Below are 54,778 nucleotides of genomic sequence, written 5' to 3' on the forward strand. Positions count from 1 at the left end.
CGCCAAGGCTGCCGCCGATGCCGCCGCCAAGGCTGCCGCCGATGCTGCCGCCAAGGCTGCAGCGGACGCCGCCGCCAAGGCCGCCGCCGATGCCGCCGCCAAGGCCGCCGCCGATGCCGCCGCCAAGGCCGCCGCCGATGCCGCCGCTGCCGCAGCCGCCAACCAGACTTCCACTCCGGTGGCGCAGGCGTTGAACTCCACGGTCAACATCATCAATACCGTCACCCAGGCCCAGGGCGGCGTCGTCAAGGCGCCGACCGCAACCACGCCGCCGGACGTCACCACCGCTTCCACCGCGACTGGCAGCAGCGGTGGCACGACCAAGCCTGACGATAAAGTACCCGATGAAAAGGACAAGTCCTCCGGCAAGGTCGATGTGCTCGCCAGCAAAAACGAGCCGACCAAGAAAATGTATTGCAACTGATGCCGCGCTGGAGAGCACGGGGCCGTCGGCGCGACGGCTCCCTTTTGTGAGCTGAAAACCAACACTCGGCAGCAGCCCTATCAATTTCAATCTTTCAAATAGGCATTGTATATAGGGGCTATGCTAGCATCAGAAGAGCGTGGCAGTTCCACGCGCCCCATACTACGAGCGAACCCATGAGATATAGCTTCACGTGCCTATTAGCAGGTTCCCTTCTTGCCGCCGCCGTCACGTCGGCATGGGCGGCCCAGCCGGCGGACGAGAATGCCGTCATCCGTTTCGAGATTTCCCGATTCGAGGTCAAGGGCAACACCCTGTTGCCGCAGGCGCAGGTCGATGCGCTGCTGGCCAAGTTCACCGGCAAGGAGCGCGATTTCGGCGACGTCCAACGGGCGCTGGAAGCGCTGGAAGCGGTCTACCACGAGCGCGGCTACAACGTGGTGACGATCGAGTTGCCGGAGCAGGAGCTCAACCGCGGCGTGGTGCTGCTGCGGGTGGTGGAAACGCGCATCGGCCGCATCAGCGTGAAGAACAATCGCTACATCGACGAAAACAATATCCGCCGCAGCCTGCCCGCCTTGCAGGAGGGCCGCACGCCTGACCTGAAGGCGGTCTCGGCCAACCTGAAGCAGGGCAACGAGAGTCCCGCCAAGGAAGTCACCCTCAAGCTGCAGAGCGGCGAAAAAGACGACGAGGTCGACGCCGTGCTGGACGTCAAGGACCAGTCCATCTGGAAGGCCATGGTCAACGCCGACAACACCGGCACCCGGCAGACCGGCAAGACCCATGTCGGCTTCATTTTGCAAAACGCCAACCTGTTCAACCGCGATCATCTGGCCTCCCTGCAGTACACCACGTCGGCCGAGGAACCGGGCCGCGTCAAGGTGTATGGCGCCGGCTACCATATTCCGCTGTACGCGCTGGGCGACTCGCTGGACTTTTTCGCCAGCTATTCCAACGTCGATTCCGGCACCGTGTCGGCCGGCGCGGTCAACCTGGCCGTCAGCGGCAAGGGCGCGGTGTACGGCGCGCGCTACAACCAGAGCCTGGCCAAGCGCGGCGAGCTGGAGTCCAAGCTCAGTTACGGCGTCGACTACAAGGCCTTCAAGAACAATGTGCAGGTGCTGGACCAGGCGCAGGGCGGACAGCTGGGCAACGACGTGACGGTCCATCCGCTGAGCATCAGCTACCAGGCCACGCTGCCGATCAAGCAGGGCGAAGTGAGCGGCCAGCTGACGCTGCTGCGCAATATCGCCGGCGGCGCCAAGGGCGACCAGGCCGCCTTCACGCTGGCCCGCGCCGGCGCCAAGGCCGACTACACCATGCTGCGCGTGGCCGGCAGCCTGACCCGCGCGCTGGCCAACGATTGGCAGCTGCGCGCCATCCTCAACGGCCAGTACAGCAGCGATGCGCTGATCCCCGGCGAGCAATTCGGCGCTGGCGGTGCGACCTCGGTGCGCGGCTTCGTCGAGCGCGAGATTTCCAACGACTCCGGCCTGGGCGTCAATCTGGAGGCCTACACGCCCAACCTGTGCACCCACGCCGGCTGGAATTGCCGCCTGCTGGCCTTCTACGACACCGCTTATGCCAAGCGCAACCACGCACTGCCCGAGGAGCTGACCAGCACCACCATCGCCAGCACCGGCGTCGGCGCGCGTTTCGTGCTGTCCACCTACGTCAACCTGCAACTCGATTTCGGCCACGTGGTCCGCGCCGGCGCCACCGGCCGCGACAACGCCAGCCGCCTGCACCTGCGTCTGGGCCTGGCGTACTGACCGCGTGCGGTTCACCCTGAAATGTACTGGAAATGAAAATGCCACAGCCAAATAACTCCATCGTCGTCCGGGCCTTGTTCAAGGGCTTGCTGTTGCTGGCGCTGTGCGGCGTGGCCAGCGCGGGCTGGGCCGCGCAAGTGGCCGGCACCATCATCCAGCTGAGCGGACCGCTGCTGGCCAAGAAGGCCGGCGGCGTAGTGCGCATCCTGTCGATGCGCTCCGAAGTCGAAAGCGGCGACACGCTGGTGACCGAGAAGAACACCTACGCCATGGTGAAATTCATCGACAACAGCGAGATCACGCTCAAGCCGGGCACCACCTTCAAGGTCGAGGACTTCAGCTACGACGCCGGCAAGCCCGACGCCGACAGCGCCTCGTTCAACCTGGTCAAGGGCGGCCTGCGTTCGGTGACCGGCCTGCTGGGCAAGCGCAACAAGGAAAAGTTCGCCATGAAGACGCCGAGCGCCACCATCGGTATCCGCGGCACCACCTTCATCGCCGACATCGTCGAGCCGAGCGAGGAGGCGGTGGCCTCGCGCCTGGCCTACAACCTGGCCAGCACCGCCGCGCTGGACGAGCTGGCCGCGCCGGTGCGGCCGCTGATGCTGGCGCAGTTGACGCTGCCGTCGCCGACCGCTGCGCGCGCACCGGGCCTGTACGTGCAGGTGCTCGACGGCCTGATCCATGTGACCAACCCGTCCGGCACGGCCAACTTCGCTGCCGGCCAGTTCGGCTACACGCCAAGCTTCAGGACGCCGCCGATTATCCTGCCGGCCAATCCGGGCATCCCGTTCACGCCGCCGCCGGCGTTCAGCCAGAGCACCGGGCCGTCGGCCAGCACCGGCCCGAGCAAGTCGAACACCGTCGACTGCGAAGTGCGCTGAACCCTGGCGTGCTTGTAGAAAAGACTTGACCTTCCCATCGTGGGATACTTGATGCTGTTGTCATCGAGTCTTCCATTGGGTTGGTCATGTCCACTTCCGCTATTCCCGTCACACTGTCGATCAAAATCGAAGGCATGACCTGCGCTTCCTGCGTGGGCCGCGTCGAGCGCGTGCTGGCGGCCGTGCCTGGCGTGGACAAGGTCAGCGTCAACCTGGCGACCGAATCGGCGCGGGTGGAATCGGCGCTGCCGCTCGATGTGGCGGCGCTGGTGCAGGCGGTCGACAAGGCCGGCTACCAGGCCACGCCCGAGCTGCCGCTGTCCGCCGCGTCTGTCGATCATGCCGCTGCGCCTGCCCACCATGCGCTGGCGGGGCCGGGCGGCGGCCGCGCGGTGCTGCTGGCGGCCGTGCTGTCGCTGCCGCTGCTGTTGCCGATGCTGCTGGAATTGGCCGGCGTGCACTGGATGCTGGACGGCCGCGTGCAATGGCTGCTGGCGACGCCGGTGCAGTTCTGGCTTGGCGCCCGCTTCTATCGCGCCGGCTGGCTGGCGCTGCGCGCCCGCAGCGGCAATATGGACCTGCTGGTGGCGCTGGGCACCAGCGCGGCGTATGGCCTGAGTGTCTATCAGCTGCTGGCGTCGGGATCCGCCATGCCGCATCTGTATTTCGAAGCGTCGGCCGTGGTGATCACCTTGATCTTGCTGGGAAAATGGCTGGAGGCGCGCGCCAAGCGCCAGACCACGTCCGCCATCCGCGCCTTGCAGGTGCTGCGGCCGGAGTCCGCGCGGGTGCGGCGCGGCGAGCGGGATGTCGAAGTGCCGATCGCCGATGTGCAGCCGGGCGAACTGGTGGTGGTGCTGCCCGGCGAGCGGGTGGCGGCGGACGGTGAAGTGGTGGAGGGCGCCAGCCATGTCGACGAGGCGCTCATCACCGGCGAGAGCCTGCCCGTGGCGCGCCACGCCGGCGACCGTGTGACCGGTGGCGCCATCAACGGCGAAGGCCTGCTGCTGGTGCGGGTGACGGCGGTGGGCGCCGAAAGCACGCTGGCGCGCATCATCCGCCTGGTGGAGGATGCGCAGGCGGCCAAGGCGCCGGTGCAGCATCTGGTGGACCGCGTCAGCGCGGTGTTCGTGCCGGTGGTGATGGTGCTGGCGGTGGCGACCTTCGCCGGCTGGTGGCTGGCGACCGGCGATGCCGAGCGGGCCATCATCAATGCGGTGGCGGTGATGGTGATCGCCTGTCCGTGCGCGCTGGGGCTGGCGACGCCGGCCGCGATCATGGCCGGCACCGGCGTGGCGGCGCGTTACGGAATACTGATCAAGGATGCGGAGGCGCTGGAGCTGGCGCACCGCATCACCACCGTGGCGTTCGACAAGACCGGCACGCTCACCGAGGGCAAGCCGTCGCTGGTCGCGCTGGAGCCGGCCGGCATCGACGAAGGGCGGTTGCTGCAACTGGCCGCCGCGATCCAGCGCGGCAGCGAACACGCGCTGGCGCGCGCCGTCACCGAGGCCGCCGCCGCGCGCTCCGCCACGGCCGACGGCGCCGCGCCAAGCGCCACCGGCGTCACCGCCTTGCCCGGCCGCGGCGTAGCGGCCATCGTCGACGGCGCGCGCCTGGTCCTGGGCAGCACGCGGCTGATGCAGGAGGAGGGCGTGGCGCTGGATGCGCTGAGCGCCCGCGCCGAGGAACTGGAGCGGCAAGGCCTGACGATATCCTGGCTGGCAGCATCGAACGCGCCGCAGCCCGCGCAGCTATTGGGCCTGCTGGCCTTCGGCGACCGCATCAAGCCGCAAGCCCGCGCCGCGCTGCAGGCGCTGCATGCGATGCACATCCAGACCATCCTGCTCACCGGCGACAACCAGGGCAGCGCCGACGCCGTCGGCAAAGAACTGGGCATAGGCCGCATCGTCGCCAACATGCTGCCCGCCGACAAAGCGGCCACCGTCGCCAGCTTGAAGACGGGCGACGCCTGCATCGCCATGGTCGGCGACGGCATCAACGACGCGCCGGCGCTGGCCGCCGCCGATGTCGGCATCGCCATGTCCAGCGGCACCGACGTCGCCATGCACGCTGCCGGCATCACCTTGATGCGTGGCGATCCGGCGCTGGTGGCTGCCGCCATTTCGATCTCGCGCCGCAGCTACAGCAAAATACGCCAGAACCTGTTCTGGGCCTTCATCTACAACCTGGTCGGCATACCGCTGGCCGCCTTCGGCCTGCTCAACCCCATGGTTGCCGGCGCCGCGATGGCGCTCAGCTCCGTCAGCGTGATCAGCAACGCCTTGCTGCTGCGCCGCTGGACGCCGGACCACCTGAAAGGACAAGCATGAACATCGGACAAGCGGCGGCCGCCAGCGGCGTCTCGGCCAAGATGATCCGCTATTACGAAAGCATCGCCCTGATCCCGCCGGGCAAGCGCAGCGAGGCCGGCTACCGCATCTACGGCGACAACGACCTGCACGCGCTGCGCTTCGTCAAGCGCGGACGCTCGCTGGGTTTTTCGCTGGACCAGATCCGCGACCTGCTGTCGCTGTGGCAGAACAAGGAGCGCGCCAGCGCCGACGTCAAGACCATCGCCATGGGCCACGTGGCGGAGCTGAACCAGCGCATCGCCGAGCTGACCGAAATGCGCGACACACTGCAAACGCTGGCCGGCTGCTGCCACGGCGACCATCGCCCCGACTGCCCGATACTCCAAACCCTTGCCGGGTAAAGTATAATCGCCCGGTTTTGGTGCCCGCGCGTCTGTCCAGACGCGCAGTTAAACGGGAAACATGAAGCTGGCCACGCCAGCCAACATGTGCTGCCCCCGCAACGGTAAACAAGCGTCGTCGTTGACGACAAATCCGCCTCTTCAAACCACTGTGCAGTCGCATGGGAAGGTCAGGCGGTGTCGCTTGCCAGCCCGGATACCGGCCAGGACAGGTGGAAATGCCCAGGCATTTCTGTTCAAGCCGCTCACGGGGAAGTGAGCGGCTTGCATCTGTTTCGATCTACATCTATGCATCGATTTTGCGCGCCACGGCCTTGCCGACTGGCGGCCGTGCCTTGCGCACGCGCCGTTCGCGTACGCCTGCGCCCCGATTCTCCCTCTCTGCCTACAGGACCCGCCCATGTTTAACCTGCCCGCCGACGCCGCCGTGCACTCCATCGAGACACTGCTGTACTCCATTTCCACCATCCTGTACCTGCCCGTGCTGCTGGGGATCGCAGCGCTGGTGCTGCATATGCTGGTGTGCTTCGGCACCTTCGGCGCCGAATGGCTGGAGCGCCGCCGCGGCGTGCGCGTGCTGGTCGCCACCGCCAAACAGGAGATGGCCGCCGTGCTGACCGCGCAGGAAGGCGAGCCGGGACTGGACGCCCGCCTCGAACGACTGGTGCAGCGCGCCGACGTCAACGGCGTGCGCCGCCTGGACGGCGTGCGCTTCGTGGTGCGCGTCGGCCCGGCGCTGGGGCTGATGGGCACCCTGATCCCGATGGGCATTTCGCTGGCCGGCCTGGCGCAGGGCAACCTGCCGAAGATGGCCGAGTCGATGACCACCGCCTTCACCGCCACCGTGGTCGGCCTGGCGTGCAGCGTCAGCGCCTATGTACTGAGCCTGGTGCGCGAGCACTGGCTGCGCAGCGACCTGACCGAGATCGCCTACGCCGCCGAATCCCACCTGGCGGCGCAAGACCACAAGCCGCACCTGGTGCGCGCGGGAGCCTGAGATGCGCTATATGAACCGCCACCGCTACAGCCGCATCGGCGAGCATAACGAAGACCCGCTGGCCGGCGTCGCCAACCTGTTCGACGCCAGCATCGTCTTCATCGTCGCCATGATGCTGGCGCTGTTCTCGGCCTGGAACATGATGGACCTGCTGGATCCGAACTCCGAAGTCACCATCGCCAAGAAAAGCGCCGATGGCCATGTCGAGGTGCTGACCAAGAAAGGCGCCGAAATCAAGGTGAGCAAAGTCAGCGACAAGCCGCTGTCGGGCTCAGGCAAACGCCTGGGCACCGCGTATCAACTGCCGGATGGGAAGGTCGTCTATGTACCTGAATAAAAAATTGTGGGCGCTGCTGCTGTTGCTGGTGTCCCTGTGCATCGGCGGCTATGTGCACTCGGCGCAGGCGCCGCGCACGCTGGCGCTGATGTTGGGCGATATCGAATCCCGTCCCGCCGTGCTGGCGGTGCGCGGCCTGCAGGCCGAGTTGAAGGAGCTGAACGTCGCCGTGCGCATCATCCCCGCCAACGGCATGACGCCGGCCGACCGCGCAGCCCTGACCGGCGCCGATGTGGCGATCGTCAACACCAAGGGCCGCCAGGCCATGGTGGCCCTGGGCGCCGAACTGCAGGCCTTGCAGAAGGCGCGCCGTCCGGTGTTCGCGGTCGGTGGCGCCATCGACGACAGCCTGCGCGAGCAGGGCGTGCGCGACGATAAAACCATACAGTCCTACCATAGCGAAGGCGGCGTGGAGAACATGGGCAATCTGCTGCGCTACATCCTGCGCAACCACTTCGGTTCCAGGTTGACGGTCGCGCCGGTGCATGCGATGCCGGAAGTGGGCCTGTACGACGTGGCGGCCAACCGCACGTCCAGCAGCTACGAGCAGTACCTGCAAGGCTACGCCAACTACAAGGCCGGCGCGCCTTGGATCGCCGTGCCGTTCTACCGCGCCAGCCTGGTGGCGGGACAAACGCTGCCGCTGGCGGCCATCGTCGCGCGGCTGGAAGCGAGCGGCTATAACGTGCTGCCGGTGTTCGGCTATCCCTACGACGTGCCGCTGCGCTTCCTGCTGGACGAAAACGGCAAGAGCCGCGTCGAGCTGATCGTCGCGCTGGGCATGAAGGTGGGCGGCACCGCCAACACCGGCGCGCTGCTCGACAAGATCGGCGTCCCGGCGATCAACGCCATCACCTTGAGCCAGCAGTCGCTGGCGCAGTGGCAGGAATCGAAGATCGGTCTCGATATCATCGAACGCACCTGGCAGCTGGCCGGCGCCGAAGTGGCGGGCCTGATCCAACCGACCGTGGTCGCCAGCCGCGAACGCATCAGCGATGCGCAGACCGGCCTGGCCTACGTGGAGGAGACGCCCATCCCCGAGCGCATCGAGCGCCTCAACCAGCGCGTCGCCAGCTGGCTGGCCTTGCGCCAGAAGGCCAACGGCGACAAGCGCATCGCCATGCTGTACTTTAACTATCCGCATGGTTCCGAGACCATCGGCGCGGCCTACCTGAACGTGCTGCCGGAGAGCCTGTGGCAGATCGTCCAGCGCCTGAAGCAGGAGGGCTACCAGACCGGCGCCGCGCTGCCGCCGTCGCAGGAAGAGCTGCAAGGCGAGATCCAGCAGTGGGGCAACTACCCCGGCAAGTCCAAGGGCGACTACATGGCGGGCCTGAAGCACCTGGCCGAAAGCGGCCAGGCCTTGCTGGTGCCGCTGGCCGACTACCAGAAGTGGTTCGCCACGCTGGCACAGCCGCTGCGCGCATCGATAGAGAAATCCTGGGGCAAGCCGGAGAACGCGCCTGTCCTGTGGCGCAACGCCAAGGGCGAGCCGTTCTTCGTCTATCCGGCGCGCCGCTTCGGCAATGTGCTGATGGCGCCGCAGCCCGGCCGCGCGTGGGAGCAGAACCTGGAGAAGCTGCACAATGAAGTCAGCATGCCGCCGTCGCACGAATACATCGCGTTCTACCTGTGGCTGCAAAAAGGCTTCCAGGCCAACGCCGTCATGCACATCGGCACCCACGGCACGCAGGAATGGCTGACCGGTAAAGAGGCCGGCCTGTCGGAAAGCGATCCGACCGAGGCGCTGATCGGCGCCATGCCCAACATCTACCCCTACGTGATGGACGACGTGGGCGAGGGCATACAGGCCAAGCGCCGCGGCATGGCCGTCATCATCGACCACATGACGCCACCGTTCGACGTCGCCGGCCTGAATCCCGACCTGCGCGAGCTGGGCGCGCTGCTCAACGACTACCGCGTGGCCGAGCAAAAAAGCCCGCTGCTGGCGCGTAGCCACCTGACGGCGATCAACCGCCTGGCGGCCAAGAGCGGCGTGTTGAAGGACATGAAGAAGACCGAGCTCAAAACCGAAGCCGACATGGAAGGCCTGGAGGAGTACCTGGACGACACCGGCAGCAAGCTCACGCCGTTCGGCCTGCACACCTTCGGCGTGGCGCCGAAGCCTGAGCTGCGCAACGCCACCGCGCGCGCCGTGGTCAGCCTCGACACCACGTCGACGGCGGAGCAGAAAACCAAACGCATCGCCCAGCTGGAAAACGATATCGAGCGCAGCGCCGGGCTGGAACTGGAGCGCTTGATGCAGGCGCTGTCCGGCCGCTACATCCCGACCGGCGCCAGCGCCGACCTGGTACGCAATCCGGATGCGCTGCCGACTGGCCGCAACTTCTTCGGCCTCGATCCATCGCGCATCCCGAGCAAGACCACCTACGAAGCCGGCTACAAACTGGCGCAGCAGCTGGCGGAGGATTATCGCAAGCGCCACGGCGCCTGGCCGGACAAGTTGAGCATGAACCTGTGGGGCGTCGAAACCTCGCGCCACGAAGGCATCATGGAAGCGCAGGCGATGGCGCTGATGGGCGTGCGTCCGACGTGGGACGAACGTGGCCGCGTGACCGGCGTGGAAGCGCTGACGCGCAAGCAGCTGGGACGTCCGCGCGTGGACGTGACGCTGATCTCGTCCGGCCTGTTCCGCGACCTGTTCGGCAACCTGCTGACGCTGATGGACCAGGCCGCGCAACTGGCGCAGAAGCAGGACGACAATGGCCCCGGCGAAGACGGCAACGTGATGCAGGCGCACAGCCGCAAGACCGTGGCCGCCTTGCAGGCCAGCGGCATCAGTGCCGAAGAAGCGCAGCGCATGGCCTCCGTGCGCATCTTCGGCCTGCCGAGTGGCGCCTATGGCACGCAGATCGAGAAGCTGATCCCGCTGACCAACGCCTGGCAGAACGAGAAGGAGGTTGCGGACGTCTTCATCAACCGCATGAGCCATCCGTTCGGCGCCGGCTACTGGGGCGACGACAAGGCCGATCCCGGCCAGCGCCGCGAATTGTTCAAGCAAGCCATCAGCGGCAGCAAGATCGCGCTGCACAGCCGCTCCAGCAATCTGTTCGCGACGCTGGATAACGACGACTTCTTCCAGTACCTGGGTGGCACCGCGATGGCGATCCGCAGCGTGGACGGCAAGACGCCGGAGGTGATGGTCAGCGACCTGTCCAACCCGCGCAAGCCGGGCCACAAGACGCTGGAGCAGTACATGGGCCAGGAGATGCAGGCGCGCTACCTGAACCCGCGCTGGGCCGACAGCATGCTGAAGGAAGGCTATTCCGGCGCGCGCTACATCAACCGCGTGGTCGACTACCTGTGGGCCTGGCAGGTCACCGTGCCGGAAGTGGTGGACGGCGGCAAATGGCAGCGCATGTACGACACCTATGTGGAAGACCGCCACGGCCTGAAGGTGCGTGAGCGCTTCGCCAGCAGCGGCAACCTGCGCGCCTTCCAGGCCATCACCGACCGCATGTTGAGCACGATCGAACGTGGCTACTGGAAGCCGGGCGATGCGGTGCGCGAGAAACTGACGCAGCAAAACGCGCAGGCGATCAAGGATGCCGGCGTGTCGTGCAGCGCCGATTCGTGCAGCAAGGCGACGATGAAGATCGCGCCGCAGTTCAGCGGCCAGTTCGTGCCCAACGTCGGCACCAACGCGGCGGTCGCGCGCGGTGCGGCGGCCGCCGGCCGTGCCGGCGGATCTGCATCATCGGCGCCGTCCGCGCAGCCTCCGGCACCGTCGGCAACGCAGCAGCAGACCGACGCCGCCATGCAGAACGCGGTGGCGGACTTGCAGGCATTGCAGGCCAAGGCGCAGGAGCTGCCGCCGCCCGCGCCCGCGCACGCGAAGAGCAAACCCGCCGAGCCGGCGCCAAAGGCCAAGGCCGATGCTGCCGACGCCAAGGTCAACGGCTTTGAAATGCAAACGCTGGCAAACCTCACGCCGGTGCAGAAGACCGTCGGCACGCTGGCGCTGCTGGCGCTGGCCGCCGCGCTGATCGGCGCCGGCTACGTCGGCCGTCGCAATAAATTGAGTAAGCTGGAGGAGTACCTATGATCGTTAAATCCATCGTCGCGCTGGCGGCCGGCCTGCCACTTGCACTGCCGCTTGCATCGCATGCCGACGAGGAGGCCACCGGCGCCGCGCCCACCGCCATGGCAGCGGTTGAGGTGCGCGGCCACTACGACAACGGCGTCGGCACGTCCAGCGCCGCCAGCCAGGGTTCGATGACGGCGGCGCTGATCGCCAACCGCCCGGCGCTGCGTCCGGGCGAGTTGCTGGAGTTCGTGCCCGGCGTGATCGTCACGCAGCACAGCGGCGACGGCAAGGCCAATCAGTACTTCCTGCGCGGCTTCAACCTCGATCACGGCACCGACTTCGCCACCTTCATCGACGGCATGCCGGTCAATATGCGTACCCACGCGCACGGCCAGGGCTACACCGACCTGAATTTCCTGATGCCGGAACTGGTGGACCGCATCAACTACAAAAAAGGCCCGTACTATGCGGACGAAGGCGACTTCGCCTCCGCTGGCGCGGCGCACCTGGGACTGGCGAACAGGCTGAAGGAAAACACCGCCAGCATCACGGCCGGCGGCCACCAGTACTACCGCGCCAACCTGACCGGTTCAACGCCGTTGGGCGAGGGCAACCTGGTCTACGGCGCGGAACTGGGCCACAACAACGGCCCGTGGGTCAGCCCGGAAGCCTTCCACAAAAGCCTGGGCGTGCTGCGCTACAGCCAGGGCGGCAGCGACAACCAGTTCAGCGTCACCGGCATGTTCTACCGGGGCGGCTGGTATGCCAGCAATCAGATCCCGCTGCGTGCGGTGCAGAGTGGCGAGATCAGTCCCTACGGCGCCATCGACACCAGCGACGGCGGCATCACCTCGCGTTACAGCCTGTCCGCCGCGCTGCGCCGCCGCACCAGCGACACGCTGTTGCAGGCCAATGCCTACGTGGTGCAATCGAGCCTGGATCTGTACAACGACTTCACCTACTTCCTCGACGATCCGGTCAACGGCGACCAGTCGCGCCAGACCGAGAAGCGCCGCATGACGGGCTTCGACGTGGCGCAGACCTGGTTCGGCAAGTGGGGCGGGCTGGAAGTGAACAACAAGGTCGGCGTGCAGGGACGTTACGATTACCTGTCGCCGCTGGCGCTGTACAGCACCGTGAAGCGGCAGATCACCGGCACCATCACGGAGTCGAAGGTCAAGGAAGCGAATGCCTCGGTCTACTTCGAGAACACCGTGCAGTGGCGCGAGTGGCTGCGCACCACGGCCGGTTTGCGTTATGACCGTTACCGCTTCGATGTGAGCAGCAATATCGCCGAGAATACGGGCAAGGTCGGCGAGGGCATGATGTCGCCGAAGATGTCGGTGGTGCTGGGGCCCTGGGAGAAGACGGAGTTCTTCATCAACTACGGCGAGGGCTTCCACAGCAACGATGCGCGCGGCACCACTGTGCACCTGACGCCGAAGGAACGGGCGCCTGTCGACCCGGTCACGCCGCTGGTCAAGACGCGCGGCGCGGAACTGGGCGTACGCACGGAGATCGTGCCCGGCCTGCAAAGTTCGGTGGCTTTGTGGAAGCTGCGCTCGGCGTCCGAGCTGGTGTTCTCCGGCGACGCTGGCGACACGGCGGCCAGCCGTGGCAGCTATCGCTCGGGCATCGAGTGGAACAACCACTACATCGCCACGCCGTGGCTGTTGTTCGACCTGGACCTGGCCTATTCGCGCGCGCACTACACCGAGCATGACGACGTGGGCGATTACATTCCTGGGGCGATCGGCAAGGTGGCTTCGTTCGGCGCCACCATCACCGATATCGGTCCGTGGTCCGGCGCGTTCCAGATGCGTTACTTCGGTCCGCGTCCGCTGATCGAGGATAACAGCCAGCGTTCTGCGACGACGGCGATTGCGTATGCGCGGGTGGGCTACAAGATCGACCGGCGCTGGGCGGTGTCGCTGGATGCCTTCAACCTGTTCGACCGCAAAGCCAGCGACGTGGACTACTACTATCCTTCGCGCTTGCAGGGCGAGCCGGCCGAAGGCGTCAACGATATCCACTACCATCCGGTGGAGCCGCGCACCTTGCGGCTGACGTTGAAGGCTACGTTCTGACGAACATCCAGATGGTCAGCACGGCGCCGACGATGACGACGAAGCCGCGCATGACTTTTTCCGGCAGGCGGTGAACCAGCCATCCGCCGCACAAGCCACCGGCGATCCCGCCCGCGCACAACGCCAGCGCGGCCGGCCAGCTGATCAAGCTGGAGGTGGCGAAGATCAGCGTGGCGGCGGCGTTCATCGCCATCGCCAGCACGTTCTTGGTGGCGGCGGCGGTGCGCACCTGCTGGCCGGCGATGGTCAGCGCGGCCAGCATCAGGAAGCCGATGCCGCCGCCGAAGTAGCCGCCGTAGACGGCGATGCAGCTTTGCACCAGCACCAGCGTCCAGCGTGGCATGCTGCCGGCCGCGTGCAGCGGTTTCTTGCGGAAGCTGCCCCACGCGAACACGCTGGTGGCGAACAGCACCAGCCACGGCACCAGTCGCGCGAAGAACGACGGCGGCGTATTCAATAACAGGATGGCGCCGAAGATGCCGCCGATGGCGCTGATGATCAGCATCTGCTTGAACGTCAGCGGTCCGACATCGCCCGCCAGCTTGCGGCCGGCGTAGGCGGAGGTGATCTGGCTGGGGAACAGCGCGATGGTGGACGTCATGTTGGCGGCCAGCGGATTCAGGCCGGCCAGCAGCAGCGCGGGGAAGGTGATGAACGAGCCGCCTCCGGCCAGTGCATTCTGCACGCCGGCCATGAGACCGGCGGCGGCGACCATCAGGACGATGTGGATTTCAAGTGGCGGGACTGGCGGCATGAGGTGTCGGAAGTGATGAGCTTAGCGTTCGATTATAACCGTGTACTGAATATCGTTCCGGGCGCTGTCCAGTCGTTGTCAATGCTACTATCTTGGCATGACGACACCCTATCAACTCTATTACTGGGACGGCCTGCAGGGCCGCGGTGAATTCGTGCGGCTGGCGCTGGAGGAAGCGGCGGCGCCGTATGTGGACGTGGCGCGCCAGAAGCAGGGCATGCCGGCGCTGCTGTCCTGCCTCGATGGCGAGCAGGTCGACCATCCGTCGTTCGCGCCGCCGGTGCTGGGCGCGGGCGAGCTGCTGATCGGACAGACGGCCAATATCCTGATGTACCTCGGCGCCCGGCACGGCCTGGCGCCGCGCGCGGAGGCGGGGCGGTTGTGGGCCAACCAGCTGCAACTGACCATCGCCGACATCGTCAACGAGGTGCACGACACCCATCATCCGATCTCGGTCAGCAAATACTACGAAGAGCAGAAGAAGGAAGCCAAGGCGCGCGCCAAATGCTTCCGCGAGGAGCGCATACCGAAGTTCCTCGATTACTTCGAAGGCGTGGTGGCGCGCAATCCGGGGCGGGGCGGTTATGCGGTCGGCTCGCGGCTGACGTATGTGGACTTGTCGTTATTCCAGCTGATCGAGGGCTTGCGCTATGCGTTCCCGAAAACGATGGCGCGGCTGGAGCCGTCATATCCGGCGCTGATCGCCTTGCGCGACAAGGTGGCGCTGCGTCCCAACATCGCCGCCTATGTCAAATCGAAGCGGCGGATAGCGTTCAATGAAGACGGCATCTTCCGACGCTATCCGGAGCTGGACAAATAATCAGGCCGCGCTGATGACGGGGTAGCCCGCATCGGCGATGGCCGATTTCAACGGCGCCAAGGCGCTGGCACTGTCTATCCTGACGGTCTTGCCGGCCAGGTCGATCTCGACTTTTGCGGCCGCATCGACCGCCTGCACCGCCTTGGTCACCGCGCCCACGCAATGGCCGCAGCTCATGTTCTCCACTTGTAGCTGATACATCGTCGTACTCCTCAAACTGTTTCGATGCTCATACTGTAGCCCTTCCCGCAGTGGGAAGGTCAAGGATTCCTTCATCGTACGGAAAAATGACGCCGCCGCCATCGTGACGATCGATAACGCCGGCAACCAGAAGGGCCTGGATGTCGGCCTCGACTTCGTCAGCGGTGCGTCCGACACGTCGTGCTGTTTCGGTCACGGACATGGCGCCGGCACCACATAACACGCTGACGACGTGCAATCGGTTTGGCGTCAAAACTTTGTTCATCAAGTCTTCTGTGACGAAGACGATTTTGGCGGACGGTTGTGGCTCACCAGATTCCAATGTGGCGCGGAAGTCGGCTAAGCATTGTTCTAGTGTTCGAACTTCAAGGGTAACCGTTTTCATCGTTCCACCTCGCGATATCTAAGTAGAAGTCCTGGGTCAGTTGATACGGCGTAGAGAAGGTATATGGTGTCTCTTGAGAATCGAAATGGCGGTGATCGCGCCATGTAAGAGACTGACGCGTTCTCTAAGAAGCAAGGTCGCTTTGTTCTTGTTCATGGTGCCGCCGGAGATTTTGATTGTCAACTGAGCTAGCTTCCTGAAAATGATAGTATTGCCCGGTTTTTAATATTTCAAAGAAGCCTACGCTATGGTCAGGTTGCTGTGTTTGGTTGTTGTGATGACGCTTGCTGGTTGCAGCCGTCCGCAAGCGATGGATGGTTCAGCGCCGATGGCGGCGGGCACAGCGCAGGGGCGCGACAAATTCCTGGCTTATCAGCATGCGGTGACCATCGATACCGGGGAAAACCAGATCAAGCCTTTGCTTGAGAGGTTGACGGGTGCCTGTCAGGCGGATCGGGAAAACGGCTGCACGCTGCTCAAGTCCAGTCTGGGAGGAGGGCGCCGTGAGGATGCCTTCCTGCGCGTGCGCGCCAAGCCTGCGGGGATAAACAAGCTGCTGGCGCTGGCCGCCGCCGGTGGTGAACTGGCACGGCAGGAAACCAGCGTGGAGGACTTGGCGCGACCGGTGTCGGACAGCGCGAAACGTCTCGAGATGCTGCGTGTCTATCAGCAGCGCTTGACCGAGCTGGAGCGCAAGCCAGGCATTGATGCCGATGCGCTGATCAAACTGGCCAGGGAGCAGGCCAGCGTTCAGGCTGAACTGGAGCAAGCCAGCGGCGAGAACGCACATCTGATGGCGCGCATCAATCTCGACCTGCTTGATATCCATATCCAGTCGGGGAGCCGTTTGTCGTTCTGGAGCCCGATCCAGCGCTCGCTGTCCGACTTCAATGGCAATCTGTCCAGTGGTATCGCCAGCACGCTGACGGGCCTGGCATACCTGCTGCCGTGGTCGTTGATACTGGCGTTGATCTGGTGGTTGGCCCGCAAATTGTGGCGTCGTCGCGGGGCGGCGGGGAATAAATAGCTCTACTCAATTTTCTGGGCGCCCACGGTGCCGAGCTGGGGCGCTTGTTTTAGCGCAGAGCGGAGCGGAGGGCTTGCCGATAGAGTCGTCGGATGAACAGCGCTGACCTTATCAAGCTCTTGATCTCTCATGGTTGGCGCCATGTATCGACTCGCGGCAGTCATCATAAGTTTTTGCATCCGGTCTCAGGCAAGACGGTGATTGTTCCGCATCCCAAAAAAGATTTGTCTATCGGTTTAACCAGGGCTATCTTGAAACAGGCGAACTTGAAATGAAGGTCACTATGCTCTATCCGCTCTATGTCTGGAAGGATGAAGGCAGTGCCTATGGCGCTGCTTTTCCCGACCTTCCCGGCGTCTACACAGCAGCCGATGACCTCGACGATCTTCCTGCAATGGCCCGGGAAGCTTTCATGGCAATGTATGTGGATTCAGACACGACAGTACCCCAACCAACGGCAATCGAACATTGGCGGGGCAGCGAAAATTATCAGGGCGGCTTCTGGCTGCAAGTCGAATTGACTCTCCCGTAAGCACTGCATTGCAGGAGTCGCTCAATCCTCGGGCGGATCGTTCAGCTTGGCCAAGTCCAGGCTGACCAGCGCCCAGATGCCGCCGGCATAGTCCGGCTCGCGGGAGAGGAATTCCACTTCGGAGGGCTTGATTTCAAAGGCCTTGCCTTGCTCGACCAACTGGCCGACGTGGCCGTAGATGGCCTTGGTGGCGTTGCTCATGGCCTTGTCCACCGTCTCGCCGGTGGTGACGCAGCCTGGGATGTCCGGCACGGTGACACCATACTTGGTGCTGCCTTTTTTTCGGATCAGGATAGGGATGTCCATGTGTTACCTCGGCTGTGGTCCGAAAGTCCGGCGAAATCAACGACTTGCAGTGTCTAGTGTCATACAGGTTGCTGCCGGTTTCAAGCACTTTCGTGGCTGACGTCGTCTATATTGTGCAATGCATTAAAAACCGACATCGAAGATTGCTTGTCGCTATCACTTTACGCCGGAGCATAAAAAGAAGCCCCGCCGGCATTGCTGCGGGCGGGGCTAACAGGTACGGGCTTATTCTACTACATTTACAAAACGTCGCTGGCGTGGTCGGCCAGGCGCGAGCGTTCACCGCGCGCCAAGGTCACGTGACCGCTGTGCGACCATCCCTTGAAGCGATCCACCACATACGTCAGGCCGCTCGACCCTTCGGTCAGGTAAGGCGTGTCGATCTGCGCGATATTGCCCAGGCAAAGAATCTTGGTGCCCGGACCGGCACGCGTGACCAGCGTCTTGACCTGCTTAGGCGTCAAGTTCTGCGCTTCGTCGATGATCAGGAACTTGTTGACGAAGGTGCGGCCGCGCATGAAGTTGAGCGACTTGATCTTGATGCGCGAGCGGATCAGATCCTGCGTCGCCGCGCGGCCCCATTCGCCACCGTCGGAATCGGACTTGTTGAGCACTTCGAGGTTGTCGTCGAACGCGCCCATCCATGGCGACATCTTCTCTTCCTCGGTGCCCGGCAGGAAACCGATGTCTTCACCGACCGGCACCGTCACGCGGGTGACGATGATCTCGTTGTAGAGCTTGGTTTCCAGCACTTGCGCCAGGCCTGCGGCCAGGGCCAGCAGGGTCTTGCCGGTACCGGCCTGGCCCAGCAGGGTGACGAAGTCGCATTCCGGATTCATCAGCAAGTTCAAGGCGAAGTTCTGCTCGCGGTTGCGGGCGGTGACACCCCACACATTGTTCTTGTTGTGGCTGAAGTCGCGCAGCGTCTGCAGCACGGCGGTCTTGCCGTTGATCTGCTTGACCTGGCCGTAGAACGGCGTTTCGCCATTCTTGGGCTCCAGGAAGATGAACTGGTTGACCAGCAGCGACGGCACGAACGGACCGGTGACGCGATAGAACGTCGCGCTCTGGCCGTTCTTGTTTTCCTGCCAGCTCTCCAGATCCTTGCCGTGCTTGGTCCAGAAATCGTCCGGCAGCTGGACGATGCCCGAGTACAGCAGGTCGGTGTCTTCCAGCACGTGGTCGTTGAAGTAGTCCTCGGCCGGCAGGCCCAGCGCGCGCGCCTTGATGCGCATGTTGATGTCCTTCGACACCAGCACCACAGGACGGCCTTCCTGTTCCGCTTCCAGCGAGCGGACCACGGACAGGATCTGGTTGTCGGCCTTGCCGACCGGCAGGCCGACCGGCAGGTCGGCCGTTTGCAGGCGCGTCTGGAAGTACAGGCGGCCCTTGGCGTCCTTGTTGCCCAGCTTGGACAGCGGGATGCCGTTCTCGATGGCGTCGTCGTCGGTGTTGGAGACCAGCGCATCCAAAGTGCGCGACACCTGGCGGGCGTTGCGCGCCACCTCGGTCATGCCCTTCTTGTGGTTGTCCAGCTCTTCCAGCGTCATCATCGGCAGGTAGACGTCGTGCTCTTCAAAGCGGAACAGCGACGATGGATCGTGCATCAGCACGTTGGTGTCCAGCACGAACAGCTTGGTGGTGCCGGTCTGGTCGGCGTGACGGCTGGTCGACGACTTGATCGCCACTTCATGCGGTTTGTGCTTGGCCGGGTGCGGCGCCTCGGCGGTGATCGGTGTGACCTTGCTGCGCGCGGCAGGGGCGGGCTTGGCCTTGGCGGCCGGTGCCGCGGCTGGCGCGATGCCGGCTGCGGCGTTCTTCAATACGGCAGGGGCGGCCTTCAACACGGCGGCCACGGCTTGCGACTTGGTGGTGGTTTTCGGGGTTGCTGCTTTGGCTTTCGCTACAGGCACTGCTTTGACGGGCGCCGCTTTCTTCGGCGCGGGCGCGACTTCAGCCACCGCTGCGATAGCGGGAACTGGGCGCGGCCCTGTCGCTTTTGGATAATCTTTCGCCAGAAGTAAAGTCGCTGGCTTACTAGGTAATTTTGGCAGTGGCATCAGGATCTCATTTGAAAAAAATCTGGAGGAATCCGCCCATGGCGCAGCATGCTTCCTGGTGTGGGAAACATTGGGACCGTATGGGGTGGATGCTGGGTAAAAACAGGGTTTAAAGACTGCCGACGGGCGCTCATCATGCCCGGAGAAAGTACCGCGTGGTGGCCGGCTGGCCACCATGTAGGGTGGTGGTGTGATTGACAGTGATGACTCAAAATGACTGGATAGGGTTCGGTTGAGCAACTCTGGAAGCTGCAACGCGCATCCTGTAACTAAGCCTGACGCGCTACAAATTCCAGCACTTCATCGACGTGACCCGCTACCTTCACGCCTCTCCATTCTTTCACCAATTGACCAGTAGCGTCAATCACAAACGTACTGCGCTCGATGCCGCGCACCGTCTTGCCGTACATTTGCTTCATCTTCATGACGCCGAACTGCAGGCAGAGCGCTTCGTCGGGGTCGGAAATCAGTTCGAAGGGCAGGCCCAGCTTGGCCTTGAAGCTTTCGTGCGAGCGCAGCGAATCGCGGCTGATGCCGTAGATTTCGGCGCCGGCGGCCTGGAATTGCTCGTACAGGTCGCGGAAAGCCATGTTTTCGGTGGTGCAGCCCGGCGTGTTGTCCTTGGGGTAGAAGAACAGCACGGTATGGCGCGCCGGGCGGCCCGACAGATGGAAGGTCTGGCCGCTGGTCATGGCGGCGGAAAAATCGGTTACAACGGTTGGGCTATCAGCCACAGGCAGTCTCCTGAACGGTAGGCATTAAGAACGGGCAGCACCCTGTACGATCAGCTGTCCCGAACGACCCGGCAGCTCGCCCCAGGTGATCGGGCAAACCGGCAGGGTCTGATGCCGGACCTTCTGATGGTAATCGGCCATCGACGCCAGTTGGTAACCTTGCGCCTTCCATCCGGCCAACAACTGCTCGAATATGGGGGCGAGTTTTTGCCCTTCAAGTTCAGAATGCAAAGTATATACGTGGTCGCGGCTGGCGCCGGCGGTCAGCTTGAGCAGGAAGGCGGCGATGTTGCCGGTGCCGATGACGACGCCGTCGATCTCGCGGCCCAGCAGTTCGTCCAGCGTCGGCAGCGTGGTCGGCAGCTGGATGTGGGACAGCACTTTGTCGCCGTCGGACAGGCGGTGCGGACCGTCGGCCGGATTGGCCAGCGTGCCGTTCTCGTTGAGCACGCAGCGGCCGTCGGAAGCGTAGGCGTAACCGGCGGTGTCGTGTTCGGCGAAGGCGGCGTTGTTCATCTGCCAGCCGGCCGCGCCGTGGGTGCGCGGCGCGCTGCCGAACACCTGCGTAAAGCGGGCGGCGGCCTTGCGCATCATGCTGGTGGACCAGGCGCCGTCGCGCTTGGCGACGTTGTCCTGCCACAGCACGTGGTCCCAGGTATGGATGCCGCATTCGAAGCCGGCGTCGCGCACGGAGCGCATCTCGCCGGCGCATTCCTTGCCGATGTCCGGACCCGGCAGCAGGGTGCCGTACATCAGCGTCTTGATGCCGTAATGCTCGACCACGGACGTGCGCGAGACTTTGCTGAAGAAGCCCGGACGCAGCGCGCGGCGCAGCGCCCAGCCGGTGTGGTCCGGTCCCAGCGAAAACAGGAAAGTAGCCTGGGCCTGGTGCGCCTTCAGCATGGTCACCAGGTGCATGGTGCCTTCACGGGTGCCGCGGTAGGTGTCGACATCAATCTTCAACACCATCAGCGGCGCTTGCGGTTGCAAAGTCTCGGTCAAATCTTAGTCCATCAGTTTTTGTGCTTCGGCCACCTGGCCACGGTAGGCGTCGAAGATTTTCTTCAGCGCGTCAGCCATGGAGGTGGTCGGTTTCCAGTTCAGCTCTTCGCAGGTGTTGGTGATCTTCGGCACGCGGTTCTGCACGTCCTGGTAGCCGGTGCCGTAGTAGGCGCCCGACGTGGTCTCGACGATCTTGACCTTGGCTGCGCCTTCGGCGTACTCCGGGTACTGCGGCGCCAGCGCCAGCATCATGGCGGCCAGTTCGCGGATCGAGTAGTTGTTGACCGGGTTGCCGATGTTGTAGATCTTGCCCGACGCAGCGCCGTCCTTGTTGTCGATGATCTTCATCAGCGCGTCGATGCCGTCGTCGATGTCGGTGAACGCGCGTTTCTGCGCGCCGCCGTCGACCAGCGAGATGTTCTCGCCGCGGACGATGTGGCCGAAGAACTGCGTCACCACGCGCGACGAGCCTTCTTTCGGCGTGTGGATCGAATCGAGGCCGGCGCCGATCCAGTTGAACGGACGGAACAGCGTGAAGTTCAGGCCTTCCATGCCGTAGCCCCAGATCACGCGGTCCATCAGCTGCTTGGCGTTGGAGTAGATCCAGCGCGGTTTGTTGATCGGGCCGCAGACCAGTTCCGAGTTCTCAGGATCGAACTCGTCGTCGTGGCACATGCCATACACTTCCGAGGTCGACGGGAACACCAGGTGCTTGCCGTACTTGGCGGCCGAGCGGACGATGGGCAGGTTGGCCTCGAAGTCCAGTTCGAACACGCGCAGCGGCGCTTTCACATAGGTCGACGGCGTCGCGATGGCGACCAGCGGCAGGATCACGTCGCATTTCTTGACGTGGTACTCGACCCATTCCTTGTTGATGGTGATGTCGCCTTCGAAGAAGTGCATGCGCGACTTGTAGGCCTCGTTCTCCAGCACGTCGGTGATACGGTCGGTGCTCATGTCCATGCCGTAGACATGCCAGTCGGTCGTTTCCAGGATGCGCTTCGACAGGTGATGGCCGATGAAGCCGTTGACGCCGAGGATGAGGACTTTTTTCATGTGATAGTTACCCAGGTAATGTTCATTGTCCGCCAGCGGACAGCTCCGCCAGGCGGGATTGCAACTGCTCAGCCGTTACGGGTTCCCCGTCGGCCGTCAAGGCGGAAATCGTCAGCATGCGGCCATCGCCGCACACGCCAAAGATGCAATTATCCACTACTGTCAAGCCAGGTGGCAAACTTAGCGATACAACATTGCCGAAATTGCCAGACAATCGGGCCCGTTGCAGCACATAGCGCACACCGCCGATATCGGTGAAGGCGCCGGGGTAGGGCGGGGCCACCGCGCGGTGCAGGTTGTACACATCCTGGGCCGGCAGCAGCCAGTTGATGCGGCCGTCCTCGGGCTTGCGGCCGCCGAAGTAGCCGCCCTTGCTGAGGTCGTTCTTGATGCGCGGCGCCGTGCCGTCCAGCAGCGACGGCAATACGCGCCACAGCGCCTGCTCGGCCGCCACGGTGACCTTGCCGAATACTTCGAAGGCGGTGTCGTCTGGCAGCACCGGCACTTCCATCTGCGCCACGATGGCGCCGGCGTCCGGCTTGACGGTCATCTCGTGCAGCGTGGCGCCGGTGACGGTGGCGCCGTGCAGCACCGCCCAGTTGACCGGCGCGCGGCCGCGGAATTCCGGCAGCAGCGAGCCGTGCATATTGAACGCGGGCGCCACCGCCAGCAGCTCGGCCGGCAGCATGTTGCGGTAATAGAAGCTGAACATCAGGTCCGGGGCGATCTCCCTGACCTGTTCCAGCAGCTCCGGCGACTTGGCGTCGGCCGGTGTGATGTAGGGGATGCCCTCGGCCTGGCACAGCGAAATCACCGATTCGAACCAGATGTTTTCGCTGGCGCTGTCCTCGTGCGTGACCACCAGCGCGACGTCGACGCCGCCGGCCAGCAGCACCTTCAGGCAGCGCACGCCGACGTTGTGGTAGCCGAAGACGACGGCGCGTTGCGGTTTATTGAAATCAGTCATGGCCTCGGCCTACGGTACGTTTTTCCACACCGGCCGGCACGTCGAGCGACTGGCCGGGTTTTTGTTCCAGTATCGTTTGTACCACGTAGCGCGGGCGGGCGCGCACCTGCTGGAAGATGCGGCCCACGTATTCGCCCAGCAGGCCGATGCCGAACAAGATGGTGCCCATGAAGAAGAAGGCGATCGCGAACAGCGTGAACAGGCCCTCGGCTTCCGCGCCCAGGAACAGGCGGCGCACCAGCAGCACGAACACCAGCAGGCCCGAGGCCAGCGACAGCAGGATGCCGAACATCGAGAAGAATTGCAGCGGCACCAGCGAGAAGCCGGTGACCAGGTCGAAATTCAGGCGGATCAGGCTGTACAAGGAGTACTTCGATTCGCCGGCCGAACGCTCCTCGTGCTCGACGATGATTTCGGTCGGCTTGCGCGAGAAGCGGTAGGCCAGCGCCGGCACGAAGGTGTTGACCTCGCCGCACTGGTTGACCAGGTCGATCACATTGCGGCCGTAGGCGCGCAGCATATTGCCCTGGTCGGTGATCTTGATGTTGGTGATCTTTTCGCGCAACTGGTTCATGGCCTTGGACGCGTAGGTGCGCCACGCCGAATCCTGGCGCTTGCGGCGGATCGAGCCGACGTAGTCGTAGCCTTCGCGGATCTTGGCCACCAGGTTGCCGATCTCCTCGGGCGGGTTTTGCAGGTCGGCGTCCAGCGTGATCATGATGTCGCCGCGCGAGGCTTCGAAGCCCGCCAGGATCGCCATGTGCTGGCCGTAGTTACCGTTGAACAGCACCACGCGGGTGACGTCGGGACGCAGGCGGAACTGCTCGGCCAGGATGGAGACCGAGTTGTCGCGGCTGCCGTCGTTGACGAACACGATCTCGTAGGTCGTGCCGAGCTTGTCGAGCGCCGGATACAGGCGGTCGAACAAGGACTGCAGACCGGCCTGCTCGTTGTAGATGGGAATGACGACGGTAATTTCTGGTTTCATCAACGACACGCTCATTTGATCAAAATCGCTTTCACGGCGGCGACGGCACGGTCGACATCGGCCGTGGTCATGGTATAGAACATCGGCAGGGTCACGGTCAGGCGGCCGATTTTTTCCGACACGGGGAACATGCCCTCCTTGAAGCCGCGCTCGCGGTACATGGTGAACAGGTGGATGGGCGCGTAGTGGTAGCCGGTGCCGATGTTGAACCGCTCCTGCATCGCGCGCATGAAGTCGGCGCGGGTGGTCGGGCCGTTATCCGGCAGCACGATCTGGAACAGGTGGTAATTACTGGTCTCGAACGCCTGCAGCGGCAGCTGGGCGCCGGACTGCGCTTCGAACTCCGGGCCGAAGGCCTGGTAGTAGTGGCGCGCCAGGTTGCGGCGGTGCGCGGTGATGTTGTCGATGTTGGCGAACTGGCCCAGGCCGATGGCGGCCATGATGTCGCTCATGTTGTACTTGCCGCCGAGGACATCGACATCTATGCCGTCGACGCCGCTGCGGGTCACGCCCTGCAGGCGGTACTTCTCGGCCAGTTTGGCTTCTTCCAGGTTGTTGAGCACCAGTGCGCCGCCTTCGCCGGTGGTGATGTTCTTGTTGGCCTGGAAGCTGAACGAGACGAAGTCGCCGAACGAGCCGATGCGCTTGCCGTTCCACTCCGAGCCGAAGGCTTGCGCCGCGTCTTCGATCACGCGCAGATTGTGCTTCTTGGCGATGGCGTACAGGCGGTCCATGTCGACGGGCAGGCCGGACAGGTAGACCGGGATGATGGCCTTGGTACGCGGCGTGATCGCGGCTTCGACCTTGTCCAGGTCGATGTTACGGGTGACCGGGTCGATGTCGGCGAACACCGGCGTGGCGCCCACTTCGATGATGACGTTGGCGGTCGCGACCCACGAGATCGAGGTGGTGATGACTTCGTCGCCGGCGCCGATGCCGGCGATGCGCAGCGCGATCTCCATCGTGCAGGTGCCGGAATTGAAGGTGCGCACGGGGCGGCCACCGAAGTATTCGGACATCTGGGCTTCGAAGGCGGCCACTTTGGGGCCGCTGGTGATCCAGCCGGAACGCAGCACGTCGCTGACGGCGGCGATGGTGGCCTCATCGATCGTAGGTTTCGAAAAAGGCAAGAAAGGTAAGGCGGAGGTCATTGGGTAGTTCGCTCTCGTTGTTTTTGGCTTATGGCCGCATTCTAAATTGTTCGTCAGGTACGCGCCAGCAAGGCGACGCCCACCAGGATGATGCCGATGGCGACCAGGCGCTGCACCGTCAGCGCTTCGCCGAACAGATACCAGGCGCCGACGGCGGTGACCACGTAGCCGAGCGACAGCATCGGGTAGGCGATCGACACGTCCACCCGCGACAGCGCGATGATCCACAGCACCACCGACAGCACGTAGCAGGTCAGGCCGCCGATGATGGGCAGCTGCGTCGCCACCTTGAGGCCGACCGAGAACAGGTTGCTCAGCGTCAGATGGATCTCGCCGACGTTCTTGGCGCCGGCCTTGAGCAGCAGCTGGGCGATGGCGTTCAACAGCACGCCAAAAACGATAAAACCGAAAGTTGCGATATTCATGTGTTCTTTTTATAAGTTACAGGTTGGCTACGACCACGCGGCGCGTATCCTCAGCCACCACGCGCATGACCAGGCCGTCTACCTTCAGCTCTTCATACTTCTCCGGGCTGAGGATGGCCAGCACCTTGACGCCTTGCTTGATGTGTTCATTCCACTGCACAACGAACTGATCGACCGTCGGGATGGACAGCTCCGGCTGCTGGCGCAGGCCGAAGGTGAACTCGTCCCAGTAGTCGACCAGCACCACGGTGCGTTGCAGGTAGAAGGTCATCGACTGCTCGTAGGTGCTGACCGAATAGACCTTGGTGTCGGGTTTCAACTCAGGCAGCATCTTCAGCGCCACCGCTTTGCCGGCGCGCATTTTGCCATACGGCTCGAAGCCGGTCAGGATCAGCTGGGTCGCGACAAAGCCGGCCACGGCCATGGTGAGCACGGTCAGGTCGCGCCGCAGGTGGCGCGCATGCAGCAGCGCCAGCGCGCCGCCGGCGGCGGCGACGATGCCGGCCATCAGCACCCACGGCTGGTAGGCTTCCAGCAGCGCGGTTTCCTCGGGATGGCGCACCGCCATGGTGACCATCTGCGGCACGGCGGCCACGCCGGCCACGCCGATCAGCACCAGCAGGCCGGCGGCGATCATGCGGCTGCGGCGCGAGGCGGTTTCCAGGTTGACCGCGATCAGCAGGGCCAGCGCCGGGAAGATCGGCAGGATGTAGCCGGGCAGCTTGGAGCTGGAATAGCTGAAGAAGAAGAAAATGAACACGGCCCAGATCAACAGCAGCAGCTTGGGCTGGAACACGCCGTTGCGCTCGCGGCGCACGGCGCCCCACAGCGCCTGCGGCAGCAGGCCCAGCCATGGCGCGATGCCGGGGATCAGCATCACGAAGAAGTAGTACCACGCGCCTTCGCGGTGGTGGGTCTTGAGGAAGAAGCGTTCCCAGTGCTCGTGCACGAAGAAGAAGTAGGGCTGTTCCGGATTGCGCTGCGCCACCAGCACGAACCACGGTGTGGCGACGGCGAAGAACAGCAGCAGGCCCTTGCCCAGGTGCAGGCGCTTCCAGATGGCGATGTCGCCCGACAGCGCCGAGTACAGCACCAGCACCGCGCCCGGCAGCACCAGGCCGATCAGGCCCTTGGCCAGCACCGCCAGCGCCATGCCGGCCCAGCAGACCAGCATCCAGTTGCGGCGTTCGCTCTCGCCGGCGCCGTCGCGCTGGGCGACCATGACCGCGCACAGCACGATGGTCATCATGCCCGACAGGCTCATGTCCAGCGAATCGATCTGGCCGGAAGCCACCCAGAACAGGCTGGAACCGAGCGCCAGCGCGGCGTAGAAGCCGGCGCGCGCGCCGAACACGCGGTTGCCGGCGTAGCCGGTCAGGATCACGCCGCCCAGGCCGCACAGGCCGGTCCACAGGCGCGCCTGCCATTCGCCCAGGCCGAACACGGCAAACGAGGCCGCGTTCATCCAGGTTTGCAGCGGTGGCTTTTCAAAATACTTGATGCCGTTCAGGCGGGTGGTGACCCAGTCGCCGGTGGTGAACATTTCGCGCGCCATTTCGGCGTAGCGGCCCTCGTCGGGCGGCACCAGCGTGCGCACGCCCAGCACGTACAGCCAGACGATGATGAACGCGGCCAGCAGCGACCAGACGATTTTCTTGGAGTTGTACAGGTCGTTCATCAGGCGGGGGTGCCCTCGGGGTGGTCGATCGAGTTGTCAATCACTAAGGCGAGCGTAACCTTGCGGCCCTCGCCCATCAGGATGTTGTAGGTGCGGCAGGCGGCCTGGCTGTCCATGCATTCAACGCCGATGCGGCGCATGGTCAGCGCGGCGGTCAGGCGCGGGTGGATGAAGCGCTGTTTGGCGCCGGTGCCGAGAATGACCACGTCCGGGCTGTCGGCGCCTATGGTGTCGAAATGCTCTGCGGTAATAGATTCGAAGGTGGGGGCGTCCCAGGCGCGCGGCGGGATTTCCGGCAGCACGATCAGGCTGTAGTTGTAGCGCTGGGCGTTGATTTCGACGCCGGTTTCATCGTAACCGGTAACAGTCTGGTATTTTTGAGTATCGCTGGCGTGGAGCTTCATGACAGAAATCGTGTGTTTAGTCGGCAAAAGAAGCGCCATTGTAGCGTTTTTCCGGGGTGATCCTGCGCTTTCCACCCCTTACAGGTTGATTAAATGGGATGCTTTCGGCAGAATGGATCTTTTCGCATTGCAGCACGGGCCGCCGGGGCATTTTGGCAGTCCTGAGCGGTTTGCCTCACCAAGACAGGATTTTATTTTGCGACCGATTCAAAAATCGAACAAATTAGCGGAAGTCTGCTACGAGATCCGCGGCCCGGTGCCGGAAAAAGCCCGGCAAATGGAAGAAGAAGGCCATAAGATCACAAAGTTGAATATCGGCAACTTAGCCGTATTCGGTTTCGATCCGCCTGATGAAATCGTCCAGGACATGAAAATCAACCTGCACAACGCTGCGGGTTACACCGATTCCAAGGGCATGTTCGCGCCGCGCAAGGCCGTGGTGCATTACACCCAGAGCAAGAATATTGCCGGTGTGAATATCGAGGATGTCTATCTGGGCAATGGCGCGTCCGAGCTGATCGTCATGTCGATGAACGCGCTGCTCAACACCGGCGACGAAGTGCTGGTGCCGGCGCCCGACTATCCGCTGTGGACGGCGGCGGTGTCGCTGTCGGGCGGCACCCCGGTGCATTATGTGTGCGACGAGATGCAGGACTGGTTCCCGGACATCGAGGACATGCGCCGCAAGATCACCTCGAACACGCGCGCCATCGTCGTCATCAATCCGAACAATCCGACCGGCGCGCTGTATCCGGTCGAACTGCTGCTGCAGATCGTCGAACTGGCGCGCCAGCACCAGTTGATCATCTACGCCGATGAAATCTACGACAAGGTGCTGTACGACGGCGCCGAGCACGTCTCGATCGCCTCGCTGGCCGACGACGTGCTGTTCGTCACCTTCAACGGCCTGTCGAAGAACTACCGCGCCTGCGGCTACCGCGCCGGCTGGATGGTGGTGTCGGGCCAGAAAGACCATGCGAAAGATTACATCGAGGGCCTGAACATGCTGGCCTCGATGCGCCTGTGCGCCAACGCGCCGGGCCAGTTTGCGATCCAGACCGCGCTTGGCGGCTACCAGTCGATCCAGGACCTGGTGGGGCCGGGCGGGCGCCTGCTCAAGCAGCGCGACCTGGCCTACAAGCTGCTCACCGATATTCCAGGCGTAACTTGCGTCAAGCCGAAAGCTGCGCTGTACATGTTCCCACGCCTCGATCCGAAGATCTACCCGATCGCGGACGACCAGCAATTCGCCTACGAGCTGCTGGCCGAAACCAAAGTGCTGATCGTCCAGGGCAGCGGCTTCAACTGGATCGCGCCGGATCACTTCCGCGTCGTGTTCCTGCCGAATTCGGACGATATGATCGAAGCCTTCGGCCGTATCGCCAAGTTCATGGAAGGCTACCGTAAACGTCACGGCGCCAGCTTCTAACAAAACAATAGAAACGATTTATATGAAACCCATCAAAGTAGGTTTGCTCGGCGTCGGTAACGTCGGCGGCGGCACGTTCGACGTGTTGTTGCGCAATCAGGAAGAAATCCGCCGCCGCGCCGGCCGCGGCATCGAAATCGTCGCCGTCTCGGCCCGCAACCTGGAGCGCGCCAAGCAGCGCACCGGCGGCAAGGTCAAGGTGGTGGCCAGCCCGTTCGACATCGTCAACGATCCGGAAATCGACATCGTCGTCGAGCTGATCGGCGGCTACGAGCAGGCCAGGGAGCTGGTGCTGCAAGCCATCGCCAACGGCAAGCACGTGGTCACCGCCAACAAGGCGCTGCTGGCCGTGCACGGCAACGAAATCTTCGCCGCGGCGCAAGCCAAGGGCGTGATGGTGGCGTTCGAGGCGGCCGTGGCCGGCGGCATCCCCATCATCAAGGCGCTGCGCGAGGGCCTGACCGCCAACCGCATCGAATGGCTGGCCGGCATCATCAACGGCACCACCAACTTCATCCTGTCCGAGATGCGCGACAAGGGCCTGGACTTCGCCACCGTGCTCAAGCAGGCGCAGGAACTGGGCTATGCCGAGGCCGACCCGACCTTCGACATCGAAGGCGTGGACGCGGCGCACAAGGCCACCATCATGTCGGCGATCGCCTTCGGCATCCCGGTACAGTTCGACAAGGCGCACGTCGAGGGCATCTCCAAGCTCAACGCCATCGACATCCGCTACGCCGAGCAGCTGGGCTACCGCATCAAGCTGCTGGGCATCGCCAAGCGCGCCAAGGTCAACGGCGTGGAAGGCGTGGAATTGCGCGTGCATCCGACCTTGATCCCGGCCAAGCGCCTGATCGCCAACGTCGAAGGCGCGATGAACGCGGTGCTGGTGCATGGCGACGCCGTCGGCGCCACCTTGTACTACGGCAAGGGCGCCGGTTCCGAGCCGACCGCGTCGGCCGTGATCGCCGACCTGGTCGACATCACCCGCCTGGCCACGGCCGACGCCGAACACCGCGTGCCGCACCTGGCCTTCCAGCCGAACGCGATGACCGATATCGAGATCCTGCCGATGTCGGAAATCACCACCAGCTACTACCTGCGGATGAACGTCAGCGACCAGCCTGGCGTGCTGGCCGACCTGACCCGCATCCTGGCCGACGCCACCATCTCGATCGACGCCATGATGCAAAAGGAACCGGCGGACGGCGAAACCCGTACCGACATCATCTTCCTGACGCACCAGACGCAGGAGAAGAACGTGCTGGCGGCCATCGCCAAGATCGAGGGCCTGGCTACTGTGTGCGGTAACGTTACCAAGATCCGCCTGGAAAACCTGAGCTAGTCACCCCGCAACCCGGAGGCGTGGGGTCTGACCCCGTACGGGGTCAGACCCTGTGGCCGTATTGCGGGTTTCGCGGACGAAAAAAAACCGGGCAGCGTCTACGCACGCTGTCCGGTAAAGACTTACTCCTATTAACTTGGGGTTACTGCTACTGCTTACTTCGAAGCGACGGTCAGTTCGCTTTTCACTTCTTTCACGCCCGGTACGGCCGATGCCACCTGGATGGCCTTGGTGCCGATATCGGTGCTCGCTACCGCGCCGCTCAGCACAACCACGCCGTCGGTGGTGGTCACGCCGATTTGTTTTTGATCTGCCAGGGAAGCCTTGATTTTGCTGGTGATGGCGTCGTCATTGGTGGCGGTGCCGGTCTTGGCGGCGCCTGCCATCGCGGCTTCGGTCTGGGCGAATGCGGTGCCGGTGGCGGCAGCGGCGGTCAGGGTGGCGGCAACCAGCAGGCGGGCGATCAGTTTGGTAGTCATCATGATTTGCTTCCTTTTTCAGTTTGAGGGTGAAACGTCAGTGACGTTATCCTCTCCTTTGCAAACCCCGTGCCAGCTCTAATTAACTGTTTAAAATCAAGCGCTTAAATGCGATTTTTCTGCTGAGCCCGGATCGGCCCTGGCATTTCCGGCCATATTGCCCCGGTTTTGTCGGGAGATGGCGACAAGCTTCCGCCGCCATTGCGCAAGTGATTGATATGTAAGCGTTTATTCCTGTCGCTCTGCGGCGACAGCGCTGCCGTCGCCGCGAAACAGGCTGGCGTCCAGATCGTATTTTTGCAGCAGCCGATAGAACTCGGTGCGGTTGCGCTCGGCCAGGCGGGCGGCGTCGGCCACGTTGCCATCCGTGAGTTTCAGCAGCTGGACCAGGTAGTTGCGCTCGAAGCGCTGCTTGGCTTCGGTGTAGCTCAGCACTTCCAATGAAGGCACCCGCAGCGCCCGCTGCACCAGCGACAAGGGCACCAGCGGCGCGGTCGCCAGCGCGCACACGTGCTCGACCACGTTGTACAGCTGGCGCACATTGCCCGGCCAGGCGGCGGTGGTCAGCGCCTCCAGCGCGCCGGGCGCGTAGCCGCGCACCGTCTTGCCGTACTTGGCGGCCAGCGATTGCAGGAACTGGGTCGCCATCGGCGCGATGTCCTCGCGGCGCTGCGACAGCGGCGGCAAGGTCAGCGTGATGACGTTGAGGCGGTAGTACAGGTCTTCGCGGAACTGGCCCTCCTGCATCGCCGCGTCGAGGTCGCGATGGGTGGCCGACAGGATGCGCACGTCCACCGGCCGCGCCACGTCCGAGCCCAGCTGGCGCACTACGCGCTCCTGCAGCACGCGCAGCAGCTTCACTTGCAGCAGCAGCGGCATGTCGCCGATCTCGTCGAGGAACAGCGTGCCGCCGTCGGCCGCCTGCAGCAGGCCTTCGCGGCTGGCCACGGCGCCGGTGTAGGCGCCCTTGACGTGGCCGAACAGCTCGGACTCCAGCAAGGCCTCGGGTATCGCGCCGCAGTTGACGGCGATGAACGGCGCCTTGCTGCGCCGGCTGGCGCGGTGGATGGCGTTGGCCAGCAGTTCCTTGCCGGTGCCGCTTTCGCCGCGGATCAGGATGCTGGCGTCGGAGGCGGCCACCAGCCGCGCTTCGGCCAGCAGCTCGTCCATGCACTGACTGCGGCTGATCAGGCCGGCGCGCCAGGCGTGGTCGCCGCTGGCGGGGCCGGCCTCGGGCGCGGACAGGCTCAGCGCCTGCACGATGCGCTCCAGCAGCGTCTTGGCGTCGAAGGGCTTGGTCAGGTAGGCGTAGGCGCCCAGCGTGGTCGCTTCCACCGCGTCGGGGATGGTGCCGTGCGCGGTCAGCAGGATCACCGGCAACGCCGGCCAGGCGCTGCGGATTTCCTGGAACAGCGACATGCCGTCGCGGTCCGGCAGGCGGATGTCGCTGATGACCAGGCGCGGCAGCTCGATCGCCATGCGCGCCAGCGCCGCCTCGGCGCTGCCCACGGCCGTCACGCGGTAGCCGTTGGCGCTCAGGCGCATGGACAGCAGGCGCAGCAGGTCGGCGTCGTCGTCCACCAGCAGCAGATGGGCGCCCTGGCCGGCGGCGGCGCTGCGCGGGGCGCCGTTGTCGCCGGCGCGGGTCTGCGCGCCGGGTTCGCGCTGCGGTTTCAGGGCGTCGGCCGGCGCGTTCATTTGATCACCGCCTGCGGTCCCGGCGCCGGACGGGCCGGCAAGGTGCGCTCGATGGTCTTCAAGCCTTCCAGCATCTCGTTGAGCTGGTCGATGCGGCGCTGGCTGTCCTTCTGTTGGACGACCAGCTTGTCGGCATGGTCGGCCAGGCGGCGTGTCTCCGCGCAATTGCTGGACAATAGCTGCGCCAGGGCCTTGAACGGCTGCGCCTCGGTATCGGTGGCGGTGGCCACGCTGTCGAGCAGCGCCTGCGCGCGCGCCAGGTCGCCGCTGCCGCGCGTCAGCATCAGCACCATGCCCATCTGGACCGCCACGCGCGGACTGCGCTGCTGCAGGCCCAGGCCGCTCAACTCCTTCAGCATGTCGCCCTGCGTCATCTTGCGCAGCTGCTGGTGGTAGCTCAGCAGAGGCCCGACTTCATCCGGCGGCGGCGGTGGCGGCAGTTCGACAATGGCCGGCGGCGGCGGCAGCGTCACTTCGTCCGGCGTCGGCAGCGTCGGACGGGGCGAGCTCAGCGTGCAGGCCGCCAGCGACAGGCTGAGCACCAGCAACAGCAGGGGGGAGGCTACGTCATATTTCATAGGGCAATTCGATTCGGAAATGCGCGCCCTGGCCGGAGGGCAGCAGTTGCAAGGCGCCGCCATGGGCGGCGATGTATTCGTGGACGATGGACAGGCCGATGCCGTTGCCGCGGCGCGCGCCGGCCGGCTGGCGCGCGCCCTGGTAAAACGGCTCGAAGATGCGCGCCGTGTCGGCCGGCGCCACGCCCGGCCCCTGGTCGATGCAGTCGAGCAGCAGCTTGCCGTCCGACTCGGCCAGGCGGAACACGATCTGTCCGCCGGGAGGGCTGAAGCGCAAAGCGTTCGACAGCAGGTTGCCGACGGCGACCCCCAGCTTGTCGGCGTCGACGGCGATCGGCGCGGCCCGGCCTTCGATGGCGACGCTCAGCCCGGCCGCCTGCCATTGCAGGCGCTGGGTGGCGACGGACTGCGCCAGCAGCGCCGCCATGTCGGTCGGTTCGCGCCGCAGGTGATGGGCGTCGAAGGTGGCGGCGTTGTAACGCAGCAGCGCCTCGATCTGCGATTGCAGCGCCGCCGTGTTCTGGTTGAGGATGCCGGCGATCTCGCGCTGGTTGGGCGACAGCGCGCCGGCCACGCCGTCCTCCAGCAGCGCCACGCCTTCGCGCAGCGCCGCCAGCGGCGTCTTCAGTTCATGCGAGATGTGGCGCAGGAAGCGCGCCTTGTCCGCCTCCAGGTCCGACAGCCGCTGGCGCAGCCAGTTCAGCTGCTGCCCCACGTGTTGCAGGTCGCTGGGGCCGCGCACGGCGATCGGCTGGTCGTAGCGGTTCTCGCCGAGCCGGTCGATGGCCGACTCGATCTGCGCCAGCGGCCGCGACAGCCACAGGCCGAAGCCGCCCGCCAGCAGCGCCGCCAGCACGATGGACGCCATCACTTGCCCCTTGAGCACGCCGCGCCGCTGGTCCAGCTCGCTGAGCAGCTCGCCGTTGCGGCGCTCGACTTCCTGTTTGACTTCGTCGGCCAGTTCGGCGTTCACCGACGGCAGCGGCGCCAGCACTTTTTCCAGCGCCTGCTGACGCGCGCTGGAACGCGGCCGCGCCGGCGCCTGCAGGATGTCCCAGGCCTGCTCGCCGGCGTGGCGCCAGCGCTCGAAGGTGCTGGGCGGCGTGTAGGGCAGGGCCGCCGCCACCGCGTCCAGCGCCGTGCGCGCCTCGCGCCAGGCGTCGGCGTAGCGCTTGCGGAAGGCGGGATCGTCCAGCACCAGAAACTGGCGCGCGCTGCGCGCCATCGCCACGCTGCGTTCGGCCAGTTGTTGGGTGTTTTCGGTCAGTGCCAGGGCGTGGCGTCCGCTGTCGCGGCTGTGGGTGGCGAGCCGGTCGAGGGTCCACAGCGCGTGCAGCGAAGCGGCGCTCAGCAGCACGGCGATCAACAGGAAGACGCCCAGCAGCAGCTGGCGAAACGAAAGTTTCGTAAGCATCGTCGCTAAATAGTCTCTATATTGGCTGAATGATATGACTAAAGCGGCCCTACAGCCTGTTCGATTGGTTACGTTGTTGTTCGGCACGGATGCGGAATTTTAGGTTGCGCATGGCAACACTATTCGATTACGCTGATTTGCAAATATATGTGTGCCGATTTAACCTTTGGGGAGTGTCATGGCTAGTCTACTGCGCCGTTTGTCTATTCAGCAAAAACTGATGCTCAGCATGGCGGCCTGCCTGTTGCTGTTCCTGGTAGTCTCGGCCACGCTCAGCGTGGTCATGACGGGCAACAGCATCCGCGAGCGCGTGGTGAACCAGGAGCTGCCGGCCGAGGTGGGCGAAATCCGCAACGACATCCTGCGCCAGATCGGCGAGCCGCTGGCGGCCACGCTGTCGGTCAGCGCCAACACCTTCCTGCTGGACTGGGAGAAAGCCGGCTTGCCGGACAGCGGCCTGCCGGCCTGGATCGCGTACGCGGCCAGCATCCGCAAGTCCGCGAAGGCGGCGGCGGTGTCGTGGGTGTCCGGCAGCACCGGCAAGTATTTCGACGAAAAGGGCTACAGCCGCACGCTGGACAAGGGCGCCGCGGCCGACCAGTGGTTCTACGGCTTCCTGGCCAGCGGCAAGTCGTATTCGCTGAACCTGGACAAGGAACCGGGCGCCACCACCTACAACGTCTTCATCAATACCCGCTTCGACACCGGCGACGGCAAGATCGGCGTGGCCAGCCTGGGGCTGTCGGTCAACAAGCTGGCGGAGAACATCCGCAGCTACAAGGTCGGCGCCTCCGGCTTCGTGTATCTGGTGCGGCCGAACGGCATGCTGATCGTGCACCGCGACACCGCGCTGGCGGACGGCCAGCACTTCATGAAGGACCTGCCGGGCTTCAGCGCCGAGCTGACGACCAAGCTGCTGGGCGGCCAGACCTACGCCAGCGCCAGCTACTCGGCGCCGGGCGGCAAGCGCCTGGTGGCGTCGTCGTTCGTGCCGGAGTTGAACATGTATGTGATCGCCGAAGTGCCTGAGTCCGAAGTGCTGGGCGCGGTCACGCGTTCGGTGACGGTGTCGGCGCTGGTGGGCGGCCTGGTGGGCGGCGGCCTCGGCATGTTCGTGGTGTTCCTGGTCAGCCGGGCGATCGCCGCGCCGGTGGCGCGCGCCGCGCACATGCTGGGCGAGATCGCCGACGGCAACGGCGACTTGAGCCGCCGCATGACGGTCGAGAGCGAGGATGAGGTCGGCGCGCTGGCCGATGGCTTCAATCGTTTCGTGTCGTCGCTGAATGCCACCATCCGCAAGGTGCGCGACAGTACGGAGACCATCGCCACGGCATCCAGCGAGATCGCCAGTGGCAATCTGGATTTGTCGTCGCGCACCGAGGCGCAGGCGTCCAGCCTGGAGGAAACGGCGTCGGCGATGGAGGAATTGACCGCGACCGTGACCCAGAACGCCGACAGCGCCAAGCAGGCCAACCAGCTGGTGCAATCGGCCTCCGGTTATGCGACCGAGGGCGGCGAGGTGGTCGGCCGCGTGGTGCAGACCATGGTGTCGATCAAGGACAGCTCGCGCAAGATCGTCGACATCATCGGCGTGATCGACGGCATCGCCTTCCAGACCAACATCCTGGCCTTGAACGCGGCGGTGGAAGCAGCCCGCGCGGGCGAGCAGGGCCGCGGCTTCGCGGTGGTGGCGTCCGAGGTGCGCAACCTGGCGCAGCGTTCGGCCAGCGCGGCCAAGGAGATCAAGGAGCTGATCGGCGATTCGGTGGCGAAGGTCGATGCCGGCAGTGTGCTGGTCGACGAGGCCGGCGTCACGATGAGCAAGATCGTGTCGTCGGTGGAGCAGGTGACCAGCATCATGGGCGAGATCGTCGCCGCCAGCCACGAGCAAAGCGAAGGCATCGCCCAGGTCAACCTGGCGGTGACGGAAATCGACAGCACCACGCAGCAGAACGCGGCGCTGGTGGAGCAGGCGGCGGCCGCCGCGGGATCCTTGCAGGAGCAGGCCGCGCACCTGGCGGAAGTGGTCAGCGTGTTCAAGCTGGAAGAGGAGCCGCGCGCCGGCGCCAAGCGCCTGGCGCTGCGCTAAGTAGCGTCCTGGGCCTGGTCGCGGAACGTCAGCACGCGGTCGATCAGGCCGTATTCCGCGCCCTGCTGGGCCGACATGTAGTGGTCGCGGTCCGAGTCCTTTTCGATCCGCGCCAGCGGCTGGCCGGTGCGCTCGGCGTAGATGCTGTTGAGGCGGTGGCGCTGATACAGCACTTCGCGCGCCTGGATCTCGATGTCGGCCGCCACGCCCTGCGCTCCGCCGTGTGGCTGGTGCATCATGATGCGGGCGTTGGGCAAGGCGTAGCGCTTGCCGATGGCGCCCGCCGCCAGCAGGAAAGAACCCATGCTGGCGGCGAACCCCGTGCACAGCGTCGACACGTCCGGCTTGATGAACTGCATCGTGTCGTACACCGCCATGCCGGCGTACACCGAGCCTCCCGGCGAGTTGATGTACAGCGAAATATCCTTGCCGGGATCGTCTGATTCCAGGAACAGCAGCTGCGCGACGATCAGGTTGGCCGATTGCTCGGTCACTTCTCCCACCAGGAAGATCACCCGCTCCTTCAGCAGGCGTGAATAGATGTCGAACGCGCGCTCGCCGCGTGCCGTGTGTTCGATGACGGTGGGTACCAGGCCGAGCGCCTGCGGAGAATGCGAAGTCATGTTGGTCCTTTTGCGATAGGGTTTGGTATCGCTTGACGTCTGTGGACCGGCGCTGTGTGACAATAAAAAAATATATCGCCGGCGTGTCACACTTGGGCCCTGCCGAGCGTCAAGTGGCACTAGCCTCATACAAGGAGATTTCCATGCCCAGCACTTCCGACGCCGATGGCGCCATGTTCGAGCGCTTGCGTCCGCGCCTGAAGGCGATCAGCTGCCGCATCGTCGGCAGCGAGGCGGAAGCCGAGGACATCGTGCAGGATTGTTTTCTGAAATGGCGGGGCGCCGAGCTGGGCGCGCTGGAAACGCCTGCCGCCTGGCTGACCACCGTGGTGCAGCACCCGTCGATCGACCGGCTGCGCAAGCGCGCCCGGGACGCGGCGGCCGCGCATGCCGCCATGGAGTTGGCGTCCGATGTGGCGACCGAGACCCCGGAACAGGGCTTGCAGCGGCGCGCCGAACTGGGCGAGGCGCTGCAGCGCCTGCTGGCATGCCTGTCGCCGTCCGAGCGGCTGGCGGTGGTCCTGCATGATGTATTCGAATGCGAGCATGCGGAGATTGCGGCCAGGCTCGGCATCAAGACGGTAAGCGCCCGCCAGCATCTGGCGCGTGCACGCAGGCGCTTGCGCGAGGACGAGGTGCCGCCGGGAGAAAAGCTGTGCCGCGAACTGCTGCGCCGCTTCCAGGCCGCGATCAACGGCCTGGACGTGCCGGCGATGATCATGCTGCTCGGCGATGAACAGCCGGTGTCGGTGCTGGCCTCGCGCCGCTTGCGGGCATGCGCCAACGATGCGTCATACGCGCTGGCGCTGGCGGCGTAAATGTTCGCCGCGCAGCAGAAGCAGCTGGCCGATCGACAGGACGGCTGTCGCGGCCAGCAAGGCGATCGACATCGGCTGCATGAACGCTTCCGCGCCGAAGGCGAAGAAGGCCGAGTGGATCGCCACGGTGAGCAAACCCAGGAACACCATCAACTGATAGCAGCGCAGCGCGCGGCTGGTCTGCGCGCGGACCTGGCCCTGCGCGTACAGCACCAGCGCGATGATCGGCAAATTCAATAAAAGATTTATCTGGTTTCCGCCGGGGATGCGGAACAGTTCCCACTCGTGCCAATACGCCGCGTCGATCTGGTGCGTGATGAGCACCGCTGCGTTCAACAGAAAGACCGTTTGCATGCGCTGGCTGAGTGGCATAGAGCTTTCCTCAATATCCGGCTGCCGGGATGACGCCGCTAAATCCTTCGATTATGCACCCAATGTACGGTAGACTTGCAAATTAGCCAAGCTTGCAAACCCCGTACAAGGAGTGTTGATTGAAACAGATGTTTTCCGGAAAATTTGCCGCAATGGCGTTGATGTCCGCTTGTGTGATGGCGTCCGCCGTGGCCGCCGGCCAGGAGGGCGTCAATGTCGGTTCCTATCACGTTGACGCGGCCAGCGCGGGCAGCGGCCCCTACACCGTCATCTTCGAATCGGGCTTTGCCAGCGACCTGTCGGTCTGGCGAAAAGTGGCGCCGGAAATCGCCAAGTCGGCCAAGGTGTTCGTGTATTCGCGCGCCGGGATCGGCAAATCCGATGCGCGTCCCGAGGCGCGCACGCCGCAACGCAGCAGCGCGGAACTGGACCAGCTGATCGAGGCCGCCCACCTGTCGCCGCCGTTCATCCTGGTCGGTCATTCCTACGGCGGCTATCTGATACGCCTGTTCGCCCAGCGCCACCCGGAGCAGGTGGCCGGCATGGTGTTTGTCGATCCCAGCATGGAGCGTTTCGACACCGAGCTCAAGAAGCTCGACGCCGCCAAGGTCGCGCAAGACCAGAAATATCTGGACTCGCTGACGCCCGCGCCCTTGAAGGCGGAAAGCAAACTGGTGGATGACGCCTTCGCCGCCGCCAGCCTGCTGCCTGCGCCGCGCTTGCCGGACGTGCCGGCCGTGGTCCTGACCTCGACCATGGTGCGCGAGCAGCCGGAGTTCTTCATGCACACGGTGCCGGCGGTGGCGGTGTGGCGCTCGCTGCACGAGCAACTGTTCCTGCAGTTTTCATCCGGCAGCCATGTTGTCACCGCCAATAGCGGGCACAACATCCATCTGGAGGAACCGGCGCTGGTGGCTGGCGCCATCCAGCAGGTGATGGCCGGCGCCACCGCGCAGGAGCAGCGCCGTGCCCACAAGCTGGCGCAGGAAGACCTGTTGCGCGCCCTGGACCGCGCGGTCGTCCTGTTGCAGGCGCAGCGCGGCGGCGAGGCCGGGCAACTGGTCGACAGCGCGCTGAAGGAAAGCCGCTTTGGCGAGAACGAAATCAACGGCGTCGGTTACATGATGCTGGGCAAGCGCAAGCAGCCGCAGCTCGCGGCGCTGGTCATGAAATTCAACGCCGACACCTTCCCGGCATCGGCCAATGCGCATGACAGCTACGGCGAGCTGCTGCTCGAAGTGAAGCAGCCCTTGCAGGCCAAGGCGCAGTTCCAGCAGGCGATCGCGCTGGGCACGGCCGGAGAAAAAAGCCCGCAGGCCATGGAAGGCTACCGGAAAAACCTGGCGAGGGCCGAGCAGGAGCTGGCCCGATGATGATGCGCGCCGCGATTGCGCTGGCATGGCTGGCGGCGGTGCAGGCCGCACCGGCCAGCGCGGCGCCTGCCCAATGCCTCAAGTATGGTGTGGACACCACGGTGGTGGCTGGAAAACTGCATAGGGAGACCTTCCCGGGCCGGCCCAATTATGAGAGCGTGGCCGATGGTGACGAGCCGGAGACCGGCTACTACCTGACTCTCGACCCGGCCATCTGCACCGTCTCCGGCGCCGGCTCCAACGAAACGGATTTTCCGTCGGTTCGGGAAATCCAGCTGGTGCTCAACGCGGCGCAGTATGCGGAACTGAAGCCCTGGCTTGGCACCGTGGTGCGCCTGCGAGGCAAGCTGTTCTCGGCCTTTACGGGGCACCATCACGCCGACGTCCTGCTTCAAGTGGCGAAGTGAAAAGTCTCGGCGCCATCAATCCCAGGATTGTCAGCGGCGGCGTAATGTGGGGAGGAGTCTCGTTTGTTTGCTCAATGCTGGTTCTTTTGGCCCTCAAGGTTTTCATTCCCTTGGCCCAATGGGGTGCCAACGCAGGAGCCGGCGCTCTCAATGCCAGCCTTGGCATACAAATCGTGGCGGCACTGGCATGGGCGCCGCTGTTTGAAACTTTATTGGGGCAGTTACTACCGCTGGAAGTGCTCAGGCGATTTTCCGTAAAACCGGTCTTTTGCATAGCGACAGGTTCTGTCATGTGGGCCCTAGGCCACTACTTGAACGGCGGTATTGCGCACGGGATTGTTGCGCTGTTCGCCGGGGCTATATTCGCTTTTATTTACCTGCGCTACCGCAGCTACGGAGTGGGTGTCAGTTATTGGACGACGACTGTCGCCCACTTGACCCAAAACGCGCTCGTACTAGTGGTAGCTTCTTACTTCCCGAGCTTGTAACGGGCCTCTCTCCGATCTTTCCGAGGCGCCTTCTACCGGAAAAAACTGGCGAAGGCCGAGCAGGCGCTGGCCCGGTGATATGATGCCCAGGTTTCCTAATGAGGCTTCCTCAACATGTACATCGTGAATCTGACTTATCTGAAACCGCTGGCGGAAATAGAGGTGCACCTTGCCGCACATCGCGCCTTTCTCGACGAGCAGTATGCACACGAGATGTTTCTGGCCTCGGGTCCGAAGAACCCGCGCGACGGCGGTGTGATTATCGTGAGTGGACGCCTGTCGCGCGCGGAGCTCGACGGCTTGCTGGCACGGGACCCGTTCGCGCAGAACGGGATCGCCAGCTATCAGGTGACGGAGTTCGAGGCCACCAAGCGCCATCCGGCGCTGGCGGCCTTGCTGTAATCAGGCGGCGGGGCCGACGTCCATGCCGTCGTAGGATTCGAGCTGGTGCTCTTCGGCGAACTTGTAGAATTCCTGGTTGCGGACGTGCAGCGTGTCGGCGGTGTGGTGCTCGGTTTTTTCAACGTGCAGCCACCACAGCGCAGGCACGCTGGCTTCCGGCTTGGAGTCGTAGATGCCGACCACCTGATAGCCCTTGGTCTTCAGCTGCTCCGAGGCGACTTCCAGTTTGCTTTTGACCGGGTCGGCGAAAAAATAGCCCCACAACAGCGGCTTGGAAATATCCCACGGTGCGTTCTGCTTCATGTCGGCAAACAGCTCGACCATGTCTTCTTTGGTGATCATGTACTTATTCCTTGGTGTAGTGCGGGGACGCTGATGCGATAGGCTGTATTTTACCGCAGCGGCGGCCGGGTCAGGTGCGGGGGAAGGCTACCGTGACTTTCAGGCCCTGGCCGCCGCCGGCGTCGTCCAGCGTGATGCTGGCGCCGTGCAGGGTGGCGATGTCGCGCACGATGGCCAGGCCCAGGCCTGCGCCGCCCGGATTGCGCTCCAGCGTCGCGGCGGCGCGATAGAAGGGCGCGAATACCCGTTCGCGCTCGGCGGCGGCGATGCCGTGGCCGCTGTCTTCCACTTCCAGCACCACGCCGCCCGTGCCCGTGCCCGTGCCGGGCCGTACCCGCAGCGTCACCGTGCCGCCCTGGGGCGTGTAGCGCAAGGCGTTGTCGGTCAGGTTGGCGATCATCTCGTGCAGCAGCAAGGCCTGGCCCTGGACCACGCATTCGCTGTCCGCCTCCAGCGCCAGGTCGATCTGCTTGGCCACCGCCGCCATCGCCATCTCCAGCCCGACCTGGCGCGCGATGTCGCGCAGCGAGGCAGGCTCCGACTGGGCCGCCGCGCCCTCGGCGTCGCCGCCATGTTCGATGCGCGCCAACGTCAGCAGGCGGTTGGCCAGATTGACGGTCGAATCGGTGGTGGCGGCGATGCTGTGGACGATTTCGCGCAGTGCTGCCCGCGTGGCCTGCGGATCGGCGCCGGGTCGATCGCATTCGCGCAGCGCCAGTTCGGCCTGGGTCTTCAATACCGTCAGCGGAGTGCGCAGCTGGTGCGAGGCGTCGGCGATGAAGCGGCGCTGGCTGCTGATCAGGATCTGCAAACGCGAGCGCGAACTGTTCATCGCCGCCACCAGCGGCCGCACTTCCTTGTGCACCAGCGTCGGATCGACATCGGACGAATCATTGAGGCTGCGCGTCTCCACCGCGATCTTCAGCCGCATCAGCGGTTGCAGCACCAGCCGCACCGCGAACCACACCAGCAGCGCCACCGCCAGCAGCAGCAAGGCCTGCCAGGCCAGCGTGTCGAACAGGATCTGGTTGGACAGGCCGCGCCGCGCCTCCAGCGTTTCGCCGACCTGGATCAGCGCGATGCCGCGCATCGAATCGTCGTACACCGGTTGCAGCAGCGCGGCGATGCGCACCGGCTGGCCGTTGTAGGTGGCGTGGTAGAAGCGCACCAGTGCCGGATAGGCCTCCGAGCGAGGCACGTTGGCCGGCACCGGCGGCAGGTCGGCGTAGCCGGACACGGTCTCGCCGGTGATGCCGGTGACCTTGTAGTAGATGCGGCCCAGCGTATCGGTCTCGAAGCTGTCCAGCGCCACGTAGGGCACGTCCGCCACCACCTTGCCGTCGACGATGGAGACGCGTTCCGCCAGCGCGCGCGTGGAGGCGAGCAGCGAACGGTCGTAGGCGACGTCGGCCGCGTCCAGCGCGTTGTGGTAGACCGACAGGGTGTTGAGCGCCACCAGCACCAGCAAGGGGCCCAGCAGCCAGCGCAGCAACTGCCCGCGCAGGCTGCCCAGCGGAGCGCCCGGGCCGAAGCGGCGCGCCAGCTTGTCCAGCAGCGGCATGCGGCCGGTCCCGCTCAACGTTAGCCGCCCTTGGCGCCGCCGGCCGGAGCAGGGGCCGGAGCGGCGGCGGGCCGTGGTTGCAGCAGGTAGCCGATGCCGCGCAGCGTGGTGATGACGGCGGCATCCGGCGCGGCGATGTCGAGCTTCTTGCGCACGCGGTGGATATACAGCTCGATCGCATCGAGGTTGGCGTCGTCGGCCAGCGCGAACACTTCGTCGAACAGCTTCTCCTTGGAGACGGCGCGGCCGGAGCGGGTGATCAGCGTCTCCAGCACCGCGTGTTCGCGCGGCGTCAGCGCCAGCGGCGCGCCGGCGTAGGCGAACATGCGGGTGACGGTGTCGAAACTGAGCGCGCCGCAGCTGTGCACCAGCGCCTCGTTGCCGACGCTGCGGCGCAGCAGCGCCTTCACGCGCGCTTCCAGCTCGGCCAGTTCGAAGGGCTTGGCCAGGTAATCGTCGGCGCCCAGGTTCAGGCCCTGCACGCGGTCTTCCAGGCCGCCGCGCGCGGTCAGTATCAACACGGGAGTCTGGCCGCGCGGTCCGCCGCGCGCGCGCAGGCGCTTGAGCACTTCCAGGCCGTCCATGCGCGGCAAGGTCAGGTCGAGGATCAGCAGCGCGTAGTCCTGGGTGTGCAGCAGCGCGTCCGCATCGGCGCCGTTGTCTGCGCATTCCACCGTCAGGTTGGCGTCGCGCAGGGCTTTGGACAGCCAATGTGATAACTCGGTGTGGTCTTCAACTAACAGAATACGCATAAATTCTTGCCAACCATATGAAATAAGTTCAGTGTAAGGCCAGAATCATGGTCTCAGCGGCCCCAAAAGGGAAGCCCTTACCTGATTTGTGGTGCATGGACGACAGGAATCCATACCGAAACGGCAGTGAAAGGTAATTGAAAGGAAGTGACTCCTATAGTGACAGCCTGATTGCAAAGATCAGGCGCCACAAATAACTATATCCCTCTGGAGACCTACATGAAAAAAACCTCGTTGACCCTCGCTATCATGGCACTCGCGGCAGCCGCTGGCGGCGCCGCCCACGCCCAATCTAACGTGCAGGTCTACGGTTTGCTGGATGTCGGCGTTGAAACCGCCAACAACAAGTCAGCCACTGGCGGCAGCCAGACCAGCGTTATCTCGGGCGGCATGAACACTTCGCGTTGGGGCCTGCGTGGCACCGAAGACCTGGGCGGTGGCCTGAAAGCCATCTTCAACCTGGAAGGCGGCATCCTGATGGACACCGGCGCGCAGGACGGTGTTCTGTTCAAGCGCCAGGCCACCGTCGGCCTGGAAGGCGCTTTTGGCCGCGTCGTCATCGGCCGCTCGTTCAGCAGCGTGTACGACACCGTGATCGCCTATGATCCGATGGGCTTCGCTCCTTACTACTCGTGGGCCACCTCGGGCCCGGCGACCGGTCCTAGCAAATACGGCTTCACCACCGCCTACGACAACATCATCAAGTACTCCGGCTCCACCGGCGACTTCAAGTTCGGCGCCAACTACGCCGCGGGCGAGCAGACCACCGGCGCGCAGGACAGCGCCAAATACGGCTTCACCGGCGCCTACAAGCTTGGCCCGGCGAACCTGATGGCCACCTGGGAGCGCAACAACGGCAACACCGTTCCAGCCACCGGCGCCCGCGACAAGAACACCGTCTGGCACCTGGGCGTGAACTACGAAGATGGCCCGATCAAGCTGTGGGGCGTGGTGCGCGACTACAAACTGGTCGCCGGCAAGGCGCTCACCGCCGACGTCGACGCCACCACCACCTGGGCCGGCATCGCCTACAAGGCCAATGACGTCACCACGCTGACCGGCGCGATCTACCACGTCAACGTCAAGAACGTCGCCGCCGGCAAGGACGCCGATCCAACCATGTACGTGGCGCGCTATCGCTACGCACTGTCCAAGCGCACCGACCTGCATGTGTCGGCTGCCTACGTCAAGTCCAAGAACGGCCAGCTGACCGGCCTGTCGCGCGACGACGCCGGCTTCGGCACCAGCCAGCATGGCCTGGTCGTCGGCATGCAGCATCGCTTCTAAGCCAGAGAATGGACCGCGGTATTTTGTGAAAAATGCCGCGGTCTGAAAGCGCTTTGAAAGCTTCACCGTTCTAAGATACCTACCAAGATGACTAAAGTTTTGCTGGCTTTGATTGCCGCGTTCTTCATGGGCGCTGCAGCGCAGGCCGCAAGCCTGGAGTGCATCGTGCCGTCCAAGCCGGGCGGCGCGATGGACCTCACTTGCAAGCTGGCGCAAAAGGGTTTGCAGGGCTTGAGCGGCGCGCCGAAACCGCCGCCGTCGGATATGCATATCAGCTATCTGCCGGGCGGGATCGGCGCGGTGGCCTGGCATTCGCTGGTGTCGCAGCGGCGCTCGGAGCCGAACACGCTGGTGGCTTTTTCGGGCGGCTCGCTGCTCAATCTGGCGCAGGGCAAGTTCGGCAAGGCCAAGTCCTCCGATGTACGCTGGGTGGCGGCGCTGGGCGCCGACTACGGCATGATCGCGGTGCGCGCCGATTCGCCCTACAAGACGCTGGGCCAGTTGGTGGCGGCGCTGAAGGATCATCCCGAGAAGGTGCTGATCGGCGTCTCCGGCACCATCGGCAGCCAGGACTGGCTGAAGATGGCGATGGTGGTCAAGACCGCCGGCGTCGATCCGAAGGTGCTGCGTTTCGTGGCGCTGGAGGGCGGCGGCGAAGCCTTCGCCGCCATGCACGCCAACCTGGTGCAGGCGGTATCCGGCGACGCCAGCGAGGCGACGCTGTATGCGGCTGGTGGCAATACCAGGGTGCTGGCGATTTTGGCCGAGCACCGCCTGCCGGGCGTGTTGGCGAATGTGCCGACGGCGCGCGAGCAGGGCATCGACGTGGTGTGGCCGATCATCCGGGGCGTCTGGATGGGGCCACAGGTGTCGGATGCGGATTATCAGCACTGGGTCGCCAACTTCGACCGCGTGCTGGCCAGTCCGCAGTTTGCGCAAATGCGCGCGGCGTCGGGTCTGTTCCCATTCGGGTTGACCGGCGACGCGCTGGCAGCATACGTAAAAAAGGCCGTAGACGATTACGGCAGGCGCGCCGCCGAACTCGGTCTGGTGCGCTGATGACCACTACACATAAAACGACGGAGACAAACATGATGATGAAAACTACTTTGGCCGCTGCCTGCGCGACCCTGTTTGCCACGATGCTGGCTACCCCTGCCTTCGCGCAGGTGCCGGCCGGCTATCCCGCCGACTACCAGAAGATCATCGACGGCGCCAAGAAAGAGGGCAAGCTGGTGATCTACGGCGCCACCGACAGCAAGGCCACCCAGCCGCTGATCAAGGATTTCAACGCGCTGTACCCAGGCATCACCGTCGAATACAACGACATGAATTCCACCGAGGTGTACAACCGCTTCATCTCCGAAGTGGCGGCCGGCGGCAACACCGCCGATGCGATGTGGTCCTCCGCGATGGACCTGCAAATGCGCCTGGCCTCCGACGGCTACGCGCTCAAATACAAATCGGTCGAAGCGGCCAAGATCCCCGGCTGGGCGGTATGGGACGACCAGGCCTACGGCACCACCTTCGAGCCGGCCGCCATCGTCTACAACAAGCGTCTGGTGGACGCCAAGGAAGTGCCGCAGACGCACGCCGACTTCGCCAAGCTGATCACGCAGCCCAAGTTCAAGGACAAGGTCACCACCTACGACATCGAGAAATCCGGCGTCGGCTTCATGTTCATGACCCAGGACGCGCGCGAGAATCCGAAGTTCCTTGAACTGGAAAACGCCTTCGGCGAAGCCAAGGTACGCGTGCAGTCGTCCACCGGCACCATGATGGAGCGTATCTCGTCGGGAGAAAACCTGATCGGCTACAACGTGCTCGGTTCCTACGCGCTGGTGCGCGCCAAGGCCGATCCGTCGATCGGCGTGGTGCTGCCGAAGGATTACACGCTGATCCTGTCGCGCGTACTGTTCATCAACAAGGCCGCCAAGAACGTCAACGCCGCCAAGCTGTGGCTGGACTACATGCTGTCGCACCGCGGCCAGGTCATCATCGCCAACGACTCCAAGCTGTTCGCGATCCGCGCCGACGTCACCGGCGAGACCACCTCGGCGGACCTGATCAAGATGATCGGCAAGGACAACGTCAAGCCGGTGCCGGTCCATCCTATCGTGCTGCAATTCCTGGGGCCGGCCAAGCGCATGGCTTTCCTCAAGCAGTGGAAAGAAACCGCAGGCAAGAAGTAAACGTCTCACCCGCCCGCGCACCCCGAACCGACGCGGGGTCTGACCCCGCCGGGGTCAGACCCCTGCCGCTGATCTGCGGGTTGGGCGCCCGCATGCGTACGTAAAAAACGGAATTCCTATGCAAACTCTCACTCTCCCAGGCTCCGGCCGGCGCAGCATCAACTGGACGCGCGGCGTCGTGGTGACGCTGGCCGCCATCGCCATCTTCCTGCCGCTGCTGCTGATCTTTTACCAGAGCTTCCTGAACGCGCCTTTCTTCATGCCCGTCAAGGAGCTGGGCCTGGACGCCTACCGCTTCATCTTCGACGATCCCGATTTCTCGGTGGCGTTCAAGAACGCCTTCCTGCTGGCCGCCGGCCTGACCGCCATCGCCGTGCCGCTGGGCGGCATGCTGGCCTTCCTGATGATACGCACCGACCTGCCGGGCCGCGGCTTCATCGCGCCGATGCTGCTGGTGCCGATCTTCGTGTCGCCGATGGTGATGGGCTTCGGCTACGTGGTCTCGATGGGCCCCGTGGGCTTCTACTCGCTGTGGGCCAAGGACATCCTCGGCTTCATCCCGTGGAATATCTACTCCTTCACCAGCATCGTGGTGATCGCCGGCTTGACGCACGTGCCGCACGTCTACCTGTATGCATCGTCCGCGCTGAAAAGCCTGGGCTCCGATGTCGAGGAAGCGGCCCGCGTGGCCGGCGCCTCGCCGCTGCAGGTGATGTTCAACGTCTCGCTGCCGATGATCACGCCGGCGCTGGCCTATGCCGCCGTGCTGGTGTTCTTCCTCGGCTTCGAGGTGTTCGGCCTGGTGCTGGTGCTGGGCGATCCGGAAGGCCACCTGGTGCTGGCGACCTATCTGTACAAGCTGACCAACAAACTGGGTACGCCGTCCTACCACCTGATGGCCGCCGTCGCCGTCTGCCTGGTGATGGTGACGATGCCGCTGGTGATGATACAACGCTGGCTGCTCAAGTCGGCCAACAAGTTCGTCTCGATCAAGGGCAAGGGCGCGCGTTCGAAGTCCATGCCGCTCGGTAAATGGAAATGGCTGGCCTTCGCGCTGATCTTCGCCTGGCTGATGTTCACCATCATCATGCCGATGTCGGGCATCGTGCTGCGCTCCTTCGTGCAGTACTGGGGCGAGGGCGTCAACCTGCGCGACGTGCTGACCCTGCAGCACTTCCGCGAGATCATGGAACAGCCGGCGCTGATGCGCGGAATCCTCAACACCATCCTGATCGGCGTGATCGGCGGCGCCTTCGCGGTGATCTGCTACTGCGCCATCGCGCTGGCCATGCACCGCAAGCCGGACGGCATCACCCGCTTCCTGGACTACAGCGTGCTGGTGCCGCGCGCCGTGCCTGGCCTGCTGGCCGGCCTGTCCTTCCTGTGGGTGTTCCTGTTCGTGCCCAGCTGGCTCGATGGCATGTTGAAGGGCATGGACAACGGCGTGGCGCTGTGGCTGAGCGAGAACGCGATACCGCTGCTGCGCTCCGTGCGCTCGACCATCTTCGCCCTGTGGCTGGCGTATTCGGTGGTGTGGCTGGCCTACGGCATGCGTTTGATTTCGACCGCGCTGCTGCAAGTGGGGCCGGAACTGGAGGAGGCGGCGCGCGCGGTCGGCGCATCGCGCGGCCAGGTGACGCGCGACGTCACCATCCCGCTGGTCAAATATGGCCTGCTGGGCGCGTGGCTGATGGTGTTCCTGATCTTCGAGCGCGAGTACTCGACCGGCGTGTACCTGCTGTCGCCGGGCACCGAGGTGATAGGCGCGATGCTGGTGTCGCTGTGGGCCACCGGCTCCACCGACTTGGTGGCGGCGCTATCGTTCATCAATATTTCGCTGGTGGCCATCGGCCTGGGCGTGGCCCTGCGCTTCGGCGTGAAGCTTCATAATTAAGACAAAATAAAATGAAACGAGACCTCATCATGAATGAACTGACCGTCAACGACCTGCACCTGGACTACGGCACCGGCGCCCACGCCAACCAGATTCTGAAGGGCGTGTCCATGCACCTGCAAAAAGGCGAAGTGGTGGCGCTGCTCGGGCCTTCGGGCAGCGGCAAGACCACGCTGCTGCGCGCGGTGGCCGGACTGGAAAGCCCGAAGCAGGGCACCATCGCCATCGGCGACCGCAATGTGTTCGACGGCGCGAAGAACTTTGAAATGGCGGCCGAACACCGCAACCTGGGCCTGGTGTTCCAGTCCTACGCGCTGTGGCCGCACAAGACGGTGTTCGACAACGTCGCCTACGGCCTCAAACTGCGCAAGATGGGCAGCAGCGAGATCAAGGACAAGGTCAGCGACGTGTTGAAGAACCTGGGCCTGGGCCACCTGGCCGAGCGCTTCCCGCACCAGCTGTCGGGCGGCCAGCAGCAGCGCGTGGCGATCGCGCGCGCGCTGGTGTACAACCCGCCGGTGATCCTGCTGGACGAGCCGCTGTCCAACCTGGACGCCAAGCTGCGCGAAGAAGCGCGCGCCTTCCTGCGCGAACTGATCGTGCGACTGGGCCTGTCGGCGCTGATGGTCACCCACGACCAGGCCGAGGCGATGGCGATCTCGGACCGCATCCTCCTGCTCAACAACGGCAAGATCGAGCAGCAAGGCTCGCCGCAAAGCATGTACGAAACGCCGGACACGCTGTTCACCGCCGAATTCATGGGCAGTAACAACCGCCTGCCGGCCAAGGTGGTGCAGCGCGACGGCGCCAACGTCATGCTCGACATCGCCGGCGCTTCGCTGCGCGGTATCGCGCGCGGCACGGCCAGCGGCGAGCCGTCGACCATCATCCGGGTCGAGGAAGTGAAGATCAGCTCCACGCCTGTGGACAATGCCATCGAGCTGCCGCTGCTGACCTGCATGTACCTGGGCGACCGCTTCGAGTGCCTGTTCAAGAGCGTGAGCGGACCGGAAATGAGCTTGCGCGCCTATTCCAAGTACAAGCTGGACGCGGGCAAGTACTGGCTGCAACTGCCGGCCGACAAGCTCTGGGTGTTCTGACCCCGTCAACCTCCCGGACCGCCGCGCAGGCGCGTCCGGGCTTGCCCCGCGCTCGCGTCCTCCCGCGAGACATATCCGCAACAGTCCTGCAAGATTTCTTCATTCTGTCGTTCCCGCCTTCTTCTGCCAAAAAACGCGATCTTTGGAGCGGACTCGCGCTGTTAACTGTGCAAGATGCGCAGATAAATAATAAATTAGTTGCACACTGTTCACTTCTTTGCGTTTGCGGCAAGAACTGTCGTTTATAATTTCTAAAATACGTTGGCTGGCATTTCTGCGGCATGTGAGCATGAGGTGGTACCTTCTTTCATCTCAAGGTTCTGGATTATTTAACAACATGCGTACGAACGGTGTCAGTTTTTCTATCTCCCGCCATGCCGAATGGGCGCCGGGACTGGTCACGCCCGAGGACTGGGCGCAGTGGGCGCAGGCCCCGTTTGCGATACAGGCCGGGGCGGAGCCGGGCGTCAAGGCGATGCCCGCGATGCTGCGCCGCCGTGCCGGCTTTCTCGGTAAGATGGCGCTGGAAGTGGCCTATCAATGCCTCGATGGCCGCACCGACATCCCTACGGTCTTTTGCTCGCGCCACGGCGAGGCCGCGCGTTCGCTGGAGTTGCTGGGCGACCTGGCGCGTGGTGAGCCGTTGTCGCCGACGGCGTTCAGCATGTCGGTGCACAACGCCATCGCCGGGCTGCTGAGCATTGCCCGCAGCGACCGCGCCAATCAACTGGCGCTGGCCGCCGGCGCCGCCAGCATCGAGCATGCGGTCATCGAGGCGTGCGGCTTGATGGCGGATGGCGCACCGCAGGTGCTGCTGGTGGCCTGCGACAGTCCTCTGCCGGAATTGTTCGCGCCGTTCCAGGATTGTGAAGAGCAGCCATACGCCTGGGCGTGGCTGCTGACGCCCGCGGCGGAAGACGCGATATCGTTGAGCTGGACCGCGAGCGCCGAGCCGCCTTCGGCCGGCATGCCGGCCGGCCTGGAAGTGGCGCGGTTCCAGTTGCGTGGCGGGCGGCGGCTGGAGCGTTGCGATGGACGCTTGCGCTGGAGCTGGAGCCGCGATGCATGACGGGTTGACGGCCACACTGTCGCGCTACTGGCGGGTGGTCGCCACGGGCCTGAGCTTTCTGGTGTTTGGCGCAGGTGCACTGCTGCTGGGCGGGCTGGTGTTCCCGGCGCTGGGCGTGGTGGTACGCAAGCCGGAGAAGCGCATGACGGCGGTACGCACGCTGATACGGTGGACGTTTCGCGGCTATGTGGATTTGATGCGCGCGCTGGGCGTGCTGCGCTACCAGATACGCGGCATGGAGAAGCTGGAGCGGGGCGGCCTGCTGATACTGGCCAACCATCCGACGCTGATCGACACCGTGTTCCTGATGGCTTTCGTGAAGAACGCCGATTGCATCGTCAAGGGCGCGTTGTGGCATAACCCCTTTACGCGCGGGGCGGTGCGCGCTGCGGGCTACATCAGCAACCAGGGCGGGCCGGAACTGGTGGACGATTGCATCGCCTCTCTGCGGCGCGGCAACAACCTGATCGTGTTCCCGGAAGGGACGCGCACGCCGGGCAATGGCGTGATCAGCATGAAGCGCGGCGCGGCCAACATCGCGGTGCGTGGCGCGCGCGACATGACGCCGGTGCTGATCCGCTGCGAGCCGGCCACGCTGGGCAAGGGTGACAAATGGTGGCGCGTGCCGTCGCGCCGGGTGTTGATACGGATCGACGTCCAGGACGACCTGGCGGTGGCCGCATTTAGCGAGGACGCCGCCAGCCACGTGATGGCGGCGCGCCGGTTGACTGAATTTTTACAGAATTATTTTACCGGGAAGTGTAAAAGCCATGCTTGAACTGGAAGTGAAACAACTGATCATCGATGTGCTGCAACTGGAGGACATCACGCCGGCCGATATCGATAGTGCGGCGCCGCTGTTCGTCGAAGGCCTGGGCCTGGACTCGATCGACGCGCTGGAACTGGGCGTGGCCTTGCAGAAGAAGTACGGGATTTCGCTGTCCGCCGATTCGGAAGACACCCGTCGCCATTTCGCCTCGGTGCAGGCGCTGGCCGCGATGATCGACAGCCACAGAAAGAAATAAAGGGGGCCGGACATGATAGCTTTGAACGAGATGAGTAAAGACCAGCTGCAGACCTGTGTCATCGATCTGCTGGTCGAGATGTTTGAACTCGATAAGGCAAACCTGAGCGCGGATTCGAACCTTTACGCCGATCTGGATATCGACAGCATCGACGCGGTCGACCTGGCGGTGAAGCTCAAGCAGCTGACCGGCAAGCGCTTGCAGCCGGAGGTGTTCAAGACCATCCGCACCATCGGCGACGTGGTCGATGCGCTGGCCGGCATGACGGAGCCGGCGGCGTAAGTACGATGCCGATGACCATACTGACGGTGGCGGTGACGCTGCTGTATCCGCTGGCGATCTGGCTCGGACACGGGCAGGTGCAGCCGCGCTGGCTGGCCGGCCTGCTGCTGCTGGCCGTGGCCACGCGCCTGCCCGCGCTGAAGCTGAGCGGCGTCGCGCGCTGGTCGGCGGCGGGCGCGCTGGTGCTGATGGCGTGCGCGATCTGGAGCAATCTGCTGCTGCCGTTGAAGCTGTATCCGGTGCTGGTCAACGCCGCGCTGCTGGCGGGCTTCGGCTACAGCCTGGCGACGCCGATGTCGGCGGTCGAGCGCATGGCGCGCCTGCGCGGCGAGGACTTTCCGCCGGCGGCGCAAGCCTATATGCGCAAGGTGACGCAGGTGTGGTGCGGCTTCTTCATCATCAACGGCATGATCGCCTTCGCCACCGCGCTGTGGATGTCGGAGGCCGCATGGTCGCTGTACACCGGTGTGATCTCATACGGATTGATGGCATTGCTGTTCGGCGCCGAGTACCTGGTGCGCCTGCGTTTCAAGCGTCTGCATCATGTCTGACCGGATCGAACATCTGTACGTGGCCATCGCGGCGCGGCCCGTCGACGGCGTGGCCGGCTGGCGCGACGGCGCCGCCATCGGCAATGGCCGCCTGCTGGCGCGTGCGCGCGCATGGCATGCGCTGCTGCGCGGCCAGGCGGGCAGCAATTTCGCCCTGTACCTGGACGATAGCGTGGAATTCGGCGCGGCCTTGCTGGGCGCCTGGCATGCAGGCAAAACCATCTGGCTGAGCGCCGATACGCTGGAGGCCAGCTGCGCCGCCCTGCGCGCTTCGGTGGACGGCTTCCTCGGCCAGTTCCCGGCGCAGTTGGGGCCGATGCAGCCTGCTGAATCGGCACCCGAGTCCACGGCGGCGCAAATGGGCGGCGCCTTGTCGCCCGACTTGGCGGCGCTGGTCGTGTTCACGTCCGGCAGCACCGGCGCGGCGCAAGCCATTCCTAAAAAATTGTCGCAGCTGGCAAGCGAGGTCGAAACCCTGGATCTGCTGTTCGGCGCCACCGCCGGCGACGCCGCCGTGCTGGCGACCGTCTCGCATCAGCACATCTACGGTCTGCTGTTCAAGGTGCTGTGGCCGCTCAGTAGCGGCCGCGCGATCCATGCGCTGAGCATCGCCTATCCGGAACAACTGGCGGCGTGCATGGCCGCCGGTCCGTGCGTGCTGGTGGCCAGCCCGGCCCACCTGAAGCGCTTGCCGGAGCATCTGGACTGGCGCGGCGCGACGCGCATGTTGCGGGCGGTGTTTTCGTCCGGCGGTCCGCTGGCGGCGGAAACCGCGCTGGCCGCCGGCGCTCTGCTGGGCCGCGTGCCGGTTGAAGTCTACGGCAGCTCGGAGACGGGCGGCGTCGCCTGGCGCCAGCGCGGCGGCATGGCCGACGATGCCTGGCTGCCTTTCCCCACCGTGGCATGGCGCCTTGCAGCGGCGGACGACACACTGGAAGTGCGGTCGCCGCATCTGGCCGACGACAACTGGCTGGCGCTGGCCGACCGCGCCACGCGTGTCGGCGAACAACGCTTCCTGCTGCTGGGGCGCAGCGACCGCATCGTCAAGATCGAAGAAAAACGCATCTCGCTGAGCGCGATGGAGGCGGCGCTGCTGGCTAGCGGCATGGCGGCCGAGGCGCGCGTCGTCCTGTGCGAGCCGGATGCCGGCGAACGCCAGCGGCTGGCGGCGTTCATCGTGCCGACGCCGGCGGGCCGCGAACTGCTGGAGGCAGAAGGCAAGCCCGCGTTCAACGCTCGCCTGCGTACCGTGCTGGTTGCGGTGGTGGACGCCGTGGCGCTGCCGCGTCGCTGGCGCTACCTGGATCAGATGCCGGTCAACGCGCAGGGCAAGACCACGCTGGCCGCCTTGCTGGCGCTGCTCGGCGACGACAACGGCGCAACCGGCCGTCGCCCGCGCCTGCCGCAATTGCGCGAACTGGAACGCGAACCGCAGCGCGTGCTGCTGGAA

General features: G+C 64.5%; 54 protein-coding genes, 1 pseudogene and 1 riboswitch (1 of these 56 cut by a window edge). Of the genes and pseudogenes, 32 read left to right on the plus strand and 23 right to left on the minus strand.

Annotated features, from left to right (window positions below):
- The 9 genes and pseudogenes from RUGAMON1_RS21655 to RUGAMON1_RS21695 all read left to right on the plus strand — a co-directional run.
- Positions 1-424, plus strand: a pseudogene (locus RUGAMON1_RS21655) (hypothetical protein); the annotation flags it as partial.
- Positions 425-600: 176 nt separating this feature from the next.
- Positions 601-2,199: a ShlB/FhaC/HecB family hemolysin secretion/activation protein gene (locus tag RUGAMON1_RS21660; protein ID WP_445232482.1), complete on the plus strand. Its 1,599-nt coding sequence runs from the start codon at positions 601-603 to the stop codon at positions 2,197-2,199.
- Positions 2,200-2,237: 38 nt separating this feature from the next.
- Positions 2,238-3,083 (plus strand): FecR family protein, encoded by an 846-nt coding sequence (locus tag RUGAMON1_RS21665; protein ID WP_445232483.1) that lies wholly within the window; start codon positions 2,238-2,240, stop codon positions 3,081-3,083.
- Between the two features lie 86 nt (positions 3,084-3,169).
- Positions 3,170-5,416 (plus strand): heavy metal translocating P-type ATPase, encoded by a 2,247-nt coding sequence (locus tag RUGAMON1_RS21670; RefSeq protein WP_445232484.1) that lies wholly within the window; start codon positions 3,170-3,172, stop codon positions 5,414-5,416.
- The gene (gene cueR, locus RUGAMON1_RS21675; protein WP_445232485.1) at positions 5,413-5,799 is read left to right on the plus strand and encodes a Cu(I)-responsive transcriptional regulator; all 387 of its coding nucleotides are present in this window, start codon (positions 5,413-5,415) and stop codon (positions 5,797-5,799) included. The genes RUGAMON1_RS21670 and cueR overlap by 4 nt, the downstream gene beginning before the upstream one ends.
- A gap of 1 nt (position 5,800) precedes the next feature.
- Positions 5,801-6,021, plus strand: a riboswitch (cobalamin riboswitch).
- A gap of 178 nt (positions 6,022-6,199) precedes the next feature.
- The gene (locus tag RUGAMON1_RS21680; RefSeq protein WP_217941810.1) at positions 6,200-6,796 is read left to right on the plus strand and encodes a MotA/TolQ/ExbB proton channel family protein; all 597 of its coding nucleotides are present in this window, start codon (positions 6,200-6,202) and stop codon (positions 6,794-6,796) included.
- A 1-nt stretch (position 6,797) separates the two neighbouring features.
- Complete coding sequence (locus RUGAMON1_RS21685; RefSeq protein WP_116990142.1) at positions 6,798-7,133, plus strand: DUF2149 domain-containing protein; 336 nt, start codon at positions 6,798-6,800, stop codon at positions 7,131-7,133.
- On the plus strand, positions 7,120-11,199 hold the full coding sequence (locus tag RUGAMON1_RS21690; RefSeq protein ID WP_445232486.1) for a cobaltochelatase subunit CobN: 4,080 nt from the start codon (positions 7,120-7,122) through the stop codon (positions 11,197-11,199). Before RUGAMON1_RS21685 ends, RUGAMON1_RS21690 begins: the two co-directional genes overlap by 14 nt.
- On the plus strand, positions 11,196-13,268 hold the full coding sequence (locus RUGAMON1_RS21695; protein ID WP_445232487.1) for a TonB-dependent receptor: 2,073 nt from the start codon (positions 11,196-11,198) through the stop codon (positions 13,266-13,268). The genes RUGAMON1_RS21690 and RUGAMON1_RS21695 overlap by 4 nt, the downstream gene beginning before the upstream one ends.
- Here the strand turns inward: RUGAMON1_RS21695 and RUGAMON1_RS21700 are convergent.
- Positions 13,258-14,022 (minus strand): sulfite exporter TauE/SafE family protein, encoded by a 765-nt coding sequence (locus RUGAMON1_RS21700; protein ID WP_332853755.1) that lies wholly within the window; start codon positions 14,020-14,022, stop codon positions 13,258-13,260. The genes RUGAMON1_RS21695 and RUGAMON1_RS21700 overlap by 11 nt on opposite strands.
- A gap of 97 nt (positions 14,023-14,119) precedes the next feature.
- Here RUGAMON1_RS21700 and RUGAMON1_RS21705 point away from each other — a divergent pair, with 97 nt between their 5' ends.
- Positions 14,120-14,842, plus strand: a complete 723-nt coding sequence (locus tag RUGAMON1_RS21705) for a glutathione S-transferase (protein WP_445232488.1) — start codon at positions 14,120-14,122, stop codon at positions 14,840-14,842.
- Here RUGAMON1_RS21705 and RUGAMON1_RS21710 read toward each other — a convergent pair whose 3' ends face one another.
- Both RUGAMON1_RS21710 and RUGAMON1_RS21715 read right to left on the minus strand, forming a co-directional pair.
- Entirely contained in the window at positions 14,843-15,043 is a 201-nt protein-coding gene (locus tag RUGAMON1_RS21710; RefSeq protein ID WP_445232489.1) for a heavy-metal-associated domain-containing protein, read from the minus strand.
- A 28-nt stretch (positions 15,044-15,071) separates the two neighbouring features.
- On the minus strand, positions 15,072-15,428 hold the full coding sequence (locus tag RUGAMON1_RS21715) for an HVO_A0114 family putative DNA-binding protein (RefSeq protein ID WP_445232490.1): 357 nt from the start codon (positions 15,426-15,428) through the stop codon (positions 15,072-15,074).
- A gap of 247 nt (positions 15,429-15,675) precedes the next feature.
- On the opposite strand from RUGAMON1_RS21715, the gene RUGAMON1_RS21720 reads away from it, so the two are divergent.
- From RUGAMON1_RS21720 to RUGAMON1_RS21730, 3 genes are all read left to right on the plus strand, one after another.
- Positions 15,676-16,455, plus strand: coding sequence for a DUF4349 domain-containing protein (locus tag RUGAMON1_RS21720; protein ID WP_445232491.1), 780 nt, complete (start codon positions 15,676-15,678; stop codon positions 16,453-16,455).
- 92 nt (positions 16,456-16,547) lie between these two features.
- Positions 16,548-16,730, plus strand: a complete 183-nt coding sequence (locus tag RUGAMON1_RS21725) for a type II toxin-antitoxin system HicA family toxin (RefSeq protein WP_445232492.1) — start codon at positions 16,548-16,550, stop codon at positions 16,728-16,730.
- Positions 16,727-16,987, plus strand: coding sequence for a type II toxin-antitoxin system HicB family antitoxin (locus RUGAMON1_RS21730; RefSeq protein ID WP_445232493.1), 261 nt, complete (start codon positions 16,727-16,729; stop codon positions 16,985-16,987). Before RUGAMON1_RS21725 ends, RUGAMON1_RS21730 begins: the two co-directional genes overlap by 4 nt.
- A 21-nt stretch (positions 16,988-17,008) precedes the next feature.
- Here the strand turns inward: RUGAMON1_RS21730 and RUGAMON1_RS21735 are convergent, their stop codons facing one another.
- The 11 genes from RUGAMON1_RS21735 to RUGAMON1_RS21785 form a co-directional block, all read right to left on the minus strand.
- Positions 17,009-17,293, minus strand: coding sequence for a type II toxin-antitoxin system HicB family antitoxin (locus RUGAMON1_RS21735; protein WP_445232494.1), 285 nt, complete (start codon positions 17,291-17,293; stop codon positions 17,009-17,011).
- Between the two features lie 239 nt (positions 17,294-17,532).
- Complete coding sequence (locus RUGAMON1_RS21740) at positions 17,533-19,353, minus strand: PhoH family protein (RefSeq protein ID WP_445232495.1); 1,821 nt, start codon at positions 19,351-19,353, stop codon at positions 17,533-17,535.
- A gap of 269 nt (positions 19,354-19,622) precedes the next feature.
- Positions 19,623-20,087 (minus strand): peroxiredoxin, encoded by a 465-nt coding sequence (locus RUGAMON1_RS21745; protein WP_445232496.1) that lies wholly within the window; start codon positions 20,085-20,087, stop codon positions 19,623-19,625.
- Positions 20,088-20,111: 24 nt separating this feature from the next.
- Positions 20,112-21,056, minus strand: a complete 945-nt coding sequence (locus tag RUGAMON1_RS21750) for a polysaccharide deacetylase family protein (RefSeq protein WP_445232655.1) — start codon at positions 21,054-21,056, stop codon at positions 20,112-20,114.
- Between the two features lie 36 nt (positions 21,057-21,092).
- A complete protein-coding gene (locus tag RUGAMON1_RS21755; RefSeq protein WP_445232497.1) occupies positions 21,093-22,145 on the minus strand; it encodes a bifunctional UDP-4-keto-pentose/UDP-xylose synthase in 1,053 nt (350 codons plus the stop codon).
- A 22-nt stretch (positions 22,146-22,167) separates the two neighbouring features.
- Positions 22,168-23,112, minus strand: a complete 945-nt coding sequence (locus tag RUGAMON1_RS21760) for a formyltransferase (protein ID WP_445232498.1) — start codon at positions 23,110-23,112, stop codon at positions 22,168-22,170.
- On the minus strand, positions 23,105-24,100 hold the full coding sequence (locus tag RUGAMON1_RS21765) for a glycosyltransferase (RefSeq protein WP_445232499.1): 996 nt from the start codon (positions 24,098-24,100) through the stop codon (positions 23,105-23,107). The genes RUGAMON1_RS21760 and RUGAMON1_RS21765 overlap by 8 nt, the downstream gene beginning before the upstream one ends.
- 11 nt (positions 24,101-24,111) lie before the next feature.
- Positions 24,112-25,251 (minus strand): DegT/DnrJ/EryC1/StrS family aminotransferase, encoded by a 1,140-nt coding sequence (locus tag RUGAMON1_RS21770; protein WP_445232500.1) that lies wholly within the window; start codon positions 25,249-25,251, stop codon positions 24,112-24,114.
- 53 nt (positions 25,252-25,304) lie between these two features.
- Complete coding sequence (locus tag RUGAMON1_RS21775) at positions 25,305-25,676, minus strand: SMR family transporter (RefSeq protein WP_445232501.1); 372 nt, start codon at positions 25,674-25,676, stop codon at positions 25,305-25,307.
- Positions 25,677-25,692: 16 nt separating this feature from the next.
- A complete protein-coding gene (locus RUGAMON1_RS21780) occupies positions 25,693-27,354 on the minus strand; it encodes a glycosyltransferase family 39 protein (protein ID WP_445232502.1) in 1,662 nt (553 codons plus the stop codon).
- Positions 27,354-27,758 carry an Mth938-like domain-containing protein gene (locus RUGAMON1_RS21785; protein ID WP_445232503.1) on the minus strand — a complete coding sequence of 135 codons (405 nt, stop codon included), beginning with the start codon at positions 27,756-27,758 and terminating at the stop codon, positions 27,354-27,356. The genes RUGAMON1_RS21780 and RUGAMON1_RS21785 overlap by 1 nt, the downstream gene beginning before the upstream one ends.
- 196 nt (positions 27,759-27,954) lie before the next feature.
- On the opposite strand from RUGAMON1_RS21785, the gene RUGAMON1_RS21790 reads away from it, so the two are divergent.
- Positions 27,955-29,187, plus strand: a complete 1,233-nt coding sequence (locus RUGAMON1_RS21790; RefSeq protein WP_445232504.1) for a pyridoxal phosphate-dependent aminotransferase — start codon at positions 27,955-27,957, stop codon at positions 29,185-29,187.
- A 22-nt stretch (positions 29,188-29,209) separates the two neighbouring features.
- Entirely contained in the window at positions 29,210-30,532 is a 1,323-nt protein-coding gene (locus RUGAMON1_RS21795; protein WP_445232505.1) for a homoserine dehydrogenase, read from the plus strand.
- A 155-nt stretch (positions 30,533-30,687) separates the two neighbouring features.
- Here RUGAMON1_RS21795 and RUGAMON1_RS21800 read toward each other — a convergent pair whose 3' ends face one another.
- The 4 genes from RUGAMON1_RS21800 to RUGAMON1_RS21815 all read right to left on the minus strand — a co-directional run bounded on the left by RUGAMON1_RS21800 (position 30,688) and on the right by RUGAMON1_RS21815 (position 34,701).
- The gene (locus RUGAMON1_RS21800) at positions 30,688-31,014 is read right to left on the minus strand and encodes a BON domain-containing protein (protein WP_445232506.1); all 327 of its coding nucleotides are present in this window, start codon (positions 31,012-31,014) and stop codon (positions 30,688-30,690) included.
- Between the two features lie 225 nt (positions 31,015-31,239).
- Positions 31,240-32,709, minus strand: coding sequence for a sigma 54-interacting transcriptional regulator (locus RUGAMON1_RS21805; protein ID WP_445232507.1), 1,470 nt, complete (start codon positions 32,707-32,709; stop codon positions 31,240-31,242).
- Positions 32,706-33,287: a hypothetical protein gene (locus RUGAMON1_RS21810; protein WP_445232508.1), complete on the minus strand. Its 582-nt coding sequence runs from the start codon at positions 33,285-33,287 to the stop codon at positions 32,706-32,708. The genes RUGAMON1_RS21805 and RUGAMON1_RS21810 overlap by 4 nt, the downstream gene beginning before the upstream one ends.
- Positions 33,277-34,701, minus strand: coding sequence for an ATP-binding protein (locus RUGAMON1_RS21815; protein WP_445232509.1), 1,425 nt, complete (start codon positions 34,699-34,701; stop codon positions 33,277-33,279). Before RUGAMON1_RS21815 ends, RUGAMON1_RS21810 begins: the two co-directional genes overlap by 11 nt.
- A gap of 178 nt (positions 34,702-34,879) precedes the next feature.
- Between RUGAMON1_RS21815 and RUGAMON1_RS21820 the strand changes: the two genes are divergently transcribed.
- On the plus strand, positions 34,880-36,790 hold the full coding sequence (locus RUGAMON1_RS21820; protein WP_445232510.1) for a methyl-accepting chemotaxis protein: 1,911 nt from the start codon (positions 34,880-34,882) through the stop codon (positions 36,788-36,790).
- Here RUGAMON1_RS21820 and clpP read toward each other — a convergent pair.
- Entirely contained in the window at positions 36,787-37,413 is a 627-nt protein-coding gene (clpP, locus tag RUGAMON1_RS21825; RefSeq protein WP_445232511.1) for an ATP-dependent Clp endopeptidase proteolytic subunit ClpP, read from the minus strand. The two genes, RUGAMON1_RS21820 and clpP, sit on opposite strands and share 4 nt — an antisense overlap.
- A gap of 143 nt (positions 37,414-37,556) precedes the next feature.
- Here clpP and RUGAMON1_RS21830 point away from each other — a divergent pair, with 143 nt between their 5' ends.
- A complete protein-coding gene (locus RUGAMON1_RS21830) occupies positions 37,557-38,231 on the plus strand; it encodes a sigma-70 family RNA polymerase sigma factor (RefSeq protein ID WP_445232512.1) in 675 nt (224 codons plus the stop codon).
- Here the strand turns inward: RUGAMON1_RS21830 and RUGAMON1_RS21835 are convergent.
- The gene (locus tag RUGAMON1_RS21835; protein ID WP_445232513.1) at positions 38,205-38,603 is read right to left on the minus strand and encodes a DUF6713 family protein; all 399 of its coding nucleotides are present in this window, start codon (positions 38,601-38,603) and stop codon (positions 38,205-38,207) included. The two genes, RUGAMON1_RS21830 and RUGAMON1_RS21835, sit on opposite strands and share 27 nt — an antisense overlap.
- A 128-nt stretch (positions 38,604-38,731) precedes the next feature.
- On the opposite strand from RUGAMON1_RS21835, the gene RUGAMON1_RS21840 reads away from it, so the two are divergent.
- The 4 genes from RUGAMON1_RS21840 to RUGAMON1_RS21855 all read left to right on the plus strand — a co-directional run bounded on the left by RUGAMON1_RS21840 (position 38,732) and on the right by RUGAMON1_RS21855 (position 41,273).
- Positions 38,732-39,976, plus strand: coding sequence for an alpha/beta fold hydrolase (locus RUGAMON1_RS21840; RefSeq protein ID WP_445232656.1), 1,245 nt, complete (start codon positions 38,732-38,734; stop codon positions 39,974-39,976).
- Positions 39,973-40,383 carry a DUF4431 domain-containing protein gene (locus tag RUGAMON1_RS21845; protein ID WP_445232514.1) on the plus strand — a complete coding sequence of 137 codons (411 nt, stop codon included), beginning with the start codon at positions 39,973-39,975 and terminating at the stop codon, positions 40,381-40,383. The genes RUGAMON1_RS21840 and RUGAMON1_RS21845 overlap by 4 nt, the downstream gene beginning before the upstream one ends.
- Entirely contained in the window at positions 40,380-40,871 is a 492-nt protein-coding gene (locus tag RUGAMON1_RS21850) for a CPBP family glutamic-type intramembrane protease (protein WP_445232515.1), read from the plus strand. The genes RUGAMON1_RS21845 and RUGAMON1_RS21850 overlap by 4 nt, the downstream gene beginning before the upstream one ends.
- 114 nt (positions 40,872-40,985) lie before the next feature.
- Positions 40,986-41,273 (plus strand): YciI family protein, encoded by a 288-nt coding sequence (locus RUGAMON1_RS21855; protein WP_445232516.1) that lies wholly within the window; start codon positions 40,986-40,988, stop codon positions 41,271-41,273.
- On the opposite strand, the gene RUGAMON1_RS21860 is transcribed toward RUGAMON1_RS21855, so the two are convergent.
- The 3 genes from RUGAMON1_RS21860 to RUGAMON1_RS21870 all read right to left on the minus strand — a co-directional run bounded on the left by RUGAMON1_RS21860 (position 41,274) and on the right by RUGAMON1_RS21870 (position 43,928).
- Positions 41,274-41,615, minus strand: a complete 342-nt coding sequence (locus RUGAMON1_RS21860) for a ribonuclease E inhibitor RraB (protein ID WP_445232517.1) — start codon at positions 41,613-41,615, stop codon at positions 41,274-41,276.
- A 70-nt stretch (positions 41,616-41,685) separates the two neighbouring features.
- Complete coding sequence (locus RUGAMON1_RS21865; RefSeq protein ID WP_445232657.1) at positions 41,686-43,176, minus strand: sensor histidine kinase; 1,491 nt, start codon at positions 43,174-43,176, stop codon at positions 41,686-41,688.
- Between the two features lie 20 nt (positions 43,177-43,196).
- Positions 43,197-43,928 (minus strand): response regulator, encoded by a 732-nt coding sequence (locus RUGAMON1_RS21870; protein ID WP_445232518.1) that lies wholly within the window; start codon positions 43,926-43,928, stop codon positions 43,197-43,199.
- 219 nt (positions 43,929-44,147) lie between these two features.
- Here RUGAMON1_RS21870 and RUGAMON1_RS21875 point away from each other — a divergent pair, with 219 nt between their 5' ends.
- From RUGAMON1_RS21875 to RUGAMON1_RS21925, 11 genes are all read left to right on the plus strand, one after another.
- Positions 44,148-45,215 carry a porin gene (locus tag RUGAMON1_RS21875; RefSeq protein ID WP_445232519.1) on the plus strand — a complete coding sequence of 356 codons (1,068 nt, stop codon included), beginning with the start codon at positions 44,148-44,150 and terminating at the stop codon, positions 45,213-45,215.
- Between the two features lie 87 nt (positions 45,216-45,302).
- Positions 45,303-46,274, plus strand: a complete 972-nt coding sequence (locus RUGAMON1_RS21880) for a Bug family tripartite tricarboxylate transporter substrate binding protein (RefSeq protein ID WP_445232520.1) — start codon at positions 45,303-45,305, stop codon at positions 46,272-46,274.
- Positions 46,275-46,306: 32 nt separating this feature from the next.
- Entirely contained in the window at positions 46,307-47,407 is a 1,101-nt protein-coding gene (locus RUGAMON1_RS21885) for an ABC transporter substrate-binding protein (protein WP_445232521.1), read from the plus strand.
- Between the two features lie 118 nt (positions 47,408-47,525).
- Positions 47,526-49,301 (plus strand): ABC transporter permease, encoded by a 1,776-nt coding sequence (locus tag RUGAMON1_RS21890; protein WP_445232522.1) that lies wholly within the window; start codon positions 47,526-47,528, stop codon positions 49,299-49,301.
- Between the two features lie 29 nt (positions 49,302-49,330).
- The gene (locus RUGAMON1_RS21895; protein WP_445232523.1) at positions 49,331-50,401 is read left to right on the plus strand and encodes an ABC transporter ATP-binding protein; all 1,071 of its coding nucleotides are present in this window, start codon (positions 49,331-49,333) and stop codon (positions 50,399-50,401) included.
- A gap of 337 nt (positions 50,402-50,738) precedes the next feature.
- Positions 50,739-51,470: a beta-ketoacyl synthase chain length factor gene (locus tag RUGAMON1_RS21900; RefSeq protein WP_445232524.1), complete on the plus strand. Its 732-nt coding sequence runs from the start codon at positions 50,739-50,741 to the stop codon at positions 51,468-51,470.
- A complete protein-coding gene (locus RUGAMON1_RS21905; RefSeq protein ID WP_445232525.1) occupies positions 51,463-52,248 on the plus strand; it encodes a lysophospholipid acyltransferase family protein in 786 nt (261 codons plus the stop codon). Before RUGAMON1_RS21900 ends, RUGAMON1_RS21905 begins: the two co-directional genes overlap by 8 nt.
- Entirely contained in the window at positions 52,241-52,495 is a 255-nt protein-coding gene (locus tag RUGAMON1_RS21910; RefSeq protein WP_332853719.1) for a phosphopantetheine-binding protein, read from the plus strand. The genes RUGAMON1_RS21905 and RUGAMON1_RS21910 overlap by 8 nt, the downstream gene beginning before the upstream one ends.
- 12 nt (positions 52,496-52,507) lie before the next feature.
- The gene (locus tag RUGAMON1_RS21915) at positions 52,508-52,777 is read left to right on the plus strand and encodes an acyl carrier protein (RefSeq protein ID WP_229211473.1); all 270 of its coding nucleotides are present in this window, start codon (positions 52,508-52,510) and stop codon (positions 52,775-52,777) included.
- Between the two features lie 5 nt (positions 52,778-52,782).
- Positions 52,783-53,328, plus strand: a complete 546-nt coding sequence (locus RUGAMON1_RS21920) for a COG4648 family protein (protein ID WP_445232526.1) — start codon at positions 52,783-52,785, stop codon at positions 53,326-53,328.
- A protein-coding gene (locus RUGAMON1_RS21925) for an ApeI family dehydratase (protein WP_445232527.1) crosses the window boundary here: on the plus strand, positions 53,321-54,778 show its 5' portion. 294 nt of this gene lie beyond the right edge of the window; the window shows 1,458 of its 1,752 coding nt (coding positions 1-1,458); the start codon lies at positions 53,321-53,323; its stop codon lies off the right edge, out of view. Before RUGAMON1_RS21920 ends, RUGAMON1_RS21925 begins: the two co-directional genes overlap by 8 nt.

Source organism: Duganella rhizosphaerae (assembly GCF_040364205.1).
Classification (GTDB): domain Bacteria; phylum Pseudomonadota; class Gammaproteobacteria; order Burkholderiales; family Burkholderiaceae_D; genus Rugamonas; species Rugamonas rhizosphaerae.

Coding starts and splice junctions, on each gene's coding strand:
- RUGAMON1_RS21660 (WP_445232482.1), top strand. CDS start 601: ATGAGATATAGCTTCACGTGCCTATTAGCAGGTTCCCTTCTTGCCGCC.
- RUGAMON1_RS21665 (WP_445232483.1), top strand. CDS start 2,238: ATGCCACAGCCAAATAACTCCATCGTCGTCCGGGCCTTGTTCAAGGGC.
- RUGAMON1_RS21670 (WP_445232484.1), top strand. CDS start 3,170: ATGTCCACTTCCGCTATTCCCGTCACACTGTCGATCAAAATCGAAGGC.
- cueR (WP_445232485.1), top strand. CDS start 5,413: ATGAACATCGGACAAGCGGCGGCCGCCAGCGGCGTCTCGGCCAAGATG.
- RUGAMON1_RS21680 (WP_217941810.1), top strand. CDS start 6,200: ATGTTTAACCTGCCCGCCGACGCCGCCGTGCACTCCATCGAGACACTG.
- RUGAMON1_RS21685 (WP_116990142.1), top strand. CDS start 6,798: ATGCGCTATATGAACCGCCACCGCTACAGCCGCATCGGCGAGCATAAC.
- RUGAMON1_RS21690 (WP_445232486.1), top strand. CDS start 7,120: ATGTACCTGAATAAAAAATTGTGGGCGCTGCTGCTGTTGCTGGTGTCC.
- RUGAMON1_RS21695 (WP_445232487.1), top strand. CDS start 11,196: ATGATCGTTAAATCCATCGTCGCGCTGGCGGCCGGCCTGCCACTTGCA.
- RUGAMON1_RS21700 (WP_332853755.1), bottom strand. CDS start 14,022: ATGCCGCCAGTCCCGCCACTTGAAATCCACATCGTCCTGATGGTCGCC.
- RUGAMON1_RS21705 (WP_445232488.1), top strand. CDS start 14,120: ATGACGACACCCTATCAACTCTATTACTGGGACGGCCTGCAGGGCCGC.
- RUGAMON1_RS21710 (WP_445232489.1), bottom strand. CDS start 15,043: ATGTATCAGCTACAAGTGGAGAACATGAGCTGCGGCCATTGCGTGGGC.
- RUGAMON1_RS21715 (WP_445232490.1), bottom strand. CDS start 15,428: ATGAAAACGGTTACCCTTGAAGTTCGAACACTAGAACAATGCTTAGCC.
- RUGAMON1_RS21720 (WP_445232491.1), top strand. CDS start 15,676: ATGGTCAGGTTGCTGTGTTTGGTTGTTGTGATGACGCTTGCTGGTTGC.
- RUGAMON1_RS21725 (WP_445232492.1), top strand. CDS start 16,548: ATGAACAGCGCTGACCTTATCAAGCTCTTGATCTCTCATGGTTGGCGC.
- RUGAMON1_RS21730 (WP_445232493.1), top strand. CDS start 16,727: ATGAAGGTCACTATGCTCTATCCGCTCTATGTCTGGAAGGATGAAGGC.
- RUGAMON1_RS21735 (WP_445232494.1), bottom strand. CDS start 17,293: ATGGACATCCCTATCCTGATCCGAAAAAAAGGCAGCACCAAGTATGGT.
- RUGAMON1_RS21740 (WP_445232495.1), bottom strand. CDS start 19,353: ATGCCACTGCCAAAATTACCTAGTAAGCCAGCGACTTTACTTCTGGCG.
- RUGAMON1_RS21750 (WP_445232655.1), bottom strand. CDS start 21,056: ATGGTGTTGAAGATTGATGTCGACACCTACCGCGGCACCCGTGAAGGC.
- RUGAMON1_RS21755 (WP_445232497.1), bottom strand. CDS start 22,145: ATGAAAAAAGTCCTCATCCTCGGCGTCAACGGCTTCATCGGCCATCAC.
- RUGAMON1_RS21760 (WP_445232498.1), bottom strand. CDS start 23,112: ATGACTGATTTCAATAAACCGCAACGCGCCGTCGTCTTCGGCTACCAC.
- RUGAMON1_RS21765 (WP_445232499.1), bottom strand. CDS start 24,100: ATGAAACCAGAAATTACCGTCGTCATTCCCATCTACAACGAGCAGGCC.
- RUGAMON1_RS21770 (WP_445232500.1), bottom strand. CDS start 25,251: ATGACCTCCGCCTTACCTTTCTTGCCTTTTTCGAAACCTACGATCGAT.
- RUGAMON1_RS21775 (WP_445232501.1), bottom strand. CDS start 25,676: ATGAATATCGCAACTTTCGGTTTTATCGTTTTTGGCGTGCTGTTGAAC.
- RUGAMON1_RS21780 (WP_445232502.1), bottom strand. CDS start 27,354: ATGAACGACCTGTACAACTCCAAGAAAATCGTCTGGTCGCTGCTGGCC.
- RUGAMON1_RS21785 (WP_445232503.1), bottom strand. CDS start 27,758: ATGAAGCTCCACGCCAGCGATACTCAAAAATACCAGACTGTTACCGGT.
- RUGAMON1_RS21795 (WP_445232505.1), top strand. CDS start 29,210: ATGAAACCCATCAAAGTAGGTTTGCTCGGCGTCGGTAACGTCGGCGGC.
- RUGAMON1_RS21800 (WP_445232506.1), bottom strand. CDS start 31,014: ATGATGACTACCAAACTGATCGCCCGCCTGCTGGTTGCCGCCACCCTG.
- RUGAMON1_RS21805 (WP_445232507.1), bottom strand. CDS start 32,709: ATGAACGCGCCGGCCGACGCCCTGAAACCGCAGCGCGAACCCGGCGCG.
- RUGAMON1_RS21810 (WP_445232508.1), bottom strand. CDS start 33,287: ATGAAATATGACGTAGCCTCCCCCCTGCTGTTGCTGGTGCTCAGCCTG.
- RUGAMON1_RS21815 (WP_445232509.1), bottom strand. CDS start 34,701: ATGCTTACGAAACTTTCGTTTCGCCAGCTGCTGCTGGGCGTCTTCCTG.
- RUGAMON1_RS21820 (WP_445232510.1), top strand. CDS start 34,880: ATGGCTAGTCTACTGCGCCGTTTGTCTATTCAGCAAAAACTGATGCTC.
- clpP (WP_445232511.1), bottom strand. CDS start 37,413: ATGACTTCGCATTCTCCGCAGGCGCTCGGCCTGGTACCCACCGTCATC.
- RUGAMON1_RS21830 (WP_445232512.1), top strand. CDS start 37,557: ATGCCCAGCACTTCCGACGCCGATGGCGCCATGTTCGAGCGCTTGCGT.
- RUGAMON1_RS21835 (WP_445232513.1), bottom strand. CDS start 38,603: ATGCCACTCAGCCAGCGCATGCAAACGGTCTTTCTGTTGAACGCAGCG.
- RUGAMON1_RS21840 (WP_445232656.1), top strand. CDS start 38,732: ATGTTTTCCGGAAAATTTGCCGCAATGGCGTTGATGTCCGCTTGTGTG.
- RUGAMON1_RS21845 (WP_445232514.1), top strand. CDS start 39,973: ATGATGATGCGCGCCGCGATTGCGCTGGCATGGCTGGCGGCGGTGCAG.
- RUGAMON1_RS21855 (WP_445232516.1), top strand. CDS start 40,986: ATGTACATCGTGAATCTGACTTATCTGAAACCGCTGGCGGAAATAGAG.
- RUGAMON1_RS21860 (WP_445232517.1), bottom strand. CDS start 41,615: ATGATCACCAAAGAAGACATGGTCGAGCTGTTTGCCGACATGAAGCAG.
- RUGAMON1_RS21865 (WP_445232657.1), bottom strand. CDS start 43,176: ATGCCGCTGCTGGACAAGCTGGCGCGCCGCTTCGGCCCGGGCGCTCCG.
- RUGAMON1_RS21870 (WP_445232518.1), bottom strand. CDS start 43,928: ATGCGTATTCTGTTAGTTGAAGACCACACCGAGTTATCACATTGGCTG.
- RUGAMON1_RS21875 (WP_445232519.1), top strand. CDS start 44,148: ATGAAAAAAACCTCGTTGACCCTCGCTATCATGGCACTCGCGGCAGCC.
- RUGAMON1_RS21880 (WP_445232520.1), top strand. CDS start 45,303: ATGACTAAAGTTTTGCTGGCTTTGATTGCCGCGTTCTTCATGGGCGCT.
- RUGAMON1_RS21885 (WP_445232521.1), top strand. CDS start 46,307: ATGATGATGAAAACTACTTTGGCCGCTGCCTGCGCGACCCTGTTTGCC.
- RUGAMON1_RS21890 (WP_445232522.1), top strand. CDS start 47,526: ATGCAAACTCTCACTCTCCCAGGCTCCGGCCGGCGCAGCATCAACTGG.
- RUGAMON1_RS21895 (WP_445232523.1), top strand. CDS start 49,331: ATGAATGAACTGACCGTCAACGACCTGCACCTGGACTACGGCACCGGC.
- RUGAMON1_RS21900 (WP_445232524.1), top strand. CDS start 50,739: ATGCGTACGAACGGTGTCAGTTTTTCTATCTCCCGCCATGCCGAATGG.
- RUGAMON1_RS21905 (WP_445232525.1), top strand. CDS start 51,463: ATGCATGACGGGTTGACGGCCACACTGTCGCGCTACTGGCGGGTGGTC.
- RUGAMON1_RS21910 (WP_332853719.1), top strand. CDS start 52,241: ATGCTTGAACTGGAAGTGAAACAACTGATCATCGATGTGCTGCAACTG.
- RUGAMON1_RS21915 (WP_229211473.1), top strand. CDS start 52,508: ATGATAGCTTTGAACGAGATGAGTAAAGACCAGCTGCAGACCTGTGTC.
- RUGAMON1_RS21920 (WP_445232526.1), top strand. CDS start 52,783: ATGCCGATGACCATACTGACGGTGGCGGTGACGCTGCTGTATCCGCTG.